Below are 57,671 nucleotides of genomic sequence, written 5' to 3'. Positions count from 1 at the left end.
TCTAAAAGCAAGAGTTCTGGACGTTTCAGTGTCGCCATCAACAGACTCAAGGCTTGTCGTTGCCCACCTGATAGAAACTCAACGGCTGTGTCGATATGATTTTCCAAGCCATTGCCGATCTTAGCAAGGACTGTTTGAAACTCTTCTTTATAGCTGGCCAGGTGACGCGGAATCAAGCCACGTTTCTCTCCGCGAAACTTCGCTACCAAGAGGTTTTCCGCTACTGTCATGCGAGGCGCCGTCCCCATTTTAGGATCTTGAAAGACCCGCGATAGGTACTTGGCTCTTTTTTCAGGAGAATAGTTGGTTACATCTTCCCCCAAAATATAAATCTTCCCACTGCTCACCGGAAGCGTCCCAGCAATGGTATTAAAGAGGGTTGATTTTCCAGCTCCATTCCCCCCCAAAATTGTGATAAAATCATGCTCTCGAATTTCCAAGGAAACATCATCCAGAATGACTTTTTCTTCGTTCATCCCATTGCTCACGGCTTTGGTGACATTTTTTAATTCTACAATTGCTGTCATTTACTGAGTTTCGCTCCTTTCATGATTTTTCCCTTAAAGGTTGGAATCATCAGGCAGATAGCCAAGATCAAGGCACTGAAGATTCGGATATAGCTGGTATTGATGCCAAGCGCAATCACGGCCCAAATCAAAAATTGATAGGCGATTGAACCGATTGCAATACTGAGCAAGCGCTCTGTCAAGGTGACATTTGAAAAGAGCACCTCTCCAATAATGAGACTAGCAAGCCCAATAACGATGACACCAATCCCACGTGAAGCATCCGCATAGCCTTCTTGCTGAGCCATCAGTGCACCAGAAAGAGCAATAATCCCATTTGAAATAACCAAGCCCATCAACTCCATCCGATCAGTGTTGATCCCAAAGCTCTTGGCCATATCTGGATTGTCCCCTGTCGCAATATAGGCTTGACCCAAGCGTGTATCCAAGAAGAAGATCAAACCAAGGATCACAAGCGTTACAAAAATCAAGCCAATCAGAATCTCATTGAACCCACTGGCAAAAGGAAGAAATTCCTGAATTTTTTTATAGCCCAGAAGTCCCAAATTAGCCCGCTGCATGACAAAGAGAATAACCGAGTTACAAGACGTCATCACGAGGATCCCTGACAAGAGTGTCGGGATTCTTCCTTTTGTGTAGAGAAGACCCGTCGCAAGTCCTGCCAAGCACCCTGCTCCAATAGCAGCCAGCGTCGCAAGGAGTGGATTGACCCCTTTGGTAATCAAGGTCACCGCCACCGCTCCTCCAAGCGGGAAAGAACCTTCTGTCGTCATATCTGGAAAATCTAGAATTCGGAACGTCATAAAGATTCCTAACCCTAAAATGGCCCAAATCAAACCTTGTGAAACAATTGAATTAATCATAGTTTCTCCCTTCGATAATAGTAGTTTAATTGTAACATAAATATGGAGGAGAACCTATAGGAAATTGTTATCAATTCCCTTTTCATGCTTCATAAAAAAAACCAAAAGGATGTGCCTTCTGGTTTTTAATCGTGATATTTTTTAAAGGATTAAAAGAACATCTTAATCTTCTTTTTTCTTTCGAGCAAGACCAAAGCCTGTTGCGATCACACCAAGCAATCCAAGGCTGGTAAGAGCGGTTGCTGAGTCTGTACCTGTGTGTGGCAATACTTCTTTCACCTTCACAACATCTGAGACCAAATTTTCTTCAACCTTTTGCTCTACCATTGGCGCAGGTGTATGGTAGCCAATAGTTGGTTTAGGCTCTGGCTTAGGTGTTGGTGTTGGTTGTGGTTGTGGTTCCGGTTGTGGCTCCGGCTGTGGTTCCGGTTGCGGCTCTTCTTTTGTAACAAGAATATTATTTTTATGCCATTCTACAGTTGGTTTTACAGTTTCTTTTAGCACCGGATCCTTTTCCAATTCAGGAGCTGTTGGCTTCACTGGTTGTTCAGGAACTTTTGGTTCTACCTTGTAAAGTGGACAAGCTGGCGGAACAGGAACTTCCTTTTCAGCTGGAACGTCTTTGATTTCAGGTTTTTCAGGGGCTGTTGGGGCGGTTGGAGCGGTTGGTTTCATCGGTTCATCTCCTGGATCTTGTGGAAAGGCAACATTTGAATTGATTGAGAACCAATAGAGGGTTGCTTCATCCGTAGCATTCGCTCCCTTAGCAGTGAACTCAAGATGGCCGTCTTTCAAGATAACTGCACCACCACCATAGTAGAGATACGGACTTTTTGGATCATCCCATCCCTTAGTTGAACTTGAAGGATCCGCATTAAAAGTTGCACCTTCGTTCATATACTGGTTTTGTTCCTTGGCAAATACTTCTTTTGTAATTGGATCTTGGTCAACACTAGAATTTGGCAATTTAATAAATTCTTTATTTCCAATATTTACAGACTCTACGTGAGGTGTATTTTGGTGTTTCATCCGTGGAGTATAGGTCAAAATCCCTGATCCCGCATCAACTGAATAAGTACCGACAATATCAGAATTATCCCCAAATTTATAGTCTTCTGTTCCGATAGAATGACCATTTCCTCCACCTGAAGCATTGACTGTCGTCACATCAAGGACAGTTTCTTCACTGACTGAGAAACCATTCCCATCCCAAGTTGCTTTTTGACCAACGATCTTCAATGGATTGTCAGCATCATTAAAGACTTGAGCGCTACCGAAGTTTGCATAGCCACGCTTCACAGCGACATCTGCTCCATCAAGACTAGGGGTACTACCATCTGAATAAGGATCCCAAGTTCCACGAACAGTGTTTCCATTGATATCTTTAGCTTCTACAAGAAGGGCGCGAGGTTTGTCGTTTTCAACATAAGAAGCTCCATTCCAGTGGTTTAAGGAATTCAAAGCCAAAATGGCATTATGGTTAGCTAAATTAATCAATTGATCATTTTCATCATAAAATTCAACATCAACACCAACTGTGACGGGTTGGTCTGTGTCAGTTGAGCTTCCGATCGTCATTGTTACCGCTGGATCATTGTAAATTTGAACGATTCCTCGACCGTCATTAGATGGCAAGCTTTTCACTTCATACTTGTAGACCACTTTAGCGATACGCTTGATATCACGACCTTCTTTGATATTAGCTTGGCGAAGACCCTTGTAGGTTACGTCGAACTTATCTCCAACTTTGACGACTGCCCATTCGATTTCATTATCTGCATATGGGTTCGTTGTTGTCAAATCAGAATCTTGTAGGTTCTTGGTTTCATACATCTTGGTAGCTTTACCATCCCCATACAAGCGAGATTGACCTTCTTTTGTCAAATACGTAGTAAGTCCTGTTGTTTGGTGGTAAAGCGTCGTTGTTTCCCCATCTGCCAACTCTTCTGGGAGGAAGGTCAAATCTTGTTTGTACTTCTCAGGGTTTCCACCACGCTCTGCAACCATCTTATTAAAGGCATCTTTAGCATCATCGTATTGCGCTTTTTTCTTCTTGTATAGTTCATTATCAATCAAGTACGCTGCTTGCGCTTCATCATAGAGACGCTTTTTCTCCTTGTAGTCGGCTAATTTGATATCGTAAGCCTTTTGGGCTAAATTGTTTTCTGTCTCAACGGCTTGTTTGGCTTTAACAGACTCAATATAAGCTTTAAAAGCAGTTTGGTATTCTTCAAAGGCTTTTTCATAAGCCGCTTTTGCAGCCTGATTATCTGCTAGGGCTACAGCATTTTCAGCCACTGCTTTTTCGTACGCAGCTTGCTCTTTGTTATAGGTTTCAACTTCCTTGTCATAAGCTACCTGAGCCACTGTATTTTTTGCATCTACAACTGCTTTTTCCTTCTCATAAGTTGCTTGATTCGCTGCAACTTCTGCCTTATAGTCTGCTACAGTTTTATCCATAGCAATGGCTTGCTTCGCATAATCTTGCTCAGCGGTTTTTTCATCTGCTTGGGTCTTTGCTTCTGTTTCTGTAACTTCAAGTCCAGTAGTCGCTGCATCTGTTTTCGCAGTCTCCAAATAATCTGGTACAGCAACTTCTTTAGTCTCAGTTGTCGATCTTGTTGGAGTAGCCGTTGTTGAAGTGACTGTTGTAGTAGCTGAAGCAACTTCATCTGCAGAAACAGATGCAGCACCTGCTACTGCAAGAACCGTAGCGACTGCTACAGAACCAAAAGCGACAGACGTTTTACGCAAGGCATATTTGGTAGTCTTGCTATCTTTAATTAGTGACATATAATTCCTTCTAACCTCTTTTTCAAATTTATCCTTACAAAAATCAACACTTTAAACGCTAGTGTCGATTTTTGCAAAGAGATATTAACACTTACCCCCTTATGTGTCAATATTATTTTTTAATTTTTTCACATCTCCATTTAAATTTTGCTTCTTTTTTGATAAAACTCCTTGTTTATAAAAGTTTTCTTTTTAGTTTTCTTCTATATATGTCAAACGTTTGATATCTGATTTTTGCCGGTTCATTTTTCTAAAAAAATTTTTTTAACTTTATTTACAGAAATAAAAACAGAATAAACTGCAGAATTTCTTTTACTAATAGGCTTTACAACTTATGCAATCGTTTCTCCTTGTTTTGTTTTTATCACTAATTTGTACTATTTTTAAAATGCGGGGAAATTTTGTGTCAAACGTTTTTTAGTTTTTCATTTTTATGAATCAAAAACCCCTATTTAAGGCTATTTTCTAATACTTCCATGAAAATTTTCAAACAGACTTTCGTTCTTAAATTGACACTATCTAGTGAAATGTCGTATACTTATTGGCATCGATAGAGAGTGGGACAGAAATCGGTAATTCGTTAGAATTCGATTTCGTCGTCCCACCTCCGCACAGTTGAGTAGGGCTGTAAAAGCTGATGAAATCAGCTTAGTAGAGCCCACTCAACCACTGCGTCTTGCTCGACAATCCAAAAATAATTAAGAGGCTAGGACTTTTGTCCCAGCCTCAGCAAACTATACAAACAGTATGTGGGAGAAAAAAATGAATCAACAAAAAAATAGTGTCTCTGAAAAAGGGCACGGCTATTTTCGCAAGCGCAACAAGGCATTGGTCTCTATGATTACCCTTTTTGGAGCCTTGATGGTAAGCTCTGTTGCCATGGCTGACGAGGTCAACACCAATCCGACTTCTGAGATCCCAGCAACCGCTCAAGCAGTAGCAACCAACACCAGTGCTCCTACCACTACTAGTGAGGAAGTTGCTACGACGGAAGCAACTTCTTCTCCATCGGAATCAACAGCAACTGTAACTGCCACTCAACCGGTCAGTGCAACTCCAGCAACTACTTATAATACTCCAAAAATCACCAACGACGTCACCTTTGATAAAGCGACTTATAAAAGTGGGGAAGACGTCCGCATCTCTATCAACAACCCTGAAGTGGTTTCATCTGATGTCACTGTCTCTCATTTAGATCAGGTCATTTATGAAAAGAAAAACGTTGAAGGCGGCGAACTGACAATTCCAAGTACAGTCTTTTCACCTAATGCTGGATTTATCGTTGATGTCCTTGGTAAGAAAGCAGATGGCTCCCAAGCCTTTCATAAGGCAGCGGGTCTTGCTGTTGAAGATGACTGGACGATTTACCCACGTTATGGGGTGGTTGCCGGCTCTAAAGACAATCACAACTCCATCACCAATGATCAGGTAGAAGGCTACAAGAATAGCATTGACCAATTGGCCAATATGCACATCAACAACTACTTCTTCTACGACGTTTACAATACACCTGCCAACCCATTCCCAGCAAATGTTGAACGTTTCACTCAAGACTGGGCGACTTTCTTGATTCCAAATAGCGAAACAGATCCTGACAAGCGCAAGTCCTACTTACCTGTCATCGATACAGAAGCAGTCAAAGAGCTGGTGGCTCATGTCCATACAACTGGTGCCAAAGCCATGCTCTATAACATGATTTACGCAGTTTCCCTAGAAGAAGGGGTCCCAAATGAAGTGAAAAGTGCCATTGTTCGCAATCTACAAGACCATTTCAACTTTGGTAAAAAGGGTGATGTCACTGCAACCGATATCCAACAATTTCTCGATCCGGGTGATCCAAATTGGCAAAAATTTATCATTGAAGTCATGACCAAAGCCATGAAAGAAGGGAATTTTGATGGATGGCAAGGGGATACCATGGGCTCTAACTGGGTGGAAAAAGTCAGTGAACCTGGAAAAGGCTTCTCTTTGAGCGAACACTATCCAGAACTAGCCACAGCTGCAACAGAGGCCCTCAAAAAAGAAGGCTATGACTTCATGATCAACGATATCTCTACTGGAGATGCTGATCGACTAGGAAAGACCAATGTCTCTGCACCTTATGCGGAAGTTTGGGGAGATAGCATTGCCTATGACTCTACCTACCAAGCCTTGACGCGTCTCACCGAACGGATGCGTGATTTATACAAGGGGAAATCTCCTATCATCGCAGCCTATACCCATCGTGGTAAAAATGCATCAACCCTCAGCAAAGACAACGAATTGCTGACAGATGCCATCATCGCAGCAAGCGGTGGCTACCATATGACGACTGCAGCCCTCAATACTTCTCAAGATGCTAAAGGTTTTGGGGTGATCCAAGCAGAATGGTATCTCAATCAAAACCTACCAGTCAATGCTGATTTTGCCAATGCAGAATTCAACTACCAAGAATTCATCGTTGCTTATCAAGAACTTCTCCGCGGGCGCGACACCTTGGCACATGATACTCATCGGATTGTAGACAATACAAATGTACTGGTAAACGGCAACTTCATCGGATCCAACCTGGATAATGCTGACGGGGTTCAACCTGGAACCGTTTATACCATTACAAAAGAAACCAAGACAGGTGATCGGATTGCTCACTTGATCAATTTGGTCGGCATCACTGAAAATAAATGGAACAGCGCTGTGAATACAACCGAAAAATTGACAAATATTCAAGCTTTTGTTCCACTCGGAAAAATCACAAAAGACCAGGCTGAACACGCCAGCATTTACTGGGCAACACCTGATGCTGTTGAAGGAAAATACAACATCAACCTTCGGGAAACAAACGCAAATGTTTATTATGACGGAGGGGCTGGCCAATGGATGGCTGCTATCGATGTTCCTAGTCTAGATGTATGGGATATGCTCTACGTCAAACTCAATGAAGCCGCTCATGTTCTTTATCAAGACGAAAACGGAGTTGAGCTTGAGCGTTCCAGTGACTTGGTTGGTCATACAGGTGAAAAGATCAACTACTCTACAAAAGAAACCATTGACAACTATTTGAAGAAAGGCTATGAACTAGTAGAAAATGGTTTCGATGCAGACGGACAACCAAACTTTGACCGCGACGCTACCAACACCAATGAAGATGGGGTTCAAGAGTTTATTGTCCGCTTGGCACCAAAAATTGTGGAATTTTCTGCAACACAGCTCATCCAAGCCGGTCAAGTTGTTCCAGGAGATAGCGAAGGTCGTGTCTATCCAACTCCTCTAGCTCCAGCTGGTCAAACAACGGCTGATCTGGATCATTTATCTGAAACAGTGACCCGTACAGTGATCTATGTAACAGAGGACAACGATGGATCTAACCGCCAGTCTGCAGGAATAGCTGACCAAACTGACAGCCTTCATTTCACTCGCAAAGGTACCATCAATTTGGTGACAGGCGAGACAAGTCTTGAAGACTGGACGGGCCAAGACGGCACAAGCTTTGCAGCTCTTGAAAATCCCGTCAAAAAAGGCTTTGTTGTCGTAGCAGAAGAATCGACTGATGCCACCTCTTCTGATCTGACAAAAGCAGGAGAACATACTGGCATTCATGCTGATGCAGCAGACATCACAGATACGGTCATCTATCGCCCAGTCGGTGCCTATAGGATCAGCTATGCTACTGGTAAAGAACCAGCCCATGCTCAAAAAGAGATCACTTATCTAAATGATCCCACAAATCCTACTGCCATCGCATCTCCTACTGCTATCCTTCCTTACGTAGAGGGATTAGAGCCAAAAGATGCTCGTGGACAAGTCTTAAACCTTGTGGATCCACTTGACGAAACCAAAGGCTATCTTCTTCCAAGCCCTGAGTCTCCAACAGCTGATACCGCTATTTCCTATGCTATCGCCAAAGGATCGGTCAGAGTACGATTCCTCACTGAGGGAGGTGACACTGATCTGCGAGAGGCGCAAAACCTCGCTACAGAGGTAGATTTCGGCACCAAGTACACCAGTGAGGCCCCAACAGAAATCACAAAAGATGGTCGTATCTACCATCTAGTTGGACACCGTGCTGATTCTGCTGATCCAAGTGGCACAGTCACTAAGGGAACGAAAACTGTCATCTATGATTACAAGTTAGCTACGGGAACGGTCATCGCGCGATTTGTCATCCAAGATACTAACACTGAATTGCAACCAGAGCTTGCTGTTGCAACAAATGTGGACAATGGAACTCATTACGTCGCTAGCGCACCAGATGAGATCTCCTACGACGGCCACATCTATGAACGGATCGGTGCAGCTGAACAAACTGGGAACGTAGAAGTGGGAACAACCATCTTGATCTTTGCCTACAAGGTCAAAGAAATCCCTACTCCACAATCATCCCCAGAAACAGAAAAAGAAGAAACAGTTAGCCCTCTTCCTTCCGTGACAAAAGCAAACACGACTGATGCTCATGAAGAAAAGGGATCACCACTTCTCTCTAACAAAGAAGAGGAGAAACCTCTTGAAACAACAAGCCAAAAAGAGGAACTCCCTGAAGTTGTTCCTAACACCCCTCAAGAAGGAACTCACCTACCTGCAACAGGTGAAGAAGCCTCTCTGCTAGCCCTACTTGGACTTGGCCTCTTAGCAGGTTTGGCCAGTCTTATCTCTTACAAAAAGAAACAAGAGTAGCTCTAAAACAAAAAGAAACTTCCTATGGAATTCTGTTCCAAGGAAGTTTTTTATATTTATACAACTCATTCGGAGTCTATGTCCCGTTTATGAGGGTGACTGACGACAATAAGGGTGTGAAGTACTACCACTCCAAACCCTACTGTATTCCAATTCAAAGTGGATTCATTCCCCTTGTTGCCGGCAGTTTGAAAGATCAAATTGCTTTTCTAGTATACTGTTTTCTCCACTTCAAGTCAATGGAATTTTACTGAAACTAGTAACCGAATGAAATGACTAATCGAATAATTTCTGAAACATTTCATAATATATAGGCAATTTTTTCTAAGCTTTTAACAACAAACAAAGAGGCCTTGCTCTTTCGAGCAAAGCCTCTTCCTGTTGGATCTAAAATTGTCACCTCATCAACAAGTTTGCTGATGTCACCTCAATTTTAGTCTTCGCGTTTTTTGCGTTTTGCAAGTCCCGCAAGGCCAACCATACCAAGTGCAGCACCTAACAATGCAGCAGATGCTGATTGTTCTTCACCAGTTTCAGGAAGTGCTGGAGCTGGAGGAGTTGTAGGTGTTGGTGGCGTTGGCGGTGTTGTTGGTGGTGTTGTTGGTGGTGTATTTGGCGGTGTTGTTGGCGGTGTTGTTGGCGGAATAACAGTGTTGTTAAACTCTGTATCTTCTGGCAACTGAGTAATAGCCGTCAATACTTTACCGTCTTTGTTAATCATAATACCCACAGTGGCAACCATCTTATCGTATTCGATGCTAGAATCTGTGCCACGGATTTCTTCTACATGGTAGAGATGAGTTCCTTCTTCACCACGTTTGAATTCAAGATTTGAGAAGGTGATCTTACCAGCCGCATCATTGGTTACGGTTTCGATCACATTTCCTTTTTCGTCCTTAAGAACGAAACTGAATTCACCAGCCTTCAATGCACGACCTTCCAATTTCTTAGTGAATTGGAATTGAACCTTAACTGGAATGTTGACTACACGTTTTTCAGTTGGTTTTTCTGGTTTTTCTACAGTCTTCTTAGTTGGATCGTATTGGTGTACGATTTGTGAAGCTGTATTTTCAATGTCCACACCATCTTGAGCAGATTGTTTAATTTCTGCAGGAATTTCAAACTTGTAGTAACGTCCAAAGGCCAACTTAGTTGTGTCGATAACTTGTGTATTTTCTGCGTCTCCAAGTGACTTAGTCAAGTCTGCTTTAGATGTTGCAGTAATCACACCGTTTTCAACCTTGATATCAAACTTAGCTGTTACATCTTCTCCTGTTACAGAGTCGTATGCCTTAATATCAGCTCCGTTGACAGTCAAGTTTGCACTGTCATATTTATCTGTAACACCAACAGATTGAATATTGTGTGCTTCAGTGAATTTAGTTGTATCCAACCATACTTGGTAGTATACTTTATCACCTTTCTTGAGTGTCTTCGTATTGATATTTTGAGCTTCGTTGTTATCAGTCTTATCAACGTAAGGATTTGCATTTGTGTCCGCAACTTTATTCTTCAACTCGTCATCATCGTCGAGAAGTTTCACACCTGTAAGATCGAATTTAGATTCGTTCAAGATGTATTTCTCTGGGTTGAATTCTGGAGTTTCAGGTGGGCGAACAGTGTTATTGAATTCTTTGTCTGATGGATCCGTTACCTTAGTAAGGAGAGCTTTCGCTGTTCCATCATGAGAAACTTCAACTGTTACAACTGCTTTCATCGTGTCATAAGTAACGGTTGTATCAGTTCCTTTGACTTCTTCTACAGTGTAGTTGTAAGTTCCTTCTTGACCTTTCTTGAATTCAAGAGCTGAGAACTTAACGTTACCAGATGCATCGTTCTTAACTGTTTCAACAACTTTACCTGTTGAATCTTTAAGTACAAAGCTGAATTCGTTAGCTTTAAGCTCACGGCCTTCCAAACGTTTCGTGAAGTTGAATTCTACTGAAACAGGGATGTTCACAACACGTTTTTCAGTTGGTTTGTTTGGTTTCTTCACTGTCTTGCTTGTTGGATCGTATTGGTGAACGATTTGAGCTGCAGTGTTTTCAATATCTGCACCACCCTTAACAGTATCTTTCACTGTTGCTGGGATGTCGAACTTGTAGTAACGTCCAAACGCAAACTTAGTTGTGTCGATCACTGGAGTATTTTCTGCGTCTCCAAGTGACTTAGTCAAGTCCGCTTTAGAAGTTGCAGAGATCACACCGTTTTCAACCTTGATATCAAATTTAGCTGTTACATCTTCGCCTGTTACAGAGTCGTAAGCTTTGATGTTTGCAACATTGATGTCAAGCTTGTCTTCTTCGTAGTCATCAGTAACACCAACAGATTGGATGTTGTGCGCTTCAGTGAATTTCGTTGTATCCAACCATACTTGGTAAACAACCTTATCACCACGTTTCACTGTCTTAGTATTGATGTTTGCTGCTTCATTATTGTCAGCCTTATCAGCGTAAGGATTTGCGTTTGTTTCCGCAACCTTGTCTGCCAATTCTTTATCATCATCAAGAAGTGATTTACCAGTAAGGTCGAATTTCTCAGCGTTCAAGATGTATTTCTCTGGGTTGAACTCTGGAGTTTCTGGAGGAGTCACCTTGTTGTTAAATTCTTTATCCGCAATGTCGCCAACTTTCGCGATCAGAACTTTAGCTTTTCCGTCGTGTGAAACTGTGACTGTTACATTCGCTTTCATGGTGTCGTATGTAACGGTTGCGTCAGATCCTTTAACTTCTTCTACTGTGTAGTTGTGTACGCCTTCTTGACCTTTCTTGAACTCAAGTTTAGAGAACTTAACGTTACCATCTTTATCGTTCTTCACAGTTTCAAGAGTCTTACCTTCTGAATCTTTAAGAACGAAGCTGAATTCATTGGCTTTAAGCTCACGACCTTCCATACGTTTAGTAAAGTTGAATTCCACTTCAACTGGCACGCTGTTGACACGTTTTTCAGTTGGTTTTTCAGGTTTTTCAACTTTCTTAGTAGTTGGGTTGTAGTAGTTGACTACTTGAGCAGCAGTGTTTTCGATGTCAACTCCACCTGCAACGTCAGCTTTCACTGTAGCTGGGATATCAAACTTGTAGTAACGTCCGAATTCGAATTTAGTTGTGTCGATCACTTGTGTGTTTTCTGCATCGCCAAGTGACTTAGTGAAGCCATCTTTAAGGGTTGCAGTGATCACACCGTTGTTCACAGTGATATCGAATTTAGCTGTTACATCCGCACCAGTCTTACCATCATAAGCTTTGATTGCTGAACCATCAACATCAACTTTAGCTTCATCGTAGTCATCTGAGATTCCTACTGATTGGATATGGTCTTTGTTGTTTGCATCAAATTTAGTTGTATCCAACCATACTTGGTAAACAAGTTTTTGACCTGGTTTAACTGATTTAGTATTGATATTCGCTTTTTCGTTATTAGATGCATCGTCCGCATATGGGTTCTCATTGGTATCTGCGTACTTGTCTGCCAACTCTTTATCATCATCTAATAATGAAGTTCCAGTCAAATCAAATTCTTTTTCGTTTAGAACATATTTTTCTGGATTGAATTCTGGAGTTTCAGGAGGTGTTACACGGTTGTTAAATTCTTTATCCGCAATTTTGCCTACAGTCGCTACGAGAATCTTAGCTGTTCCGTCGTGTGAAACTGTGACTGTTACATTCGCTTTCATAGTGTCGTATGTAACGGTTGCGTCAGATCCTTTAACTTCTTCTACTGTGTAGTTGTGTACGCCTTCTTGACCTTTCTTGAATTCAAGAGCTGAGAACTTAACGTTACCAGATGCATCGTTCTTCACAGTTTCAAGAGTATTACCTTCTGAATCTTTAAGAACGAAGCTGAATTCGTTAGCTTTAAGCTCACGGCCTTCCAAGCGTTTCGTGAAGTTGAATTCCACTTCAACTGGAACGTTGTTGACACGTTTTTCAGTTGGTTTGCTTGGTTTTTCAACTTTCTTAGTTGTTGGGTTGTAGTAGTTTACTACTTGAGCCGCAGTGTTTTCGATGTCTACACCACCAGGTACATCAGCTTTCACTGTTGTTGGGATGTCGAACTTGTAGTAACGTCCGAATTCGAATTTAGTTGTGTCAATGACTTGTGTGTTTTCCGCATCGCCAAGCGACTTAGTGAAGCCATCTTTAAGGGTTGCAGTGATCACACCGTTGTTCACAGTGATATCGAATTTATCTGTTACTTCTGCACCTGTTACTGAGTCGTAAGCTTTGATCTTAGTAGAATCAAGTTCCAATTTAGCTTCATCGTAGTCATCTGAGATTCCTACTGATTGGATGTTGTCCTTGTTGTTTGCGTCAAATTTAGTTGTATCCAACCATACTTGATAAACCAACTTATCGCCACGTTTCACAGTCTTGGTGTTCAAGTTTTCTTTTTCGTTGTTTGATGCATCGTCCGCATATGGGTCCGCACTGGTATCTGCGTACTTGTCTGCCAACTCTTTATCATCATCAACGAGCTTGTCGCCTGTGATATCGTATTTCTCTTTAGAAACAACATATTTCTCTGGTTGGAACTTAGGTTCTTCTGGAGGAGTTACACGGTTGTTAAATTCTTTGTCCGCAATTTCGCCAACAGTCGCGATCAGAACTTTAGCTGTTCCATCGTGTTTCACTGTAACTGTTACATTCGCTTTCATTGTGTCGTATGTAACGGTTGCGTCGCTTCCTTTAACTTCTTCTACTGTGTAGTTGTGTACGCCTTCTTGACCTTTCTTGAACTCAAGTTTAGAGAACTTAACGTTACCAGCCGCATCATTGCTTACAGTTTCAAGAGTCTTACCTTCTGAATCTTTAAGAACGAAGCTAAATTCGTTTTCTTTAAGCTCACGGCCTTCCAAACGTTTAGTGAAGTTGAATTCCACTTCAACTGGAACATTGTTTACACGTTTTTCAGTTGGTTTGTTTGGTTTTTCAACAGTCTTGCTTACTGGGTTGTAGTAGTTAACGACTTGAGCCGCAGTATTTTCGATGTCTGCACCACCAGGAACATCGTTCTTAACAGTTGCTGGAATATCAAACTTGTAGTAACGTCCGAATTCGAATTTAGTTGTATCAATGATTTGAGTGTTTTCCGCATCGCCAAGTGACTTAGTGAAGCCATCTTTAAGAGTTGCAGTCATCACACCGTTGTTCACAGCAATATCAAATTTATCTGTTACATCAGCTCCAGTTACTGAATCGTAAGCTTTGATTGCTGAACCATCAACATCAACCTTAGTTTCGTCAAAGTTATCTGTAACTCCTACAGTTTGAACGTTGTCTTTGTTAGCTGCGTCGAATTTAGTTGTATCCAACCATACTTGGTAGTAGATCTTTTCGCCGCGTTTAACAGACTTAGTATTGATGTTTTCTGCTTCGTTGTTGTCTGTTTTGTCTACATATGGATCAGTATTTGTTTCACCATATTTATCAGTCAACTCAGCATCATCATCAAGAAGCTTGTTATCAGTGATAGAGAATTTCGCTGTATTTAATACGTATTTCTCTGGTTGGAACTTAGGTTCTTCTGGAGGAGTCACACGGTTGTTAAATTCTTTATCCGCAATGTCGCCTACAGTCGCGATAAGTACTTTAGCTGTACCATCGTGTTTCACTGTGACTGTTACATTCGCTTTCATTGTGTCGTATGTAACGGTTGCGTCGCTTCCTTTAACTTCTTCTACTGTGTACTTGTGAACACCTTCGTCACCCTTCTTGAATTCAAGAGCTTTGAACTTAACGTTACCAGAAGCATCATTGCTTACAGTCTCAACTTCTTTACCAGTTGAATCTTTAAGAACGAAGCTGAATTCATTGGCTTTAAGTTCACGGCCTTCCAAACGTTTAGTGAAGTTGAATTCCACTTCAACTGGAACGTTGTTTACACGTTTTTCAGTTGGTTTGCTTGGTTTTTCAACTTTCTTAGTAGTTGGGTTGTAGTAGTTAACTACTTGAGCCGCAGTATTTTCGATGTCTACACCACCAGGTACATCAGCTTTCACTGTTGTTGGGATGTCGAACTTGTAGTAACGTCCGAATTCGAATTTAGTTGTGTCAATGACTTGTGTGTTTTCCGCATCGCCAAGCGACTTAGTGAAGCCATCTTTAAGGGTTGCAGTGATCACACCGTTGTTCACAGTGATATCGAATTTATCTGTTACTTCTGCACCTGTTACTGAGTCGTAAGCTTTGATCTTAGTAGAATCAAGTTCCAATTTAGCTTCATCGTAGTCATCTGAGATTCCTACTGATTGGATGTTGTCCTTGTTGTTTGCGTCAAATTTAGTTGTATCCAACCATACTTGGTAAACCAACTTGTCGCCACGGTTCACAGTCTTAGTGTTCAAGTTTTCTTTTTCGTTGTTTGATGCATCGTCCGCATATGGGTCCGCATTGGTATCTGCGTACTTGTCTGTCAACTCTTTGTCATCATCAACGAGCTTGTCGCCTGTGATATCGAATTTCTCTTTAGAAACAACGTATTTCTCTGGTTGGAACTTAGGTTCTTCTGGAGGACGAACTGTGTTATTAAATTCTTTATCAGCTGGTTCTGTCACGTTTGTGATCAAGGCTTTGGCTGTACCATCATGACGAACTTCAACTGTTACAACAGCTTTCATTGTGTCATAAGTTACGGTTGCGTCTGTTCCTTTAACCTCTTCTACTGTGTACTTGTAAGTACCCTCTTGACCCTTCTGGTATTTAAGGGCAGTGACAGTTTCACCAGCTTTATTGGTGTAATCTACTGGAGCAAACTTGATCTTACCAGCTGCATCGTTGGTTGCAGTTGCAATCACAACATTGTCGCTGTCTTTCAACTCGAATGTGAATTCGCCAGCTTTAAGTTCACGACCTTCCAATTTCTTAGTGAAGTTGAATTCTACTGAGATTGGAACACTGTTGACACGTTTTTCAGTTGGTTTGTTTGGTTTTTCAACAGTCTTGCTTACTGGGTTGTAGTAGTTAACGACTTGTGCTGCCTTGTTTTCGATATCTGCACCAGCTACAACATCGTCTTTCACTGTTGCTGGGATATCAAATTTATAGTAGCGTCCAAATTCGAACTTAGTAGTATCAATGATTTGAGTATTTTCAGCGTCGCCAAGTGACTTCGTGAAGCCATCTTTCAGGTTCGCTGTCAGAATACCATTGTTATCAGAGATATCGAATTTCGTCGTAACGTCTGCACCAGTAACTGAATCATAAACCTTGATATCTGAAGCATTAACAGTCAATTTATCCTTGTCGTAGTTATCTGTGATTCCTACTGTTTGGATATTTTCTTTGTTAGTTGCTGAGAATTTAGTTGTATCCAACCATACTTGGTAGTAAAGTTTTTGGCCACGTTCAACTGGTTTCGTATTCAAGTTTTCATCTTCGTTGTTGGCAGTTGTATCGACATATGGGTTTGTATTTGTTTCACCATATTTATCTGTCAATTCAGAATCGTCATCAACGAGCTTAGTACCTGTAATATCGAATTTCGCTTTAGAAACAACGTATTTCTCTGGTTGGAACTTAGGTTCTTCCGGAGGAGTTACCTTGTTGTTGAATTCTTTATCGGCAGGTTCTGTCACGTTTGTGATCAAGGCTTTGGCTGTACCGTCATGAGACACAGTAACGGTTACAACTGCAGACATTTCATCATAAGTGACAGTTGAGTCTGTACCCTTAACCTCTGTTACAGTGTAAGTGTAAGTACCTTCTTGACCCTTCTGGTATTTAAGGGCAGTGACAGTTTTACCAGCTTTATTTGTGTAATCAACTGGAGTGAACTTGAAGTTACCAGCTGCATCGTTGGTTGCAGTCGCAATCACAACATTGTCGCTATCTTTCAACTCGAATGTGAATTCGTTAGCTTTAAGAGCACGACCTTCCAATTTCTTAGTGAAGTTAAATTCTACTGAGATTGGAACATTGTTGACACGTTTTTCAGTTGGTTTTTCAGGTTTTTCAACTTTCTTAGTCGTTGGGTTGTAGTAGTTAACAACTTGAGCTGCAGTATTTTCGATATCTGCACCAGCTACAACATCGTCTTTCACTGTTGTTGGAATATCGAATTTGTAGTAACGTCCGAATTCGAATTTAGTTGTGTCGATAACTTGTGTGTTTTCTGCATCGCCAAGTGACTTCGTGAAGCCAGCTTTCAAGTTAGCAGTGATCACACCGTTGTTGACAGCGATATCGAATTTATCTGTTACTTCTGCGCCTGTTACAGAGTCGTAAGCTTTAATGTCAGCCGCATTAAGATTTAATTTAGCTTCATCATAGTTATCTGAAATACCTACTGTTTGGATGTTGTCCTTGTTAGCTGCGTCAAATTTAGTTGTATCCAACCATACTTGGTAAACCAATTTAGAACCACGTTCAACAGTCTTAGTATTCAAGTTTTCTGCTTCGTTGTTTGATGCATCGTCTGCATATGGGTTCGCATTTGTATCTGCGTACTTGTCTGCCAACTCTCTATCATCGTCAACAAGCTTGTCACCAGTGATATCGTATTTCTCTTTAGAAACAACGTATTTCTCTGGTTGGAACTTAGGTTCTTCTGGAGGTGTTACACGGTTGTTGAACTCTTTATCAGCTGCATCTGTTACGTTAGCAACGATTGCTTTGGCTGTACCGTCGTGTGAAACCACAACTTTAACAGTAGCAACCATTGTGTCATATTTGACAGTTGCATCTGTACCAGGAGTTTCTTCTACTGTGTAGTTGTAAGTCTTACCAAGATCATCGCGACCGAATTCAAGGGTCTTGAAGACAATCTTACCAGCAGCGTCATTCTTCACGCGTTCAACTTCAACGCCGTCTTTCTTCAATACGAATTCGAATTCCTTGGCTTGAAGTTCACGACCTTCCAAACGTTTCGTGAAGTTCATTTCCACTGGAACTGGAACGCTGTTGACACGTTTTTGTGTTGGTTTTTCAGGTTTTTCAACTGTCTTGCTTACTGGGTTGTAAACGTGAACTGTTTGGTTGGCTGTATTTTCAATATCAGCACCAGCTTTAACAGATTCTTTCACAGTTGCTGGAATATCAAATTTATAGTAACGTCCAAACTCGAACTTAGTTGTGTCGATAACAGGAGCGTTTACTTTATCTTTGATAAATTCGTCTTTAGAAGTTGCAGTGATCGTACCATTTTCAACTTTGATGTCGAATTTATTGGTTACTTCTGCACCAGTTACTGAATCATATGCTTTGATGTCAGCTGCATTAACGTCCAATTTATCAGCGTCGTATGTATCAGATACACCAACGTATTGGATGTTGTTCGCTTCAGTGAATTTAGTCGTATCAAGCCATACTTGGTAAACCAATTTAGAACCACGTTTAACTGTCTTGGTATTCAAGTTTTCTGGTTCGTTGTTGTTTGTCTTGTCTACATATGGATCCGCATTTGTTTCAGTGTATTCATTTGTCAACTCATCGTCGTCATCCATCAACTTGTTACCAGTGATGTCATATTTCTCTTTAGAAACGACAAATTTTTCTGGTTGGAATTCTGGAGTTTCTGGAGGAGTAACTTTGTTGTTGAATTCTTTATCTGCAGTACCATCAGTAGCCTTACCGTTGGCATCTTTACCACCAGTTGAGGTAACGTTTGTAACAGTTGTCAATGAGTGACCGTTCTTGGCAACTTCAACAGTAACAGTCGCCTTCATTTGATCGTAAGTCATTCCGAATTCTTTGTTTTCAGGAATCACTTCTTCTACTGTATACGTATGAGTACCAACTTTCGTATTGTCGAATGACAATTCTGAGAAGGTTACGTTACCGTCAGCATCATTTTTCACTGTTTCAACTTTGTTACCAGCAGCATCTTTCAATACGAAGCTGAATTCGCCTGCAGCCAATTTACGGCCAGCCAACTTCTTAGTGAAGTCAAATTTCGTTACAACTGGAGAAACCACATAGTTGTTAAACTCAGTGTCTTCTGGCATTGTAACAGCTGCGCTCAAGATACCTGTAGCTGCATTTTTGGTTACATTAACAGTTACGACTGCATTCATTGAATCGTAGTCGATGTTTGTATCTGCGCCAGCTACTTCACGTACAGTGTAAGTGTGTTCACCTACAGCGTTGTATTCAATCGCATCAAATGTGATAGATCCATCTGCTGCATTTTTCTTGGTTTGGATCACATTGCCATTTTCAAGCAATTCGAATGTGAAGGCATCCTTTGTAAGCTCTTTCCCTTCAAGACGTTTAGTGAACTTGAATTGAGCTTGAGTTGCAGCAGGTGTGAAGGTATTGTTGAACTCTGTATCTGCAGGAAGAGCATTTGTTGCTTTAAGAACGTGACCTTCTTTCGTAACAGTAATTGTTACTTCAGCTTTCATTGGGTCGTAAGTCATTCCTGCTTCAGAACCTTGGACTTCTTCTACAGTATACTTGTGAACACCTACTTGTGTATTGTCAAAGGTCAAATTATCAAAGGCTACAACACCTTGTTTAGTATTGGTCTTGGTTTGAAGAGTCTTACCATTTGCATCTTTCAATACAAATGTAAATTCGCCTTCTTTCAACTCACGGCCTGCAAGGGCTTTGCTGAAGTCGAAACGAGTCTTAACTGGAGCTACTGCAAAGTTGTTAAACTCTGTATCTTCAGGCATAGTCACCTTAGCAGTCAAGACACCAGATGCAGCATCTTTCGTAACGTTAACTTTTACGACTGCATTCATATCATCGTAGTCGATGTTTGTATCTGTTCCAGCTATTTCACGTACAGTATAAGTGTGAGAACCTTCTTTATCGTAAGAGATCGCGTCAAATTGGATGGTTCCATCAGCCGCATTTTTCTTCGTTTGGATGACATTACCATTTTCAAGCAATTCAAATGTGAAGGCATCCTTCGTGAGCTCTTTCCCTTCCAATTTCTTAGTGAACTTGAATTGAGCTTGTGTAGCAACAGGTGTGAAGGTATTGTTGAACTCTGTATCTGCAGGAAGTGTGTTTGTTGCTTTAAGAACATGACCTTCTTTCGTAACAGTGATTGTTACTTCCGCCTTCATTGTATCGTAAGTCATACCAGTTTCTTTATTTTCTGGGATAACTTCTTCTACAGTGTACTTGTGCTTACCAACTTGTGTATTGTCAAAAGTCAAATCATCAAAGGCTACAACACCTGCCTTAGTATTGGTCTTAGTTTGAAGGGTCTTACCATCTGAATCTTTCAATACAAAGCTGAATTCGCCTTCTTTCAACTCACGACCTGCAAGAGCCTTGCTGAAGTCAAACTTGGTCTTAACTGGAGCTACAACGTAGTTGTTGAAGACTTTATCATCTGCGCTTGAGGCAAATCCACCAGTACCACTGTATTTAACTGCAGCTTGCAAATCACCTTTAGAGTTTTCAGTTACAGTAACAGTCATCTTAACTGTCATACCATCGTAATCGACGTTTGTATCTGATCCTTTAACCTCAGTAATTGTGTAAGTGTAAGTACCAACTTTATTGAAGTTTAATTTGCTAAATGTTGCTTTACCGTTTTTGTTCGTAACAGTTTCTTCATATCCTGGAAGTGATTTATTTTCTTGATCTTTTTCAATCTTGAAGCTAAATTCACCATCAACAAGTACACGTCCTTCCAGTTGTTTTTCAACTTCTGGAGTTACTGTTACAGGTTCTTGTTTGACATAGTAATAGATTGGTTGTTTGTACGGTGTCAATGAGTTGAGCAAGTCAACGTTTGTACCGATACCATTTACTCCACGAACCAATTGTTCGTTTGGAGAAAGGTGACCGATGTTATCCCCTAAGAATGGTACGAATACCGTTTTATATGGTGTATATCCAGCAGCTTTTTGGAAGTCAAATGGAACTTCCTTACCATTTGCATAGGTTACACCTTTGCTATCTGTGAAAGGAATGGTGTTAAGAGGTGATTTCTTAACAGCTAATTCTTGTTTGTTGTAATCACCTGGTTTAATTGGTTTGGTTTCTGCTAGCAACATATAGCCATCAGTGCTCAATGTACCATCAGAACGTTTGCTTTGTTGTTTTGGATCTAGTAAGTAAACGCGAACAACTACAGTTCCATCTTCCCCTACGATTTCTTTAATCCGTTTAATTCCTGCACGCTCCGCGTCCATGAATTTAGTCCCAACTTTGTAAGGGCGACTTACATAACCTGATTGATCATTTGCATCAGCTGCTTGATACAATTTGTAACCATCAAATTGACGCTCTCCAGATGCTGTGAAGTTTTGACCTTCCATAGCTTTAAGAGTGTATGAAGCCAAGTTTACTTCATTGCCATTTTCTTTATAGTCTTGAACCGTTACGTCCGTTTTATTGGCGTTGAAAGTAGGGTTGTTTTTATCAACTACTTTATAGTAAGTTGTTTTATTAACTGATAGCGGAATCTTGGCATTGGTATCTGTAATTGTACGACCGTTATAAGCTGGTTCTACAACGTTGATAATATCTGTTGATGTACGAGCTGCATAAACAGCATCGTATAATTTTTGTTCTTCAGTAGTAAGGTTATGTCCAGGAGCTACCAAAGCTTGGATACTTGCCCCAACTTCATAACCATATTGAATAAATGGTTGGTCCGTTTTACCAGGACCAGTTCCTGTACCTGGATCGTAATCAACTTGCCAAGTTAATTCTCCTCTAGATGCAGTAGCAGTAGTAGTGAATTTTTGAATACCACTAGATGCAGTAATTTTTCTAGTTTCTACTACATTACCTGTATTTTTATCAATTAATTCTACAGTAGTATCAGTAGAATCATTAAATCCCTTGTAAGCACGTGTGTAGTAGTTTGTATTGTAACGTTCATTAAAGCGAGTGAGGTCTACGATACTATAAGTATAGACATCGCCTTCTTTAGCAGAGTAACCAGATGGTACAGGTTGAGATGAAACAGTTGCACCGTTTGGATCCGTCATTTCAGGTGTAGCAACTTCACCGTCTTTTAGGAAAGTTGCTACAGCAACCGGCTCGTTATTGTGGTCTGTAACAGCACGACGTCCACGACGGCTACGAGTTGTCGCCAAAGCCCCGCCATTAGCCAAATCAGTTGCGGCGCGATCAAGTGATGCACTACGATCTTCAGCAGCTGCGCGCTCTGCTGTAGGAGCGTCAGTACCACGAAGTGAGGTTGGCTTCACTGTAGCATTGAGAGTTACTGGAGTTTCAGCTGTAGCCGCTTCACTGGTAGCCACTGATTCTGAGTTTTCACTAGCTGCAGCACGAGTTGAAGTTGGTGATGCTGTAGTTGGTGCTGTTGTAGAAGCTGGTTTAGCACTTAACTCTGCCTTATTTGTAACTGGTAGAGCGATTTCTGGCAATGAACCAACGTTTAGCGGTTTTGAAGCTTCTTCAGTTTTAGCTGGTTTTACAGTTTCTTCAGCTTTCGGAGCCAGTTTTGCAGCTTCCTCAGCTTTAGCTGCTGCTTTAGTAGCCTCAGATTGCTCTTTGACTTCCTGCGCAGCACCTGTATTTGCTTGATCGACATTTGTTACTTTAGCATTATAAGATGCTGCAGTAGAAGAGGGAGCTGTTTCAGCTCCTACTGTGCTATCAGATGCAGACTCCGTCGAAGCCGACGTCGATGCACCTGAAGGGGCAGTTGTTTCCTCCGCAGAAGCCGTATTGGCACCTGCAGCGAAAAGAGCTGTTCCTAAGAGAACAGAACAAACCCCAATGCTATATTTTCGTAAAGAAAAGCGTTGGCGTCTATTGAAAATATCCTTCATTTATAGGATCTCCTTTTTCATATTTCATGATTCCATGATACAAATAAAATTGTAACACCCTTGACATCAAGAGTCAATCTGTCGAAATAAAAATGTAACATTCTTGTTAAAATGTCATATTACACCACATATTTTTTAATATTTTGTGCCAAATTGTCACATTTTTTCCTATCCGGTTCACTTTTTTTACACTAAAAAAAGAATACGGGAAAACAGTGATTATTCTGTCTTCCTATACTCTTCTCTATGTTTATTTCACTTCTGAAATCAAACCAGTATCCACATCATACACAGCTCCTGAAATCACCACATCCTCTGGAATCAAAGGGGAAGCTTTCAAAATCTCCATATCCTCGCGGACACTCTCTTCAATGTCTTGAAAGGGGAGGAAATCGCGCTCTCCCACATCTACTCCTAGTTCTTTCTTTAGATGCTGCCGGAAAGCTTCGTTTTCAAAGGTTTGTGCGCCACAGTCTGTATGGTGCAAGACGACAATTTCGCGGGTTCCCATCTGTTGCTGGGAAATAACCAAGGAGCGGATCATGTCATCTGTCACGCGCCCTCCAGCATTCCGCAAAATATGGGCATCTCCAAGAGCCAGGCCCAGTGCTGGTGCCACGTGAAGTCGGGAATCCATACAGGTCACGATGGCGACTTGTGTTTTGGGCTTAATCGGAAGACGGAGGTCTCCATGCAACGCCACATAAGCTTGGTTGGCTGTTAAAAAATTATCAAAATAAGACATGGTCTCTCCTTTGTTCCTTTGAAATTCAAATCATCTATTATTTTACCACATCTCACTATTTCTGTCAGAGAGGATCTCCCGTCATCTGTCACATCTGAAAAAAGGGAGTGGGAAAGAACTCCAACTAATTAAAAAGAGTTCGTCTTCCCACCTCCGCACAGTTGAGCAGGGCTGTAAAAGCTGATGAAATCAGCGTAGTAGAGCCCACTCAACCACTGCGTCTTGCTCGATAATCCAAAAACAATTGAGAGGCTAGGACTTTTGTCCCAGCCTCTTTTCTTCTATTAAAATACTTTCTTCAAGACTTCAGCTAGTGTACTCACACCGACCACTTGGATACCTGATGGTGTCGTGATCCCCGTCAGAGAATTTTTAGGCACATAAATCTTGGTGAAACCGAGCTTAGCAGCTTCATTGATCCGTTGTTCGATCCGATTGACTCTGCGGACTTCTCCGGTCAAGCCCAACTCTCCAACGAAACACTCTTGCGGGTTGGTTGGCTTGTCCTTGTAGCTGGAAGCAATGGCTACGGCTACGGCTAGGTCGATAGCTGGCTCATCCAACTTGACACCACCTGCAGACTTGAGGTAGGCATCCTGATTTTGAAGGAGCAAACCCGCTCGTTTTTCTAGCACTGCCATGATGAGACTGGCCCGATTGAAATCAAGCCCCGTTGTCGTCCGCTTGGCGTTACCAAACATGGTTGGCGTCACCAAGGCCTGCACTTCAGCTAGAATCGGACGTGTCCCCTCCATGGTAACCACGATAGAGGAGCCAGTTGCACCATCCAAGCGTTCTTCCAAAAAGACCTGACTCGGATTAAGGACCTCGACCAAGCCACCTGATTGCATCTCAAAGATTCCGATCTCATTGGTGGAGCCAAAGCGGTTTTTGACTGCTCTCAGGATTCGGAAGGTGTGGTGGCGTTCCCCCTCAAAATAGAGCACCGTATCCACCATGTGCTCCAGCATCCGAGGACCTGCTAAGGTTCCTTCCTTGGTCACATGCCCCACGATAAAGATGGCGATGTTATTGGTTTTGGCCAGCTGCATGAGCTCAGCCGTCACCTCACGCACCTGAGAGACTGATCCCTGCACCCCTGAAATTTCAGGAGACATGATAGTCTGAATGGAGTCGATGATGAGAAAGTTTGGCTGGATGCGCTCCACTTCTGCTCGAACACTCTGCATATTGGTCTCAGCATAGAGATAAAACTCACTGTCAATATCCCCCAAACGCTCTGCACGGAGTTTAATCTGCTGGGCCGACTCCTCTCCACTGACATAGAGAACCGTTCCCACTTGAGACAACTGGGTCGACACTTGGAGGAGAAGGGTCGATTTCCCAATTCCAGGATCCCCACCGATGAGAACGAGACTCCCTGGCACCACACCGCCACCGAGCACTCGGTTAAACTCCTCCATCTCAGTCTTAGTTCGATTGACATTGATAGAAGTCACGTCCGCCAATTTCATGGGTTTGGTCTTTTCACCCGTCAAGGATACCCGTGCATTCTTGACCTCTGCGACCTCGACCTCCTCGACAAAAGAAGACCAGGCTCCACAGTTTGGACAGCGCCCTAGGTATTTGGGTGAATTATAGGCACAATTTTGACACACAAATGTCGTTTTTTTCTTAGCTATGATAATTCTCCTTCTACTGCAACTCCTGTAGAGCGCCACTTATACAATGTATTTTGAAATCTCTTCTGGTTGGCAACTCCGACAGCAGACAAATCGACAGAAACCTGATAATTCTCCTTGACAGCTGCCAAAACGGAAGCCTTGACACAGCCATTGCCATCTACCCCTATAAACTCTATGCTTTTAGCACCGTTTCCCTCTAAAAAATCTTTTAAATCTGGATTAGTAAAGCAAGAAGCCCGACGCTTTTCAAAAATACGAGAAGATACAACCAGCAAGTCGGTCGCAAATTTCTTCTTTCTATCTTTTCTCTCCCAGAAAAAACGGTTGAGAATATAGATAACTCGGTCGCTAGGATAGGTAGCAATTTTGTCATTTACAGCTGCAGTCAGTTTTTCATGATATGCTTTTCCTACAGCAACGTAATCTGACTGCATGTCTACAACTAATAAATAGTCTGCCATTTTATTCCTTTATTTCCCCGTACTTCCAAATCCACCAGTCCGCACGCCGTCTGCCTCATCTCCATCTGCAATTAAGAAAGGAGCAAAGACAGCCTGAACCACGCGTTCGCCAACTTCAAGAACGACTTCTTGGTCCGTAATATTTTTCATCTGAGCAAAGATATGGCCTTCATTTCCTGGATTGCCGTAGTAGTCTCCATCGATAACCCCCACAGAGTTGATCAAGACTAGGCCTTTTTTGCGAGGGTTGGACGAGCGATCGTAAAGATAAAGTACCTCACCCGCTTGCATATAGGCCTTGACCCCAGTTGGGACGAGGACGATTTCTCCTGGTGCAATGACCGTGCGCTCGGCCACCTTTAAGTCGTAACCAGCTGCGTGTGCTGTCTCCCGCTTTGGCAGTAAGTCCTGATTGGTATAGCTTGATACAAGTTCAAATCCACGAATTTTTGTCATCATAATTCCTCTTTCATTCTAAATAGTTTCCATCTCTTCTATTATACCATCACTTTGCCCTAGCGTCTCTTCAATTCTACTATTCGTATTTTTTGAGTAAAAACCTCCTTTTTCACCTTCATTATTTGTAAATTATATGATGATTTCATGGTTGTTTTCTAAAAGAAAGTGAAAATTAATGAAACAGCTTAAAAACACCTAATTTCACCGATTTTAGCTTGAAGCCAATTATTATTTTTGCTATAATTCCCTGTGTAGGGAATAATTTTAAAAGTAAAATATTTTACCCTATAAAATTATTTAATGGAGGTCGTGTCTCAGCACTCGATTCTAATTACCAACAGATAGGATTTGAAAGATCCATATCGTTAAAAGTAATCAGGTATTGATGATTAGGCACTAATTTTTTTATGAAAAGGGAAGATAAGATGAAGAATAGGAATATCAAAATTTTCTCATTTGTCCTTTGTTTAGTGGCCATGCTTTTCGCTTTAGGTCTGAATCGCACTTCAGCAGAAACTCCTGGAGTGACAGTAAGCGGAAAATGGGTCGATACAATTTCAAACATACAAGTTTCCAATAATGAAGGCGGCAACCTTGATTGGGAATTAGGACAATGGGCAACGTTCCGTATTAATGCAACATATGATTTAGAAGGTAAAAATGTTAAAGCAGGTGACCAAACTACAGTTACCGTACCAGATGCATTAATTATCACATCCGATAGTTTTGAAATTCGCGATATTAACACAAATGAAATTATCGCTCATGCTACTGTTGATGCTGAAAATAAAAAATTAACATTAACGTATACAGACTATGTTGAAAAACATTCCGATACAAATGGATCGTTCTTCTTCTATGCCCGTATCGACTTCAAAAAGCACCCTCAACAAGGAGAAATTCCGGTTGAAGTGACGGTTAACAACAAAACAATTATTGCAGGTAAAGTTACCTTTAAAGGGGTTGGTGATGGTGATCCAAACCTTTTAAAGAAAACAAGTTGGGTTCACAAAGATGACCCTAAGACTATTTCCTATACCATTTCTGTGAACCAACTAAAGCAAAATATTAAAGAGGTTACAGTAGAAGACACATTGCAATTTACCAATGCTTCTTATGTTAAAGATAGTTTTCGTGTGACAAAAGGTGAGATGTCTTATGTCGATGGTGGATGGCAATTTAATAATACTAAGGATGTAACCAATGAACATCCTGTAACTGTTGGTGAAAATGGTCAATCATTTGTTGTGAATCTTGGAGATATCAGTGAGACGGATCAATACCGTATTACGTATGATGTCCACTTAAATTACTCACCAGCCGATGGGGAAGTCTTAAATAACCAGGCTACTTTAAAAGGTAAGAACATTAAGACTAAAGAAGCAGTAAATAAAGCTGCCGTTCAAATTGCTGGTGGTTCTGGTGTTGGTTATGTCTTTACCATTCATATTCACAAAGTAGATGATGCTAACCAACCACTTGCTGGAGCTAAATTCAAAGTGGTACGTCAGGCCAACAACCAAGTAATCGGGGAATATGTAACAGATGATAAAGGTAACATTACAGTCAATGGTCTTTTAAAAGATAAATACATCTTAACTGAGTTACAAGCACCTGAGGGTTATACCATTACTACTGCTGATACCCCAGTTAATGCTGAAGACTTTAGTGGAACTGATAAATCAGTGACGAAGACAATCGTCAATCCAAAAGCAAAACCTAAAGCAACTCAAGCTACCATCGAATTAGATAAAACTCTTACAGGACGTGATCTAACAGATGGTGAATTTAGCTTTGAATTGTACGAGGGTGCTAACAAGCTTCAAACTGTTACAAACAAAAACGGAAAAGTAACATTTGCACCAATTGAGTACACCGAAGAAGGTGAACTCACTTACACTGTTAAGGAAGTAGCTGGAAATACCCCAGGTATTACCTATGACAAGACTGATAAACAAGTAACTGTTAAGGTGAAAAAAGATGGCGACAACCTGAAAGCAGATGTGGCTTATCCAGATAATAAAACCTTCTCAAATACTTATACGGCTCCTCAACCAGCAAAAGCTAAAATTTCAGCGAGCAAGATTTTAGAAGGTGCTGAATTGAAGAATGGTGAATTCAATTTCCAATTGTTGGATGAAGCTGGTAAAGTCCTTCAAACAAAACAAAATGCCGCAGATGGTGCGGTAGCCTTTGATGAACTTTCTTATTCATCAGAGGATGCAGGAAAAACTTTCCACTACACGATCAAAGAAGTCATTCCTGAAAGCAAAGCAAAAGGAATGACCTACGATGAAGGAAATATTGATGTGACTGTAACTGTCACAAAAGATGATGCAAGCAATACACTCAAAGCTTCTGTGGCATATGGTGATAAGAAATCATTCACTAACAAATTGGTAACAACTTCAATTCCACCAACTCCTCCGACGGTTGACAAACCTGAATTGAAACTCTACAACATTCAATTGCACAAAGCTAACGCAGATGGAAATGCTCTTGCAGGTGCTGTATTTGGTCTCTTTGAAGCCGATGGTACGACTCCTGTAGCAAATCCTTATGGTGCAGGTCAAGCGACCGCAACTTCTGATTCAAATGGTCTTGTAACTTTTACAGGATTTGAAGCAAAAGATTATGTGGTGAAAGAATTGACTGCTCCAGAAGGTTATCAACTATCATCAGATGTGATTAAAGTTTCTGCTAGCGAGTTGAATGCTGCGACTAACCTCGTCGTAGACAAAGGAACAGTGGTCAACAAACCGTTCACTTCAATTCCACCAACTCCTCCGACTGTTGATAAACCTGAATTGAAACTCTACAGCATCCAATTGCATAAAGTGAACCAAGAAGGGAAAGCTCTTGTTGGTGCCGTATTCGGTCTCTTTGAGGCAGATGGTACGACTCCTGTATCGAACCCTTATGGTGCAGGTCAAGCGACTGCAACTTCTGATGCGAATGGTCTTGTAACCTTTACAGGATTAGAAGCAAAAGATTATGTGGTGAAAGAACTTACAGCTCCAGATGGCTACCAGTTATCAGATGAAGTCATCAAAATCTTAGCTAGTGATTTGGTTGTTTCAAATAGTGTAGTGGATAAAGGAAATGTCGTTAACAAACCATTTACTTATATCCCTCCAACTCCTCCAACTGTTGACAAACCCGAGTTAAAACTTTACAACATCCAATTGCATAAAGTGAATCTAGTAGGTCAAGACCTTGCAGGTGCTGTATTTGGTCTCTATGAGGCAGATGGTGTGACACCAGTTGCCAACCCATATGGCGAAGGCCAAGCGACTGCTACATCCGATACCAATGGTCTTGTTTCCTTCACTGGATTGGAAGCAAGAGATTATGTTATTAAGGAGTTGACAGCGCCAGCTGGCTACCAATTATTAACGGATGTTATTACTGTATCTGCTAGCGAATTAAAAGCTGCACCTAACCTTGTAGTAGACAAGGGGACAGTTATAAACTATCTAACACCACCAAACACACCACCAACTCCGCCTACTACACCACCAACTCCACCAACTCCGCCTACTACACCACCAACTCCACCAACTCCGCCTACTACACCACCAACTCCGCCTACTACACCGTCAACAGACAAACCAAAAGGAGATAAACCTTCTGGAAGTCAACCAAAAGAAGATAAGAAACATACCCTTCCTTCTACAGGTGAAACAGTAAGTGCTGGACTTGTTGCAGCAGGACTTGCGCTTGCAGGAGCTGGAAGCATGCTCGTTGCCAAAAAACGCGACGAATAATTCTAAAACAGGTTTTCATCTAGCATTGCTAGATGGACCTGTTTTTTTATTGATGACCGTCCTGTTTTCTGATCTTATTTCCAGTATTTTTGCGTCCTTTCTAAGACACAAAAAAGAGATCGGCTCAAGTCCAACCTCTCTTTTTCTTATAATTCCTGTAATAAATAACGGAAGAGTTCTAAATTTCCTTTTTCTTCATTGACCAAGTATTCTGGATGCCACTGCAAGCCCATAATCCGATGGCCGTCTACTGCTTCAATCGCTTCGATGGTGTGATCGCGCGGATCAAAGGCGGTCGCACGGAAATTTGGTGCAAGATCCTTGATACTTTGACGGTGAACGGAATTGATCCGACTGGCCTGACCAAAGAGTTGCTCCACCACACTACCTTTTTTAGTCTCGATAGAATGGGAAGTCCCAAACGGAAGTCCTTGCCAATGTCCCTCGATCTCTTGATTGAGTGTTCCTCCAAAAGCCACATTGATCAACTGAACCCCACGGCAGATTCCTAGAACTGGTTTGTTTTGGCGAACCGCTTCCTTCAGTAGGGCAAGCTCAAATTGATCGCGTTCAATATTGTAATCATCGCTTTCGATGGTTTTTTCTTCGCCATAGAGACTAGGATCGACATTTTGACCTCCACTTAGGATCAACTTGTCAATCGTTTCAACATAGTCCTTAACCAAGGAAGGGTCTCCCATCGGGATGACCATTGGAAGTCCACCTGCTTGACGGATCCCTTCCGCAAATTGACTAGACACGGAGGAATGAAGGTTTTTCCCTTCCGGGTCAACCGGACAGAGATTAGCGGATACTCCAACAATTGTTCTGCACATATTCATTCCTCCTTCATTTTAACTACTACTTATCTTACCACCCATTAGTGATAGTGTCTAATATGTATTTTTTAAAACCGTGATAGATTTTATTTATCACCCTCACCTTCCTCACAAAACAATTGATGATCATACAAGTTTTTTTACCTATATTATGTTAAAATAGAGAGGAAAATAGAATCGTCCTTCAAGGCACACATTAAGCCGTTTGGAAGGCGCAAGCGCTAGATTCCTAGCCTTGTTGAAAAAATAGACATAGAAATGGAAGATACAATGGAAAAACAAACCGTTGCAGTATTGGGTCCTGGTTCATGGGGAACAGCCCTTTCACAAGTCCTCAATGATAACGGCCATGAAGTCCGTCTCTGGGGAAATATCCAAGAACAAATCGATGAAATCAATACCGCTCATACCAATCAACGCTATTTCAAAGACATCGTTATTAGCGAAGACATCACTGCTACGACTGATTTGAAAGCAGCTTTGGACGGTGTGGACGCTATCCTCTTTGTCGTTCCTACAAAGGTGACTCGTTTGGTGGCGAAACAAGTCGCTGAAACACTGGATCACCCTGTAACAGTCATGCACGCTTCCAAGGGACTAGAACCTGGTACACACGATCGAATTTCTCAAATCCTTGAAGAAGAAATTCCTGCTTCTCTTCGCAGCGAGGTGGTGGTCGTTTCTGGACCTAGTCACGCCGAAGAAACCATCGTACGGGACATCACCCTCATTACAGCTGCCTCAAAAGATTTAGAAGTTGCACGTTATGTTCAAGAACTCTTTAGCAATCACTACTTCCGCCTGTATACCAATACAGATGTTATCGGAGTGGAAACTGCTGGAGCCTTGAAGAATATCATTGCTGTTGGAGCTGGGGCCCTGCACGGTCTTGGTTATGGTGACAATGCCAAAGCAGCTATCATCACGCGCGGTCTCGCTGAAATCACGCGCCTTGGTGTTAAGCTAGGAGCTAGCCCCTTGACCTATAGCGGTTTGTCTGGGGTTGGTGACTTGATCGTTACCGGTACTTCTGTTCATTCCCGCAACTGGCGAGCTGGGGATGCTCTCGGACGTGGCGAAAAATTGGAAGATATCGAAGCCAACATGGGCATGATCATTGAAGGGATCTCTACGACCAAAGTCGCCCATGAACTGGCACAAGAATTGGATGTCTACATGCCGATTACACAGGCCATTTACCAAGTCATCTACGAAGGAAAAGATATCCGTGAAGCCATCCACCACATGATGAGCAATGAATTTAAAGAAGAAAACGAGTGGAAATAAGTCAACCACCCTAACATCAATCCTACCTTTTAGAAAGGAAACTATATGACTAAAGTTAGAAAAGCAGTCATTCCTGCGGCTGGTTTGGGGACACGCTTCCTCCCAGCTACCAAAGCTTTGGCAAAGGAAATGTTGCCAATCGTTGACAAACCTACGATCCAATTCATCGTAGAAGAGGCTCTGAAATCTGGAATTGAGGAAATTCTTGTCGTAACAGGGAAGGCCAAACGTTCGATCGAAGACCATTTCGATTCTAACTTTGAATTGGAATACAACCTCGAACAAAAAGGTAAGACTGACTTACTCAAGTTGGTCAATGATACAACAGCGATCAATCTTCATTTCATCCGCCAAAGTCACCCTCGAGGTTTAGGAGACGCTGTTCTTCAGGCGAAAGCTTTTGTTGGAAACGAGCCTTTTGTCGTTATGTTGGGAGATGATCTCATGGACATCACTAATGATGATGCCTTGCCATTGACCAAACAATTGATGAACGACTACGATGAAACCCATGCGTCAACCATCGCTGTGATGGAAGTCCCTCACGAAGAGGTTTCTTCTTACGGTGTGATCGCACCTCAAGGAGAAGGTATTAACGGTCTTTATAGCGTTGAGACCTTTGTCGAAAAACCAGCTCCAGAAGATGCACCGAGTGATCTCGCCATCATTGGTCGCTATCTTTTGACTCCAGAGATCTTTGACATTCTTGCAAATCAAGAACCAGGTGCTGGTAATGAAATTCAATTGACGGATGCAATCGACACCCTCAATAAGACCCAACGAGTCTTTGCCCGTGAATTTAAAGGCCAACGCTACGATGTAGGTGACAAGTTTGGTTTTATGAAAACATCGATTGATTATGCTTTGAAGCATCCACAGGTTAAAGATGATCTCAAACAATACATCATTGATCTTGGAAAACAATTAGAAGAATCTGAGAAAACTGCAGACTAATCATTCACAAATCAAAGAATACAAAAAGACTGGCCATATAATGTAAGGGATTTGCTACCTTACAATGGTCAATCTTTTTTTCGTAAAAAAGAGGCTGGATAAAAATCCGGCCTCTTTTGTTTCATTGGACTTGGTCCAATTTACTTTTTATTCTTATTGTTTAAGGATGAACATTGTAAGAATAATTTGTATTTGGGAAAGTTTCAATTTCGCCTGGATTGAAATTAGAACCGAAGCGATTATTGTTGTTTACACTGTTTCCTACTACAGGAGCTTCAACCGGAGATTGAACTTTTTCTTCTGGCTTCACAGGCGTTTCTACTTTCGAAGATACAGCAGGTTGTTTATCCTTGTTAGCAGCATAGCCAAAGCGATTATTTGGATTTCCTTCTGCATTTGCTGGAATGTCTTTATTAGAAGGTGTTGCTACATAATCTGGAGCCGGAATTTTAATTTTGTTCACATCTTCATTGATTTGTGGTTTTTCTGGAACTTTTGGTGTATCTGGTTTCTTAGGTTCTTCAGGATCTTTATAATTATCTGGTTGAGAAGCACGATATGGATCAGATTTACGTCCAGCTGCCTCTAATTGTTTTTCCATTAATTTTTCATAATCTTTGAAGTGTTGGAAAAGACGATCAGACAATTCCAGTGCATCTTTTGTCACCTTATCTTCGGCAGCTTTTGCAGCTTCCGGTTGATCTTTCAACGCATAATATTCAATATCTTTCTTTTCTTGATCAACAATAAATTGTTTTTCAAGAGCTTTCCAGTGATCTTGGACCGATTTTCCAAAGACATCTTGGTTATTGATCGCCATATTGTCAATGTGCCATACTGTCCAATACCATGAATTTGGATCATAAGTTGCTGTTTGAGGTTTGAAAGCTTCGTAAGTATCTTTTAGATTACCATAGAATGGAACATAAGGAGTGTTCCGAGATGGTCCCATACCAAGCCATAACGTACCACCAAATGATTTTGGAAGTTTTGGATTGATTTGGTAGACATGGGCATCAATAACGTTTTCGTTTCCTAAAGCATACTTGTATTGGTCTTTACGAACAGCATCATTGCTACCATTATCCCCTTGTTTCTTGACACCAATTTGATCGTCTGGAACAAAACGACCATTCAAATGTTCAAAACGGTTGCGTTGGAGAGCAAAGGCATCTTCCAAAGTAAATTTCTTGTTTGGATCTGTTGGTGAGCGGAAGAGTTCGTATTCATCATCTTCATAAGTCACTTTTGATTTTGGATCCAAAAGAGTGATTCCTGCGTAAGTACGTGAACGGTCTCCTTCAGCATATTTTTCTGGTCCATAAGATTTAGCGATATGGAAGTTACCATCTTTGTCTGTCTTGTAGTTACCAGATTCTTTGGCTACTTTTTCGACATCTTTCGAAGCGATCACATTTTCCTTGTCATTCAAATCCACATGACCAAGGTAGTAGGTATTTGCAAAGACTGCATATTTGTCTTCTGGGACTTTTACTGCTACATATTGGTGACCAGAAAGAATTTCCATGTACCAAGTTTCTTTCTGGTCCGCAATAACAACTGTATTCCCCTCAGCTGAACCTTTTTCTTCAATGACTTTCGCAAGTAATTCGATTCCTTCGCGAGCAGATTTTGCACGAGGTAAAATTACATCAAGCATGGCAGCTTCTGGAATTCCCTTTTCTGTCAATGGGTCAGTCTTCAAGACTTTTTTGTTTGGAATGGCTGTAACAGTTGAGGTCATAGAAACGCCGGCTTCGTTAAATCCATGTTCACCAAAAGCACCGTTACTACCATCTCCACGAGCAGAGTCATAAGTCGCTGTGTATTTCATTTCACTAGCAGCATGTGGATAGGTAAAACCATTAGATTCGTCTTCCAGTTGATCCCCTTCCTTATAGTTCTTCGCATCAACAACTACAAAGTTTTTGTTGTGCTTTCCACCATTTGGATAGTAAGGGTAGTCTTCTGTCCGACCAAAGAGAGTGGTCCCATCCTTGGTCAATTGGCGACCAATGATAAAACCGCAACAGGCTTGAACAGCTTGAATTGGTAGGAGTAAAAGTGTCATCGCTACCAATGAGAGTTTTAACAACCATTTTTTCATGGCAAATCTCCTTTGTTTTTGCACTACTTTTGACAAAATAGCACTATTTTTGGTTTTTATATCTCCAGTTTACACCTTTCTCAACCCTTTTGCAAGCGCTTTCTATTTTGCATTTTTATACTTTTTTACCCATGATTACCTTCTCTATGGACCTAGCAATAGAAGGCTCATTTAGCCTCTACAAATATATTATAATAAATATATACAATCCTTTGCATTTCAAACAATTTTCTGTTAGTTTACGATTTTGCTACATTTTTTAGGAAAAAAAGAGAGTGGGACAGAAATCGGTAATTCGTTAGAATTCGATTTCGTCGTCCCACCTCCGCACAGTTGAGTAAGGCTGTAAAAGCTGATGAAATCAGCGTAGTAGAGCCCACTCAACCACTGCGTCTTGCTCGACAATCCAAAAACAATTAAGAGGCTAGGACTTTTGTCCTAGCCTCTTCTTAAAATAGATTCAAGATTTTACCTAAGAAATAAAGCAAAAGCAAGAGATAAGAGAGGGCTGCACTCATCTGATAGGTTCGGTTCATAAAACGAGCTTCCCCTCTTACTGGAAAGACATAAGCCAACATGACCCCAGCTACTAAGCCACCGATGTGCCCCGCCATACTGATTCCTGGCATGAAGCTAAAGATCAAATTGACCACAATCAAGCTGGTATAGGACTGACTCAAGTGGCGAATATAGGGACTTTGGACAATAAAGCGCAGCGCACCAATGGTCCCAAACAGTCCAAAGAGGGCTGTAGAAGCTCCTGCTGCAATCACATCTGGCGTAAAAATAGCAACAAAGACATTACCCATCATGCCTGATAAGAGATAAAGAGCTAAGAAAGCCTTCGATCCAAAGAGATCTTCTGCCAAACGTCCTAAGTAATAGAGGGTGATCATATTGAGCACAAAATGTTCTAGGCCGATATGAACAAATGTAGCTGTCACTATTCGCCATAACTGGCTAGGATCGACTTTCACAACCTCTCCAATAATACCACCGCTATAGTAAATAGCAGCACCTGTTTGGTAGTCGCCTCCAAATCGGATAAACATGGAAAGAAAGACTGCCGTTGTGACGAGCAACAAGAGGCTGGTCACAGGATAACGACGATCAAAGAGTAACTTCATAGACTAGCACCTCCTGAACTGCCTGATCAAACGTATCTGGCTGGAAATCCTTCTGCTGGATGGAATAAATCGTACTAACCGTTTTTCCAGTAAAATCTGCTAAATAACGATCATAATAGCCACCACCATAGCCAATTCGGTAGCCTTTTGACTGGAAGACCACGCCTGGTACATGGATCAGATCAATCTCTGACTGTTCCACAAGCTTTCCTTTTTCATTGGGCTCCAGCAAACCAAAGCGTGTCTTTTCCAAAATATTAGGATCGTATTCCACAAATTCCATTCGCCCTTGTGGATAGGTACGGGGAACACAGACGCGTTTTCCAAGTTGAAGAGCTGCTTGGATCAAGCTAGCTGTGGAAACTTCATGGTCAAAAGACAGATAGGTCGCAAGGGTCTTTGCCTCCTGAAAAGCTGGCAGCTCCAAGAGGCGCTGAGTCAGCTCTTCATCTGCTTGAGTTTTCACGGATTCTGGCAACTGTTTCATGGCTGCAATGGTTTCTTTTCGTAGTGTTTTCTTCATTCCCTACTCCTTTTGTCTAGCTTTAATTGTATCATTTTTTAGGAAAGATCCGAACAGTTTTTATACAACAAAATAAAAATCCAACTCCAGACGGAGTTGAATCATTCCTTTATTGGTTAGCTTTCATTTTCAAAAATTTACCAATGTTTTCCACAGCGAAGGGAAGGGCGGCTTCATTTGGGCTCATCTTCGGATGGTGCAAAGCATAAGGGGTATCAATTCCCAGCCAGAACATGACTCCAGGGACCTTGCTCAAGAGAAAACCAAAGTCTTCTCCTGTCATCGCAGGCAGAATATCAATCAGGTTCACGTCTTCCTCAGCTGTGAAAAAGTCCATGAGTTCTTTGGCCAATTCTGGTTCGTTTTCCACAGGCAGGTAGCCCCCTTGCTTGAGTTCCAGATCCAATTTCACATCAAAGGCGGCTGCAACTCCTTCTGCAATGGCTTTGACCCTTTTTTGAGTCAAAAGGTTCATCTCCATGGTCAAGGTCCGAATGGTCCCATGAAGGAAGGCTGTTTCAGCAATTACATTATTAGTTGTTCCTGCATGCATGGAACCAAAGGTCACCACAGCACCTTCAATCGGATCGACATTTCGACTCACGACCGATTGGACTTGGGTAATGAAGTAAGAGGCTGCTACAAGAGCATCATTGGCCTCATGTGGAAAGGCAGCATGCCCTCCCTTACCTGTAAAGGTAATCTTGACTTCACAGGTCCCCGCAAAAAGGGTACCGGTATTGGTCGCAATGTCCCCCACCTTCAAATCAGGACGCACATGCAGACCATAAAATTCATCAGGGAGCCAGTCGCCAAAAGCATTGTCCTTATACATGAGCATTCCACCAGCCTCATTTTCTTCAGCTGGTTGGAAGAGAAAGAGCAGGTTATTTTTTGGTTGCACTTGAACCAGTTGATCCAAAAGTCCAAGTGCTGTCGTCATGTGCATATCATGACCACAAGCATGCATCCGTCCTTCGTGCTTGGAGGCAAAATCAAGGCCCGTTTGTTCCACAATCGGTAAGCCATCGATATCTGTCCGCCAGCCGATAGTTTTTTCAGGAGCAGACCCATGGAGATAAACCAGGATCCCGGTCCGCCAAGTCCGTTGCTCAACAAAGTCCTTGCCCGCTGTGATCTCTGCGATTCGCTCTAAGAGGTAGGCTTGGGTTTCAAATTCTTCCAAGCCAATTTCAGGGATTTGGTGCAAATCCCGTCTGATTTTGATTAAATCCAATGTCATCGTCGTCTTCTTTCTATTAGAATAGAGGCCTTACGGCCTCTATACTTCATATCTTATAAATTACGCAAAGCGTCTTCCAAGGCTGTTTTTTGTTGTGTTTTTTCGTCAATTTCCTTGATGATGCGAGCTGGGACACCAGCTACAACCACATTTTCAGGGACATCTTGAGTAACGATCGCTCCAGCGGCAACGACTGAACCGTTTCCAACTTGAACCCCTTCAATCACAACTGCATTGGCACCGACCAAGACATTGTCACCGATCCGAACAGGCTCAGCAGAAGCTGGCTCAATGACACCCGCAAGAACGGCACCTGCACCGATGTGGCTGTTTTTACCAACTGTTGCACGGCCACCAAGGATAGCCCCCATATCAATCATGGTTCCTGCACCGATTTCAGCACCGATATTGATGACAGCACCCATCATCACGACAGCATTGTCTTCGATGGTCACTTGGTCGCGGATAATAGCACCTGGTTCGATACGCGCATTTAGATAGCGCTTATCAAGCAAGGGAACAGCTGAATTACGGCCATCTTGTTCCACCACATAATCCTTGTTCTCTGTCAAGTTGGCAAGAAGGGGCTCGATATCTTTCCAGTCACCGAACAACACATTGCCAAGTTTCGTAACAGAAGCAGGAACAGCTGTTGCCAATTCCCCTTCAAAGGTTACTTTCACATTTGTTTTCTTCTCTGCATTTCCAATAAAAGCGATAATTTCTTGAGCAGACATTTTTTGTGCAGTCATGAGATTCTCCATTCATTTCAATTAAAGGTATCCATATTATACCACAATCCTAGTGAGATGAACACCTAAGGCGACGTGCTTGTAGCCGAATCCTCCAGGCCTGTCATTTCACTGATGGTGCGATTGCTTCCAAAGTGAATAATGACTGAGTGCGAATCAGAAAGTTTATAGTAAAAGATTAAGAAGGAATCTGAACTCGTCATACTCGACCAAGAAACACTGCTGGGAATTCCTACTGTATTCACAAGCTCTGCATAGCTGGTTCCTATTTTAATATTGGCAAAATCCTCTCTGTTCAAACTGCCATTTTTATTGGCTAATTGCTCACTGTTTAGGTTCTCAAAATCAAGAGAAGATAAACGGTCACCAACAATATTTGAAAGTAAAACTGTTACGGAAGAAGGAGATCCTTCCGACTGATAATCCAATTGTGTCATAAAAGGACTGACACCACCTTCTTGGTAGGTTTCTTCCCCACCACTAGCCTTCCCCAGTACAGCTACCACATCCTGCGGAGACAGATAAGTTGAAGAGGTACGGCCTTGATCCTCCTCACTTAAACCAGGAATCAGGGAAATCGCCTTCTCATAGGTCACTTGAAACTGAAATTCACCTTCCGGTGCAATCAAGGTACTCGTACCACTCTTCAAAGTTTCCTTTCTGGTTCCATAAGACTGGCCAGGACTTCCGTATTCACTAGTAGTAGAAGAAGGAGCTTCCTTACTATGGATACCTCCTGAAGCCAGATAGGCAAATAAGCCCAGCATGGCCAATAATCCAAAAAAGGCTGCTAGCGAAGACCCTTCACTCTTAGAGGAAGGAGAGTAGGTTTTCGTCCTATCCGATTGGGAGTCTAGTACCGTTTGTCTTGGTTCTGAATGCCTGCCTCCCCCTATTGAAGCCAGGTCAGCTTCTGAAATCAAGCGACTCCCACCCTGGTGCTCTACTCTTTCCTCGCCCTTAGGAAACTGCTCTATTGCATCTTGTGTTGGTGGTTGTGATGTTAGCGGTCTGTCAGGCGAGTCTTCAAGCAATACTTCCTTTTGCTCATCTATAGCTTTCTCAGTACCAAGCGCCGGTTGGTTTTTTGGCTCCTCTACTTGCTTCACTGGTTCAGGAAAAACGGAGGACTCTATCACTTCTGTTTCTTTTAGGAGCGTATCTTCCAGCCATTCATCCCTATTTTCAATGCTCTGGTTGGTTGAAGTGGAACTTTTCACTAGACTAGTTTCTTCTTCTAGCTGGCGTTTCGCAAATCGACTCTTGTGTTCATTTCGTAGGTGGGACCAGTCTTTCTTTCCCATTGTTCCCTCCTTATTATTCTATGGCAAATTCATTCGGGCTAACTGTTTTTACTGTGCTGTAGGTGTCGAAGAAGAAGCTGGTGTGCTCGCTTCCACTTTAGGTGTGATATCCTTGATGGTTTGCCGGCTATCAAATTGGATTTGAACCGTTTGGGAATCAGCCAATCGATAAGTAAAGGTCGGTGCTTCACCGTAACCTAAAAATCCGGACACATCTACCTCATCTGGAATCCCCACCGAATTAAGCAAATCTAAATAAGGCATCCCAACTTTGATATTAGTAAAATCGTCCTTCGTTAAACTGCCATTCTTATTTGCAAAACGATCACTTTTTAAGTGTTTCAAACTTAAAAGAGAAATCCTGTAATAGGCACCCATTTTTTCAAGGAGAACCTTCCCATATGCATCATCTGATTGGTAATCTAAGGTCAGCAAAAAAGGACTTGAACTGCTGTCACTATACGATGCCTCTCCTCGGGTTGCTTTACCTAATGCTGCAACGATATCTTTGGGATCCACAGTTCCAAAAGATGTCTTTTTGTCATCCACTGCAAAATCAGGAATGAGAGACATGGCTTTTTCATAGGTTGTCTCAAATTGAACTTCCTTAGCAGATGCGACATAAGAACTATTTTCACTATTTAGATATTCTTTTCTGATACTATTCCGTGAAAAGCTGTCAGCTCCATTGCTTGAGGAAGATGAAGAAAGATCCTTGTTGCCTGTGTTTTGAAGTACGAATACAAAAGCTACTAACAAGGCGAACCACCCAAAAAATCGCAAAAGCGAACCAATCCCCTCTTTTGAGGAAGAAGGGGAAGACTCCATCATATCTGAATGGCTACTAGTATCCTGATGATTGTCCATCCCTAATGAAGCCAGATCGGCTTCTGAAATCAAGCGGCTCCCACCCTGGTGAGAGGAAGCTGCCTTGATGTCTGTCCGTTGATCGTCCAATGATGTCTCCCTTCTTATACTAACACTAATTTCTTGCCTTTTTTCTTGAATTCCATCACCACTTCTGGCTGCCCTGCTACCTGGTAAGTCGCGCGATAGCCCATACCGCCATCTGGCATTTCCCCCCAGACCAAGCGTTGAGGATTTCCTAGTTGCTTAATAAGCTGGGCGAATTCTGTACCTTTTTTCTCTTTTTCAGTAGTGATTTCTTTCTCACTGCTTGCTTTTTCTTTTGCATCCAACAAATTCGTCGCATCCACTGTCGTCAAGCGATACCCCTGGTCTTTTTCCTGTTCAAACCACAAGGTTACACTTTTCTTGCCCTGATCGGTTTGCTTAGCCGCATAAGTCAAGACAAGAACGGTTTTATCCCCTTGAGCTGTCTTTGTGTAGCGAACTTTTTGGGCTTTTCCCCATTCAGTCACAACTGTTTCCAAGCGGGTTCCTGGTTGCTGACTCTGCTTAAGACGAACTTTCAAATTCGCCACAGCTTCGATGGTCCATTTAAACTGCTTGATTTCTTGTTCCTTGCTGACCAAATTCTGATAATCCTTTGGCTGGAAACGAGTCAGTGTTTGGTCCTCCTTGGTATCGGTTCCTTGCTCTTGCACCTGGATGCTTGCAATCGCAAGTAACACTCCTAAAACAAAACACAAAAACGGCAGCAAGAGTTCTTTTCGATTCTTTTTCATCCACTCGATCATCTGCTTCACCCCTTCTTCGTCAACCGATACTGACCAGTCTGGTCGCGTTCAAAAGTCAAAGAGACCAGTCCATCTGTCACCTGATAAGACAGGGCTAAGACTTGCTTGTCCTTTGCAGAGGTCAAACTAAGAGAATTGGGAAGACCTGATTTTTTCAAAATATCTTCTACTGCTGTCCCCTTTTCCTTTTTTCCATCTAGCGTCTGATAGCCTGTAAAATCTGCTAGTTTTAAATTCTTTTTGCTCTGATAGTGAGCCGACTTGGGTGCAAATCCTTGAATCGAGCTCAAATAAAAGGTATCATCCTGCTTTTGAAATTCTATGGTATAAGGATAAATCCCCTGCACAGGAGTCCCATAACCTAGCTGGACTTGCGCTCCAAAACTCGTATCTTCTTGTGTAAAACTCGCTGCTTTTCCAATTTTTTTGACGAATGCAGATAAAGTCACCCAATTTTTTTGTGTCTTTCCTTCTTCCCTTACAAGCTCCAATGATAACAAGTCTTCTAAAGCCGGCTCTTTGGAAGAAGACGCAACAAATTGCTGGCTATCTTCGTGCATGCGAGACAAACTCAACAAGCGATCTTTGGGCAAGGTTTTCACTGGATGAATTATAAACACCAAGCAAACACCAACCATAAAAGCCAGCAAAGCACTTGCAGCTTTTTGGAGGATCCGCTTATGACGTTCTATCCACTGTTTCATTTCTTCCATCCTTCATGCTCTTTCTATTCAAACTCTTTCTATTGTATAGAAAATTAGCGTATTTGTCTCGTCTTATCCCAAAAAAGAGGCGCTTGCCTCTTTCTTGTCTGATCCTTTTAGTAGCTGTCTTTACTGCTCAAGAGAAAATCTCCATTTTCTTGGCGAATAAAGGTCAAATCCACGTAGTCCCCATTTTTCTTTTGGAAGTCCATGACCAATTCTATCTCGTCTGAATCATCAGATGAACTCACCGTCAGATTGACTGCATCACCGTATTTTTCTAAAAGCTCTTTGTAAGAGGTTCCTCCAGCACCGGTCTCACTATTTCCAACTTTGAATCCATCTGCAAAGTTGTCCTCAACCGTAAGATTTTTCCCAAATTGATTAAATTCAAATTTGACAAGCTGGAATTCTTTCCCTTTCTTAGAGTAAGTCGCTTTGACCTCTTTATTATAAGAGTTATCATCCCAAAATAATTTCAATTCTCCACTTTCAAATTGAACGGAGCTAGCTTTCCCATAAGCTTCAATCATTTCCTCAGGAGTCTCCCCAGCATCACTTCCTGTTAAAAACTGAAGTTGCTCGATATCAGACTGTTTCCAGCTAAAATCAACTTCCGCGTCTTCTGCGGTCAATTGATCCAAATCGATATTGGAAGACGAACCAGACTGGTTACCTGACCAAGAAGTCTGCTTTCTAGATGATGACGTGCTAGGGCTAGCATGACCAATCAAATAGCCACTGACTCCACCGATAAGAAGCCCAACTAAAATCCCAAGGGCAAAACGAATCGCCTTCTTGTCCGCAGTATCCATCGGTCTTCCAACAGGAGAAAGAGGAGCTTGTGGAATAGGTGTCTCAGGAACAGGCACTGTTTGCGGACCAATTGGTTCAGCTGCCATATTTTGAGGAGCTTGAGGTGCAGGTTGGAATGGAGGAGTCGGTTGGGGAGCAGCAACTACATCCGGATGTTCTCCAACAGTTGCTTCATCCACCTTTGGAAGCTCCACCGTTTCTGAAATAACTGGCTCGTTTGCCTCTTCTTTCATTGCTTCCGTCTCCGTCACTGAAAGGCCACTAGCTTCTGGAACGACCAAGTCTTCGGCTTCTTCTTTTGGGACAAAGGCTGGCGCAGCCACATCAAATTGAGGCGCACCCTCTACGGGAGTATGTTTCATAAATTGTTCTTGATCTTTCTCGGACATTTCGAATTCTCCTTTTTATTCTTCTCTTCTACTATAACATAAAACCAAGCAAGGACCAACTCCTGTCTGGATGGACTAAAAAAGATCGGAGAGATATCCGACCTTTTAGATGCTTATCTTAAAATTTCTTGCGAAGGGAGACAATAGCAATCCCTGCAAGTGAGAGCAAGCCCAATGTTGCCAAAACGACACCTGTTTCTTGACCTGTTTTTGGCAATAAACGGCCAACTACAGATTTGCTTGAGTCGCTTGAATGTGAGGAAGAACTAGAAGAAGAGCTTGAGCTCGATGAAGAAGTTGAACTTGAGGAGCTTGAAGATGAGCTGCTTGAAGATGAGCTCGATGAGCTACTTGAGCTTGAAGACGAACTACTTGAGCTACTTGAACTAGAAGATGAGCTACTTGAGCTTGAGGATGGGCTTGTTGTACTTGGTGAAGTCGACCCATCTGTACCAGGGCTTTTATAGCCTGCAATGAAATTACGATAAATTGGGTTGGAACTTTCAAGTGAATCCACCATCAAGCGTCCTGATCCATCGTAAGCAAGGGACACTGTTACTTCCCCTTCTCCATTATCCAACTGTTTAAAGCGACCATCATCTTTTGTAGTCTGACGAATGTAGAGTTTAACAGTTCCAGAATTCAGTCCAGAGAGATCCACATCATCAAATTCGATCGTCCCATCTGCTGTATTTTGCCCTTTAGCAACTGTCTCTTCTTCGCCACCTTCAGATTTGTAGATCAATGCAAATTGGTAGGCTCCCGCATCATGCGCACTTTCTTTCTTGCCTTCACGCGCTCCCACTACATCGACACGACCTGTTTTCAATTTCAAAGAAAGCTGATTCGATTCGAAACCTTCATATGTTGGTTTTTGAACAAGGTCTAGCTGACCATTTTTGTACTCATAAACCGCAGCTTTTGTATTCGCAGATACTGGTTGGGCAATTGCCATTCCACCAAGCATAGATGAAAGTAACAAGAATTTAGCCAAGTTCTTTTTCATATTTTCATTCCTTTTTCAATTATTTTCATTCACCTTTCATTTTATAATATGAAACAACAAATGACAACTTTTATGTTCAAATAACTTTTTATATTAAAGGATTTGAGTATAAAATACGTGTCTATAGCTATTGTCTAGCTAGAAACCCTGTATCATCAGTATTTTAGAAATGAGATTAGCAAATGATCGAAAATAATAACTAGTTAGTGTTTTTATAATTGAATCTAAGGGGAAAGTTTATGAAATTACTTTACAAGTAAAAAAAAACGACCTCTTGCGAAGTCGTTCGGGTACAAACGAGAATATATGGATCTTCCTTTTTAAAGACCGATTTCCTTTCTAATCTTCATCTCCTTTTAAAGCCAAACGATAATCCCCATCTGCTTGCTGGATAAATTTTAATTTATATTCATCTTCATCTGATCCAGATGACTTAAAACGGATTTCCATTTCATTCGTAATGGCCTTAGTTTTATAGTCCTGGTCTGCTCTTATCGAAATAGAGGATGGGGTATTGCTACTAAGAACTTCTTTATAAGATATTCCATCCTTCCCTGTTTTGGGATCTCCTACTTTCAATTTATCATAATCATCGGTCGCCATTGGATTGGCATCCGCTGTGTCATAATCTTCTGAGAAATATAGATTGCGTAGATAATAATGACCATCTATTTTCATAAAGGTCAGATTCATCTCGTTAGCGGTCTTATAATCGGTGCTTTCTTCATCTGTATCGTCCCTTTCGAGTTTGCCCCATTCTAACTCAACAGTTGTCCCATTAAATGAACCTTTTAAAGCTTTCCCATACTTCTTTACGACCTCTTCGATAGACATCGCATCCTCTTTGTCATCGTAGGTAGCGAATTTCAAGTCTTCGAGATTTGAAATATCCCAATCAAATGCTGTCTCTTTTGGGTCTATATAGCGAGAAGATATATCGCGTTTTGAGACTGTACTATCTGCAGTGGTATGTAAACGGGGATAAGCTTTCTTGGTTATGGCATTCACACCAAAAGAATGGCCAATAATAAGACCAATCACTAATCCTAAAACAATTGACCCAATCACACATCCAATGAACAAGCCCTTTCCGCTTTTTTGAGGGCCAGGATTTACTGGTACACCAAAGGGTCCCTGTGGTTGATTTATACTCATCTCTCTTCTATCCTCCTCTTAATTTAGTTCCGCACCAATATAGCGAAATTCTCCATCAGGCTGTGCTAAAAATTTCAAAACTTTAAAATCCCCATCAACCTCACAGAGTACTGTAGCCACTACACGTGTAGACTTAAATGTTTCCCCATTGGCAGTTAGTTTGCGCTCTGTCCCAATTTCGACGGTTTTTCGATGTTTTTTCAAAAACTCAGATAAGCTTGTCCCACCTTGCCCTGTCTGCTTGTTTCCTTTTTTCAGACTTCGAAATTCCTTTTCAGTCAAGGCGCGATTGCTCGAGGCATCATCGCTATCATCATCATCCTCTGGATTTTTATGCTCATACAATTCATCTAATTCCGTCACGGACACACTTTTTAAATAATAATTGCCATCGACTTCGTCAAATCTCATTCTCAAATTCTGATGTTCAGTAGCCTTTGAGTCATTCCAAGTAAGCTCCATTGCATTCTTTTTATATTCAACACTGGATGCTAACCCATAGACTTCTACAATCTGATCTGCTGTCAAACCATAACCTTCCCGATTGGTGTAACTCAACAAGCCAAGATCCTTGAAAGTCCATGTGAAAATGACCTTTTCTTTATCCGTTACAAAACCTGCTTTTGTTTCATTTGCTTCGATCTTTGCACGTTCTAAACGTTTAAATCGTTGCGACTCCTTACTTGTTTGAGAGGTTTGTCCCCAAATATATCCGCTCACACCACCGAAAAGCCCACTAATCACAAGCGCTAAAAGTGAAAATAGTACTAATTTTTTCCACTTGTGCTTTGGCTTAGTTGGATAGGACCACTGAGGCGGAAGCATTTGTGGATTTGTTTCTTCAAATGGATAAGCAGGGCCCTGCATTTGAACTCCTCTCACCTGTCCTTCTCCTTGTGGTGTCTCTTGCATCTGTGGCTCTTCCGGCACTGAAAAAGGCTGTTTATCTTCTCTTGTCATACTCTCTCCTTTTTGATTCTCTTTGTCTCATTTGACGATCACAGTAAGTGAAAATCATTTGATAAACAAAGTATAAAATGCTCCTTCTACTATATCATAAATCACCTGAAGGCGCCAATTCATCACTAAATGGGGAAATAGACACAAAAAAACGACCTCTTGAGAGATCGTTTTATCCAGATGTTGCTACATTTTCAAGTCGGTATTCCCCTTGCTGATTCTTTTTAAATGATAAGGTTATTTTTCTTTGATCTGTTGTAAAGTATAGAATATATATATAACTATTTTCCCCTTCATACAGGTTGTTACTGTAACTATTCTTAGGAATTCCAAACTGACTTATAGCCTCCATTAACCCAATCCCTTCCTGGCCACTTTTAGGTAAATAAGAACGATATTCTTCTAAAGTTTTATTCGCCATGCCCGCTTGAGCTTTAGTCACTTCAAGATAGACACGCTCAACACGACTTTTTCCTTCAAACTCATTAATAACAATTTTGAAAAAACCCTGTTGGTCAGAAAGCTTATAATAAAAGGTTACTCGTTCTTTCCCCGAGGAATTATAATCAAGTAAACCTGCAAACGCCTTTCCATATTTCTCAATTACTTCTGAAGATGTTATCGTTGGCTTCTTTGTAGCATCCATTAACTCAAAAACTTCATCAACTGAAAAAGCTCTTACTTGAGATGGATCAACCCACTCAGAATTTTCTTTTTTTAATATATATCCAATTTTTTTATTCTCACTTTTGCTTGCTTGAGTATTTGAAGGGCTGGTAGAAGATTTCTTATTTTGATATCTTTCCGAAGATCTTATGATCTTATTTACGGGTTTATGAACGACTGTTTTTTTATAATACCAGACTCCTATCAGAAAAAATACGAATACAACGATCACTGAAAAGAGTACTCGGATTATGTTACGTGAAATCCGAAATCCTATTTGTTTCTTTTGATCTTCAAAAATCGCTCCTTGAGGTCCTTCATCCGAAAATGCACTCGGAAAAGAGTACAGATTCCCATGATTCTTAGACCATTCACGTTGTACTTTTCTTCCTCTTGACATGTCGTACTCCTTAACTTTATTATCTTACCCTACTATAGCATTAAAAACTGTATCACAGTAAATATATCTTCCCCATTCTAGTCACCCAGTATTTCTTGAAATGGATGTTCTATTTACTTTCCTCTTTTGTCGCCAAACAGTAATCTCCGTTTTCTTGTTTATAGAATGTTAGCCTATATATTTTTTTATATGATATTTTTTTAAATTCAATTACCATTTTCGTTTTATTTTCATGAGTAATTTTATCTTGGTCTGCCGACATCATGATAGACCCTGAATGATTATTTTTTAGTACTTCTGAATATGAAACACCATCTTTCCCAGTTTCTGGATTCCCTACTCCTTTTGTTTCTCTTTGCCTCATTTGACGATCACAGTGAGTGAAAATCATTTGATGAACAAAGTATAAAAATGCTCCTTCTACTATATCATAAATCACCTGATAGCGCCAATTCATCACTAAATGGGGAAATAGACACAAAAAAACGACCTCTTACGAGATCGTTTTGTCTATTGATTAAAGACGAGCGTTGAGTTCTGCTCCAAGTTCTTCAAATCCTGGTTTACCAAGAAGGGCAAACATATTTTTCTTGTAGGCTTCAACACCTGGTTGGTCAAATGGGTTGATCGCGTTCAAGTAACCTGAAAGGGCGATGGCCAATTCAAAGAAGTAGATGGCATAACCAAGAGTGAAGGCATCTTGCTCAGGAAGAGTTACGTACATGTTTGGCACGTCACCGTCTGTGTGGGCAAGAAGAACACCGTCAGTTGCTTTTTTGTTTACAAAGTCAACGTCTTTTCCTTGGAGGTAACCAAGTCCATCAAGGTCTTCTTCCAATGTAGGGATGATCACGTTCTTACGTGGTTTATCCACACGGACAACTGTTTCAAACATGATACGAGTTCCTTCTTGGATAAATTGACCTAATGAGTGCAAGTCTGTTGAGAAGTTTGCTGAAGTTGGGTAAATACCTTTTTGGTCTTTTCCTTCTGACTCACCAGCCAATTGTTTCCACCATTCTGAGAAGTATTGAAGAGATGGTTCGTAGTTAACCAAGATTTCAGTTGCATATCCTTTACGGTAAAGGATGTTACGAACAGCTGCGTATTGGTAAGCTTCGTTTTCAGAAAGTTTATCTGAAGTGTAGTCTTTACGAGCTGCGTTAGCACCTTCCATAAGGGCTTTGATATCTGCACCTGATGCAGCGATTGGAAGCAATCCAACTGCTGTCAATACTGAGAAGCGTCCACCGATATCATCTGGAACCACAAATGTTTCCCAACCGTTCGCATCTGCTTCAACCTTAACAGCACCTTTTTGGCGGTCAGTTGTTGCATAGATCCGTTTGTTAGCTTCTTCTTGACCGTATTTCTTAACCAAAAGTTCTTTGAAGACACGGAAAGCGATAGCTGGTTCAGTTGTTGTACCTGATTTAGAAATCACGTTTACTGAGAAGTCTTTGTCTGCTACGTACTCTACCAAGTCAGCAAGGTAAGAAGATGAGATTGAGTTTCCAGCATAAAGGATTTGTGGAGCTTTGCGTTCTTCTTTTGTTTGCAAGTTTGCAAAGTGGTGGTTCAAGAAGTCAATGGCTGCTTTCGCACCAAGGTATGATCCACCGATACCGATCACGACCAAAACATCGCTGTCTGCTTTGATTTGTTCAGCAGCTTTCAAGATGCGGTCAAATTCCTCACGGTCATAATTTTCAGGAAGGTCCAACCAACCTAGGAAGTCACTACCAGCACCTGTTCCTTTACGGATCAATTCATCAGCTGCAGTCACTTGTGGTTGCATATATTCCACTTCATGTGGGGCAACAAATTTACCCAAAACTTTTGAGTAGTCAAATTTAATATGAGACATGTTATTCCTCCAAATTTTGTTCTTCTCTATGATATCGCTTTACACGGATTTAATCAAGGAAAACCATCCTATAAAACGTTTTCATTTGCTAATTTTTTTATTTTCACAAATCAAGCAACGACGCAATAGCAATCGTTTGCATATTTGTACTATTTTTGACTAGAAAATCAAAAAAAAGAGGCTTCTTCCGAAGCTCTATTTTCACGCTATTATTCTTTGAATCCGCTAATGAATTTCAAGATGACTCTAGTGAGTGATAGCCCTCACGTCGCTTCACTCCTCAGGATCAATATCTCTAAGTTCAGTTGCGACTTCCAGGCTTGACTTATTTACGCTATAGCCCTCACGTCGCTTCGCTCCTCAGGGTCAATATCTCTAAACTCATCTGCGACTTTCAGTCTTGATTCGTTAAGAGCTTTTATCGGTTTACAGCTTTTTCCCTAACGGGAAAAACTGCATCCATTGCTCTAGGATTCATCTGCGTCCGTTGGACTTGATTCATCAAGAGCAATAGAAAAGAGCACACAGTTCACTTCGCTTAGGGCTGCTGGATTCCTCCCCTGACCCGCTTCACGCAGAACTGTTGCTCCGATAGGTATTATATCATAATTTGTGGATTTTGCAAAGGTCCGGTTTTTATTCTTGTGTTTCGGCCTTGGCTGCGAGTTTGGCTTGTTTTTTTCGTTCTCGACCTTGGCGGAAGAAAGTCTGCATGATGGCTGCACATTCTGCTTCCAAGATTCCTGTTTCTACTTCGACTCGGTGATTGAGGCGTTCATCTGCCAAAATGTCGTAGAGACTACCTGCTCCACCGAACTTCTGATTGGTCGCCCCGTAAATCACCTGGGGAATCCGAGCTAGACCAATGGCACCACTACACATGACACAGGGCTCAATCGTGACAAAAAGCGTCGTATCCAGCAGGCGCCAGCTATTTTCACGCTGATTGGCCTCCTCGATCGCCATGATTTCCGCATGCATGACCGCCCGCTGCAGCTCCTCACGCGCATTATGTCCACGCCCGATAATCTGACCATCCTTGACCAAGACACAGCCAATCGGTATTTCATCATTGGCGAGGGCAATCTCCGCCTCCTTCAGGGCTTCCCTCATAAACATCGCTTTTTCCTCTATCGTGTAGTCCATCTCTTCCTTCTTCCTTTTAGTTTCTTTGTTCATTATACCATAGGCAGCTTACGACTCACAAAAAAAGCCGCCGATTGGGCGACTCTTATGGGAGATTATTATGAAAAAGTTTAGGAGGTTTAAACAAAGTTAGGAGGTCTTTGTTTATGCTTCTAGTATAGCTGGCCTATCTTAAATAAAGCTTAAGTTCTCTGAGTATTGATGATTTTGGAAATATCACCACTTAGAATCTCAAAAATATCTGACAAATTGCTGGCTTACTACTATCCGCTTTGTCGCAGAACCAACTATTGTGGCATCGCTCATCCTTTACGTAACTCAAGGATTTGGTCATAGCGCTCTTCTTCATCAATATGATGGGCTATTTCTAGTACCGTGATCGGCAAAGAAAAGATTAGGTCTCTAACCAGACGACTATTTTTTTCGTCCAAAGCTGATGTCACTTCGTCCGCTAATAAAATATCCTTCTCGCGTAAGAGAAAACGAGCCAACTCTAATCTGACACGCTGACCTCCTGAAATGTTTTCACCATTATTATGAATTTCTACATTCAAAATATCCTGAAATTCATCTATTAAGCCAACTCGGTCCAATACCTCCAATAATTCATGGTCCTGAAAAGGCTGACCAAAAGTTAGATTATAGCGGATAGTATCGTTAAACAGGAAGGGATGCTGGCTAATTAAACCGATATTCCCTTGGAAATGACTCGTTATTTGATTTCCATCATACTGAACGAAAATGTCACCCTCATCACATACTTCTTCTCCTAAAATCAAGCGAAAAAGAGTCGTCTTTCCAGACCCGCTCGGTCCTTTGATTAAGACCTTCTGACCTACTGAAATCGTCGCCGTCAAATCAGAAAAAAGCTGACGTTCAGCAAAACTTTTTGAAATATGATTTAAGCGCAACGATTCGAGATTTTCAACAAATTGATCCTTTGTCTCTTCGAAATCAGGTTCTTCCTCGATAATCTTAAACAGGCGGTTCGCAGTCGGCAAGGCACCTTGGAGATTGGCTGCACTGTACATCAGAGTTTGGATCGGTTCTACCAGCATCCCCGCAGCAACATACATAGAGATGAGGCTTGTAATAGAAATAGAATTTCCCTGTAAACTCAAATAAAAGCCTAAAGCAAGAGGAACAACCTGACTAAAAAAGACCATAAATCCATTAAAGAAAAAAATAATATTATGTGTGAAACAAAATCTTTGGATGGCTTTTTGATATTCTCCGTTTAAATCATTCACGCGCTCTTCATTCAGCCTCATGGCCTGATTAATCCGTAAGGTTTGGCTGCCTTGCATACTATCCGAGACAAGCCCATGTAATTTCGTTCTAAGCTTGGACCAGCTGTCTCCCGAATCTTGTAAACGACGATTCATGATGAACTGAGGAATAGGTCTCATAATCGTAAAAATGACAAAAATAAGTCCTAAGAGAAAATTTTGTGAAACAATATAAATGGCTGTAACAAGGGCGACAAATCCCCAACTCACCATAACATTTATATTTTCCAAATAATTATCGCCCACATATTCCATATCTTGAGTTAGCAGACTAACTTTTTCATCATTGGAAAATTTAGGATTCAATATGACTTTCTTAAATAAAAGGGCACGGACACTTTTGTTGATTTCTCTTCGGAATATATTGTGCGAATAGTTTGAAAACAGCATCAGACTATAAATAACAAGATAGACAGACAAACCAAATAAAACAAAATTGAGAATTTTTCCATAAGAAAGGCCGTCTTGATCTAACTTCAAGGCCTTCGTTAAAATCAGAGGTTGCGCCAACACCAAACCACTATTCACAATACGCCCTAAAAAAATAGGAAAAAGATACTTCTTATCAATGTACTTATAAATATTTCTCATAATTATCATCCATCAAAATAGAGGGCTAGCACAACCCTCTTCTCTAAAGCGAATCACACAAATAAAATCAAATTTACTTTCTTGCATTGCTTTCAAATTATCGAATATACGATTATACGACAACCCACCGTTTTGCAATACTCTCTGATTATTATGACTTTCTTCATCTCCATCCAAAGTTATCTGGTAACTAGTCACTTTAAATTTTTCATTCAAATATCGAAACTTATTCTTAGTCAATAAATAACCATTCGTAGTGATTGCACTTTGATAATGAATCTGATATTTCTCACATAAATCTATAAAAACAGGAGACAACCGCTTGATAGTTTTATATCCCAACAGTGGTTCTCCTCCAAACCAGCCTACTGACAAATACTTATACTTCCCGGACTGAAGTTTTTCTTTCAAAAATTGGACAATGGCATCTTCTGTCTCTGTTGACATAGCAATATTTTCAAATTTTTCATAACAATACTTACACCGAAAATTACAATCTCCATGTGTCAAAATTGTTAGTTCCAATAATTCAGCATCTGTATCGCTTATTTTAGATAGATACTTTTCGACCTCATACTCACCCTCACTTAAATATTTATTTTTATCAAGATAAGCATGAAACTCTTTCCTAATCACATCATTGCTGTCGACTACTCTATTCAATTCATTCGTAAGAAAAAATGAATGATTGGTTTTAGTATTAAAATACAACGTACCATCATCAGTACTATATTTTAATATATATCGTGACAAATTCATATTATCACCTCTTAATCTGTGTGACTTAACCTACAGTAAGTATACACCGATAGAAATATTAAATAAAGCAATATTCAGCAGATTAGAAAAGTTCAAACTTTTAATATTTTGGAAAAGGTTATCCTATAAAAGCTGCAATTTCGCCAACTTCTTGAGCAATATAGGTGGCGCCGGCTTCTTCCAATTCTTCCCTGCTTCCAAAGCCATAAAGGACACCGATAGAATCAAGCTTTTGCGCTTGAGCGCCAAGCACATCGTGCTCCCTGTCTCCAATCATGATGGTATGCGCCAAATCTGTAATCCCATTTTGCTCCAAGGCATACTGGATAACATCGCTTTTTTTACTACGTTTTCTATCCATGGTCGCACCAGCGACAAAGTCAAAATAATCATACAAACCAAAGTGTTTGAGAATTTGAATGGAAAATTCTTCAGGCTTTGACGTAGCTACAATCAACTGTTTGCCAGCCTGCTTGAGAGAAGCCAGCAAGTCAGGAACGCCTAGATAGACCTCATTTTCATAAAGGCCTTTTTCGGAAAAATACTCATGATAGTAGTCAATGGCCTTTAAACATTCTTCCTTAGAAAATCCATAAAAGCGCTCAAAAGACTCCTGCAAGGGCGGACCGATGAAAACTCTCAATGCTTTCTTGTCTGGCACTTGAATCCCATATTTTCCTAAGGCATAGGCCACCGAGTTGGTAATCCCTAGTTCTGAATTGGTCAAGGTGCCGTCTAGGTCAAATAAAATCGTTTGATACATTTTTTCCTCTTTCTGCTTTCAAAAAGAGGCTGGGACAAAAGTCCTAGCCTCTCAATTGTTTTTGGATTGTCGAGCAAGACGCAGTGGTTGAGTGGGCTCTACTACGCTGATTTTATCAGCTTTTACAGCCCTACTCAACTGTGCGGAGGTGGAACGACGAAATCGAGTTCTAACGAATGACCGATTTCTGTCCCACTCTCTTTTTTTAATTATTTACTTGACCAGACACTTTCCAAAATGTTGGTTTGGTCACGATCTGGTCCGACTGAGAAGGTTGAAATGCGTACACCAACCAATTCGCCGATCCGGCGGACATAGTTGCGGGCATTTTCTGGAAGCTCATCCAAGTGGCGAACACCTGTAATGTCTTCTGACCAACCTGGCAATTCTTCATAGATTGGTTTGCAACGTTTGAGTTGCTCCAAGCTTGCTGGATAGTGATCAATGCGTTCTCCATCCAAGTCGTAAGCCACACAGATTTTCACCGTATCCAAGCCTGACAGAACATCGATCGAGTTCAAGCTAAGGTTGGTAATTCCTGAGACACGACGGCTATGGCGCATGACAACTGAGTCAAACCAACCAACACGACGAGGACGACCGGTTGTTGTCCCATACTCATGGCCGACTTCACGGATCCGATCACCCACTTCATCGAAGAGTTCCGTAGGGAATGGGCCATCACCAACACGGCTAGTGTAGGCTTTACATACACCGACAACCTTGTCGATCTTGCTTGGGCCGACACCTGATCCGATGGTCACCCCACCTGCGACTGGGTTTGAAGAGGTTACAAATGGATAGGTTCCTTGGTCGATATCCAACATAACCCCTTGGGCTCCTTCAAAGAGCACGCGCTTGCCGTTATCCAAAGCATCGTTCAAGATAACAGAAGTATCGGTTACATATTGCTTGATTTGTTGACCATATTCATAGTATTCTTCGAAGATATCGTCAAATGACAGAGCCTCTGCATCATAGAGTTTGGTAAATTGACGGTTCTTTTCTTCCAAGTTGATACGAAGACGTTCCGCAAAGACGTCGCGGTCCAAAAGGTCCGCGATCCGGATTCCCACACGCGCAGCCTTGTCCATGTAGGCTGGTCCAATCCCTTTGATGGTCGTTCCGATTTTGTTGTCGCCTTTAGACTCTTCTTGGAGACGGTCCAATTCGATATGGTAAGGAAGGATGACATGGGCACGGTCTGAAATGCGCAAACTATCCGTTGTCACACCTTCTTCATGAAGATAAGCCAACTCTTTGACCAATGATTTAGGGTTGACCACCACGCCGTTTCCGATGACAGAGATCTTTTCAGGGAAGAAGATACCAGAAGGAATCAAGTGCAACTTGAACTTTTTGCCGTCGATTACGATGGTGTGCCCGGCATTGTCCCCACCTTGGTAGCGAGCAATGACTTCTGCATTGGCTGATAGGAAGTCTGTAATCTTCCCTTTTCCTTCATCACCCCATTGGGTTCCTACTACAACAACTGATGTCATAATTCTTTTTCATATACCATAGATAGGATGCTATCTATGCCTTTCTTCAAACTAGGGGCAGGAGTCTCACCTGCAAGTTTGTCTTACACTCTATTATAAGCAATTTTTGATGTTTTTTCAAGATCCACTCAGCTATCGTTTATTTTTCTCCTTCCTTTTTAAACCAACTTCTCTATGAAACTCGTCTTTTACTTGGAAATTGCTTCTTTCTAGAAATAACGTTCGGAATTTTCTTTTCTTCTTGCCCTTCTTCTGAAACGACTGATTTTCGGAATTCTCCTTGTCCCCACTTTGCTTGATTTGTGCTAAAATAGTAGGTATGGACAAAATTATTAAAACTATCTCAGAAAGTGGCGCTTTTCGTGCCTATGTACTAGACAGTACAGAAACCGTACGAACAGCCCAAGAAAAACATCATACACAAGCTAGCTCCACGGTCGCACTTGGCCGTACCCTCATTGCCAGTCAAATCTTGGCGGCAAACGAGAAAGGAGATACTAAAATTACGGTCAAAGTCCTTGGGACTAGCTCACTCGGAGCCATCATCACCGTGGCAGATACCAAGGGAAATGTTAAAGGCTACGTGCAAAATCCTGGAGTGGATATCAAGAAAACGGCAACTGGCGAAGTCCTGGTGGGACCATTTGTCGGAAACGGAGAATTCCTTGTTATCACAGATTATGGTACGGGAAATCCTTATCACTCTATGACCCCTCTTGTGACAGGTGAAATCGGAGAAGACCTGGCCTTTTATCTGACGGAAAGCCAACAAACGCCATCTGCAGTTGGACTCAATGTCCTGTTGGATGACGAAGACAAGGTCAAGGTGGCTGGTGGTTTCTTGCTCCAAGTCTTGCCAAATGCCAAGGAAGAAGAAATCGCCCGCTTTGAAAAACGGATCCAAGAAATGCCTGCCATCTCCACACTTTTGGAGTCTGAAGACCATATTGAAGCTCTTCTAAAGGCTATCTATGGGGATGAACCCTTTAAACGTCTCTCTGAAGAAGAGATCCGTTTCCAATGCGACTGTAGCCGTGAGCGTTTCTTGAACGCTTTAGCAAGTCTGCCAGCTAGTGATCTAAAAGAGATGAAAGACGAAGATCACGGTGCAGAGATTACCTGCCAATTTTGCCAAACCCACTACCACTTTGACGAAAATGACTTGGAGGAACTCATTCGTGACAAATCTTAATACGCCATTTATGATCGGGGATGTCGAAATCCCTAACCGTACCGTCCTAGCCCCAATGGCTGGAGTAACCAACTCAGCTTTCCGGACCATTGCCAAAGAACTGGGAGCAGGACTCGTTGTGATGGAAATGGTCTCTGACAAGGGAATCCAGTACAACAATGAAAAGACGCTTCACATGCTCCATATCGATGAAGGAGAAAATCCTGTATCGATCCAACTCTTTGGAAGTGACGAAGATAGCCTCGCACGCGCAGCTGAATTTATCCAAGAAAATACCAAGACCGATATCGTCGATATCAACATGGGTTGCCCGGTGAATAAAATCGTCAAGAACGAGGCTGGTGCCATGTGGCTCAAGGACCCAGACAAGATTTACTCCATCATCAATAAAGTTCAATCCGTCCTTGATATCCCACTCACTGTTAAAATGCGGACGGGTTGGTCGGACCCTTCCCTAGCAGTTGAAAATGCCCTCGCTGCTGAAGCTGCGGGTGTCTCTGCCCTTGCCATGCACGGACGGACCCGAGAACAAATGTATACAGGTCACGCTGACCTTGAAACCCTTCACAAGGTTGCCCAAGCTCTGACCAAAATTCCATTTATCGCAAACGGAGATATCCGTACGGTTCAAGATGCCAAACAACGGATCGAAGAAGTCGGTGCTGATGCGGTCATGATTGGTCGCGCTGCTATGGGCAATCCTTATCTCTTCAACCAAATCAATCACTACTTTGAAACAGGAGAAATCCTGCCTGATTTGACTTTTGAAGACAAGATGAAGATTGCTTACGAACACTTGAAACGCTTGATCGGTCTCAAAGGTGAGCACATTGCCGTTCGTGAATTCCGTGGTCTCGCCCCTCACTACCTCCGTGGTACCTCAGGTGCAGCCAAACTACGCGGCGCCATCTCCCAAGCCAGCACTCTGGCTGAGATTGAAGAACTCTTACAATTAAAAGCATAGAAATACAAAAAGCAGAGAGTGGGACAGAAATCGGTAATTCGTTAGAATTCGATTTCGTCGTCCCACCTCCGCACAGTTGAGTAGGGCTG

36 protein-coding genes and 1 other RNA gene (1 of these 37 running past the window's edge) are annotated in these 57,671 nt (G+C 41.6%); 6 read left to right on the top strand and 31 right to left on the bottom strand.

What is annotated here, in order from left to right; genetic code table 11:
* From H7T92_RS09380 to H7T92_RS09370, 3 genes are all read right to left on the bottom strand, one after another.
* Window positions 1–527, bottom strand: partial view of an ABC transporter ATP-binding protein gene (locus H7T92_RS09380; protein WP_031575699.1) — the 5' portion only. The gene continues 238 nt to the left of window position 1, outside the view; only the first 527 of its 765 coding nucleotides appear in the window; it begins with the start codon at window positions 525–527; the stop codon falls past the left edge of the window.
* Window positions 524–1,390 (bottom strand): ABC transporter permease, encoded by an 867-nt coding sequence (locus H7T92_RS09375; protein ID WP_003008955.1) that lies wholly within the window; start codon window positions 1,388–1,390, stop codon window positions 524–526. Before H7T92_RS09375 ends, H7T92_RS09380 begins: the two co-directional genes overlap by 4 nt.
* Window positions 1,391–1,552: 162 nt before the next feature.
* The gene (locus H7T92_RS09370) at window positions 1,553–4,183 is read right to left on the bottom strand and encodes a GbpC/Spa domain-containing protein (RefSeq protein ID WP_201037630.1); all 2,631 of its coding nucleotides are present in this window, start codon (window positions 4,181–4,183) and stop codon (window positions 1,553–1,555) included.
* Window positions 4,184–4,945: 762 nt separating this feature from the next.
* Between H7T92_RS09370 and H7T92_RS09365 the strand changes: the two genes are divergently transcribed.
* A complete protein-coding gene (locus H7T92_RS09365; RefSeq protein WP_201037629.1) occupies window positions 4,946–8,833 on the top strand; it encodes a glycoside hydrolase family 66 protein in 3,888 nt (1,295 codons plus the stop codon).
* A 433-nt stretch (window positions 8,834–9,266) separates the two neighbouring features.
* On the opposite strand, the gene H7T92_RS09360 is transcribed toward H7T92_RS09365, so the two are convergent.
* From H7T92_RS09360 to H7T92_RS09340, 5 genes are all read right to left on the bottom strand, one after another.
* Entirely contained in the window at window positions 9,267–22,538 is a 13,272-nt protein-coding gene (locus tag H7T92_RS09360) for an SspB-related isopeptide-forming adhesin (protein WP_201037628.1), read from the bottom strand.
* A 250-nt stretch (window positions 22,539–22,788) separates the two neighbouring features.
* Entirely contained in the window at window positions 22,789–23,283 is a 495-nt protein-coding gene (locus tag H7T92_RS09355; RefSeq protein WP_070664844.1) for a beta-class carbonic anhydrase, read from the bottom strand.
* 284 nt (window positions 23,284–23,567) lie between these two features.
* Window positions 23,568–24,902 carry a DNA repair protein RadA gene (radA, locus tag H7T92_RS09350; RefSeq protein WP_311625836.1) on the bottom strand — a complete coding sequence of 445 codons (1,335 nt, stop codon included), beginning with the start codon at window positions 24,900–24,902 and terminating at the stop codon, window positions 23,568–23,570.
* Window positions 24,903–24,922: 20 nt separating this feature from the next.
* The gene (locus H7T92_RS09345; RefSeq protein ID WP_201037627.1) at window positions 24,923–25,390 is read right to left on the bottom strand and encodes an isochorismatase family protein; all 468 of its coding nucleotides are present in this window, start codon (window positions 25,388–25,390) and stop codon (window positions 24,923–24,925) included.
* 9 nt (window positions 25,391–25,399) lie between these two features.
* Complete coding sequence (locus tag H7T92_RS09340; protein WP_023919767.1) at window positions 25,400–25,846, bottom strand: dUTP diphosphatase; 447 nt, start codon at window positions 25,844–25,846, stop codon at window positions 25,400–25,402.
* 428 nt (window positions 25,847–26,274) lie between these two features.
* Here H7T92_RS09340 and H7T92_RS10540 point away from each other — a divergent pair, with 428 nt between their 5' ends.
* A complete protein-coding gene (locus tag H7T92_RS10540; RefSeq protein WP_201037626.1) occupies window positions 26,275–29,616 on the top strand; it encodes a SpaA isopeptide-forming pilin-related protein in 3,342 nt (1,113 codons plus the stop codon).
* A 146-nt stretch (window positions 29,617–29,762) separates the two neighbouring features.
* On the opposite strand, the gene H7T92_RS09330 is transcribed toward H7T92_RS10540, so the two are convergent.
* Complete coding sequence (locus H7T92_RS09330; protein WP_003002057.1) at window positions 29,763–30,452, bottom strand: gamma-glutamyl-gamma-aminobutyrate hydrolase family protein; 690 nt, start codon at window positions 30,450–30,452, stop codon at window positions 29,763–29,765.
* Window positions 30,453–30,725: 273 nt separating this feature from the next.
* Between H7T92_RS09330 and H7T92_RS09325 the strand changes: the two genes are divergently transcribed.
* Together H7T92_RS09325 and galU are read left to right on the top strand one after the other, a co-directional pair.
* A complete protein-coding gene (locus H7T92_RS09325) occupies window positions 30,726–31,742 on the top strand; it encodes an NAD(P)H-dependent glycerol-3-phosphate dehydrogenase (protein ID WP_201037625.1) in 1,017 nt (338 codons plus the stop codon).
* 45 nt (window positions 31,743–31,787) lie between these two features.
* Window positions 31,788–32,696 carry a UTP--glucose-1-phosphate uridylyltransferase GalU gene (gene galU, locus H7T92_RS09320; protein ID WP_070674471.1) on the top strand — a complete coding sequence of 303 codons (909 nt, stop codon included), beginning with the start codon at window positions 31,788–31,790 and terminating at the stop codon, window positions 32,694–32,696.
* Between the two features lie 160 nt (window positions 32,697–32,856).
* On the opposite strand, the gene H7T92_RS09315 is transcribed toward galU, so the two are convergent.
* The 22 genes from H7T92_RS09315 to H7T92_RS09210 form a co-directional block, all read right to left on the bottom strand.
* Window positions 32,857–34,803: a C69 family dipeptidase gene (locus tag H7T92_RS09315; protein ID WP_049486371.1), complete on the bottom strand. Its 1,947-nt coding sequence runs from the start codon at window positions 34,801–34,803 to the stop codon at window positions 32,857–32,859.
* 449 nt (window positions 34,804–35,252) lie between these two features.
* A complete protein-coding gene (locus H7T92_RS09310; RefSeq protein ID WP_049486372.1) occupies window positions 35,253–35,930 on the bottom strand; it encodes a rhomboid family intramembrane serine protease in 678 nt (225 codons plus the stop codon).
* Window positions 35,914–36,453, bottom strand: coding sequence for a 5-formyltetrahydrofolate cyclo-ligase (locus H7T92_RS09305; RefSeq protein ID WP_049486373.1), 540 nt, complete (start codon window positions 36,451–36,453; stop codon window positions 35,914–35,916). The genes H7T92_RS09310 and H7T92_RS09305 overlap by 17 nt, the downstream gene beginning before the upstream one ends.
* A 109-nt stretch (window positions 36,454–36,562) precedes the next feature.
* Entirely contained in the window at window positions 36,563–37,696 is a 1,134-nt protein-coding gene (locus H7T92_RS09300) for an N-acetyldiaminopimelate deacetylase (RefSeq protein ID WP_070590253.1), read from the bottom strand.
* Between the two features lie 53 nt (window positions 37,697–37,749).
* Window positions 37,750–38,448, bottom strand: a complete 699-nt coding sequence (gene dapD, locus H7T92_RS09295) for a 2,3,4,5-tetrahydropyridine-2,6-dicarboxylate N-acetyltransferase (RefSeq protein WP_003016885.1) — start codon at window positions 38,446–38,448, stop codon at window positions 37,750–37,752.
* A 65-nt stretch (window positions 38,449–38,513) separates the two neighbouring features.
* The gene (locus H7T92_RS09290; protein ID WP_201037624.1) at window positions 38,514–39,752 is read right to left on the bottom strand and encodes a hypothetical protein; all 1,239 of its coding nucleotides are present in this window, start codon (window positions 39,750–39,752) and stop codon (window positions 38,514–38,516) included.
* A gap of 48 nt (window positions 39,753–39,800) precedes the next feature.
* The gene (locus H7T92_RS09285) at window positions 39,801–40,709 is read right to left on the bottom strand and encodes a hypothetical protein (RefSeq protein ID WP_024054924.1); all 909 of its coding nucleotides are present in this window, start codon (window positions 40,707–40,709) and stop codon (window positions 39,801–39,803) included.
* A 14-nt stretch (window positions 40,710–40,723) separates the two neighbouring features.
* On the bottom strand, window positions 40,724–41,413 hold the full coding sequence (locus H7T92_RS09280) for a hypothetical protein (RefSeq protein WP_201037623.1): 690 nt from the start codon (window positions 41,411–41,413) through the stop codon (window positions 40,724–40,726).
* A 5-nt stretch (window positions 41,414–41,418) separates the two neighbouring features.
* Window positions 41,419–42,126: a hypothetical protein gene (locus H7T92_RS09275; RefSeq protein WP_049475031.1), complete on the bottom strand. Its 708-nt coding sequence runs from the start codon at window positions 42,124–42,126 to the stop codon at window positions 41,419–41,421.
* Window positions 42,127–42,233: 107 nt separating this feature from the next.
* Entirely contained in the window at window positions 42,234–43,322 is a 1,089-nt protein-coding gene (locus H7T92_RS09270; protein WP_049471946.1) for a hypothetical protein, read from the bottom strand.
* A gap of 118 nt (window positions 43,323–43,440) precedes the next feature.
* A complete protein-coding gene (locus tag H7T92_RS09265; RefSeq protein WP_021154035.1) occupies window positions 43,441–44,328 on the bottom strand; it encodes an LPXTG cell wall anchor domain-containing protein in 888 nt (295 codons plus the stop codon).
* 339 nt (window positions 44,329–44,667) lie between these two features.
* The gene (locus H7T92_RS09260) at window positions 44,668–45,483 is read right to left on the bottom strand and encodes a hypothetical protein (RefSeq protein WP_201037622.1); all 816 of its coding nucleotides are present in this window, start codon (window positions 45,481–45,483) and stop codon (window positions 44,668–44,670) included.
* Between the two features lie 18 nt (window positions 45,484–45,501).
* Window positions 45,502–46,443, bottom strand: coding sequence for a hypothetical protein (locus H7T92_RS09255; RefSeq protein WP_201037621.1), 942 nt, complete (start codon window positions 46,441–46,443; stop codon window positions 45,502–45,504).
* Window positions 46,444–46,615: 172 nt separating this feature from the next.
* Window positions 46,616–47,509, bottom strand: coding sequence for a hypothetical protein (locus H7T92_RS09250; RefSeq protein ID WP_049471947.1), 894 nt, complete (start codon window positions 47,507–47,509; stop codon window positions 46,616–46,618).
* Between the two features lie 109 nt (window positions 47,510–47,618).
* On the bottom strand, window positions 47,619–47,948 hold the full coding sequence (locus H7T92_RS09245; protein WP_201037620.1) for a hypothetical protein: 330 nt from the start codon (window positions 47,946–47,948) through the stop codon (window positions 47,619–47,621).
* Window positions 47,949–48,026: 78 nt separating this feature from the next.
* The gene (locus H7T92_RS09240) at window positions 48,027–49,376 is read right to left on the bottom strand and encodes a glucose-6-phosphate isomerase (protein WP_201037619.1); all 1,350 of its coding nucleotides are present in this window, start codon (window positions 49,374–49,376) and stop codon (window positions 48,027–48,029) included.
* A gap of 502 nt (window positions 49,377–49,878) precedes the next feature.
* An RNA gene (gene ffs, locus H7T92_RS09235) (signal recognition particle sRNA small type) lies at window positions 49,879–49,974 on the bottom strand.
* Between the two features lie 38 nt (window positions 49,975–50,012).
* On the bottom strand, window positions 50,013–50,522 hold the full coding sequence (tadA, locus tag H7T92_RS09230) for a tRNA adenosine(34) deaminase TadA (RefSeq protein WP_003016809.1): 510 nt from the start codon (window positions 50,520–50,522) through the stop codon (window positions 50,013–50,015).
* Window positions 50,523–50,824: 302 nt separating this feature from the next.
* Window positions 50,825–52,402, bottom strand: coding sequence for an ATP-binding cassette domain-containing protein (locus H7T92_RS09225; RefSeq protein ID WP_003016812.1), 1,578 nt, complete (start codon window positions 52,400–52,402; stop codon window positions 50,825–50,827).
* A 12-nt stretch (window positions 52,403–52,414) separates the two neighbouring features.
* Window positions 52,415–53,161, bottom strand: coding sequence for a radical SAM protein (locus H7T92_RS09220; protein WP_241672507.1), 747 nt, complete (start codon window positions 53,159–53,161; stop codon window positions 52,415–52,417).
* A gap of 118 nt (window positions 53,162–53,279) precedes the next feature.
* On the bottom strand, window positions 53,280–53,924 hold the full coding sequence (locus H7T92_RS09215) for an HAD family hydrolase (RefSeq protein ID WP_003002091.1): 645 nt from the start codon (window positions 53,922–53,924) through the stop codon (window positions 53,280–53,282).
* A 209-nt stretch (window positions 53,925–54,133) separates the two neighbouring features.
* The gene (locus H7T92_RS09210) at window positions 54,134–55,426 is read right to left on the bottom strand and encodes an adenylosuccinate synthase (RefSeq protein ID WP_070587805.1); all 1,293 of its coding nucleotides are present in this window, start codon (window positions 55,424–55,426) and stop codon (window positions 54,134–54,136) included.
* Window positions 55,427–55,745: 319 nt separating this feature from the next.
* On the opposite strand from H7T92_RS09210, the gene hslO reads away from it, so the two are divergent.
* Both hslO and dusB read left to right on the top strand, forming a co-directional pair.
* Window positions 55,746–56,618: an Hsp33 family molecular chaperone HslO gene (gene hslO, locus H7T92_RS09205; RefSeq protein ID WP_201037618.1), complete on the top strand. Its 873-nt coding sequence runs from the start codon at window positions 55,746–55,748 to the stop codon at window positions 56,616–56,618.
* Window positions 56,605–57,582 (top strand): tRNA dihydrouridine synthase DusB, encoded by a 978-nt coding sequence (gene dusB, locus H7T92_RS09200; protein WP_201037617.1) that lies wholly within the window; start codon window positions 56,605–56,607, stop codon window positions 57,580–57,582. The genes hslO and dusB overlap by 14 nt, the downstream gene beginning before the upstream one ends.
* The last annotated feature ends 89 nt before the right edge of the window (window positions 57,583–57,671 follow it).

It is taken from the genome of Streptococcus parasanguinis (assembly GCF_016648855.1).
GTDB classification, from domain to species: Bacteria; Bacillota; Bacilli; order Lactobacillales; family Streptococcaceae; genus Streptococcus; species Streptococcus parasanguinis_L.
Note: the sequence above shows the minus strand (reverse complement) of the source record. Positions and strands in the feature narration are given on the sequence as shown.

Bases quoted from the DNA above. Each gene is read 5' to 3' on its own strand.
- H7T92_RS09375 (WP_003008955.1), bottom strand. From the start codon at position 1,390: ATGATTAATTCAATTGTTTCACAAGGTTTGATTTGGGCCATTTTAGGG.
- H7T92_RS09370 (WP_201037630.1), bottom strand. From the start codon at position 4,183: ATGTCACTAATTAAAGATAGCAAGACTACCAAATATGCCTTGCGTAAA.
- H7T92_RS09365 (WP_201037629.1), top strand. From the start codon at position 4,946: ATGAATCAACAAAAAAATAGTGTCTCTGAAAAAGGGCACGGCTATTTT.
- H7T92_RS09360 (WP_201037628.1), bottom strand. From the start codon at position 22,538: ATGAAGGATATTTTCAATAGACGCCAACGCTTTTCTTTACGAAAATAT.
- H7T92_RS09355 (WP_070664844.1), bottom strand. From the start codon at position 23,283: ATGTCTTATTTTGATAATTTTTTAACAGCCAACCAAGCTTATGTGGCG.
- H7T92_RS09345 (WP_201037627.1), bottom strand. From the start codon at position 25,390: ATGGCAGACTATTTATTAGTTGTAGACATGCAGTCAGATTACGTTGCT.
- H7T92_RS09340 (WP_023919767.1), bottom strand. From the start codon at position 25,846: ATGACAAAAATTCGTGGATTTGAACTTGTATCAAGCTATACCAATCAG.
- H7T92_RS10540 (WP_201037626.1), top strand. From the start codon at position 26,275: ATGAAGAATAGGAATATCAAAATTTTCTCATTTGTCCTTTGTTTAGTG.
- H7T92_RS09330 (WP_003002057.1), bottom strand. From the start codon at position 30,452: ATGTGCAGAACAATTGTTGGAGTATCCGCTAATCTCTGTCCGGTTGAC.
- H7T92_RS09325 (WP_201037625.1), top strand. From the start codon at position 30,726: ATGGAAAAACAAACCGTTGCAGTATTGGGTCCTGGTTCATGGGGAACA.
- galU (WP_070674471.1), top strand. From the start codon at position 31,788: ATGACTAAAGTTAGAAAAGCAGTCATTCCTGCGGCTGGTTTGGGGACA.
- H7T92_RS09315 (WP_049486371.1), bottom strand. From the start codon at position 34,803: ATGAAAAAATGGTTGTTAAAACTCTCATTGGTAGCGATGACACTTTTA.
- H7T92_RS09310 (WP_049486372.1), bottom strand. From the start codon at position 35,930: ATGAAGTTACTCTTTGATCGTCGTTATCCTGTGACCAGCCTCTTGTTG.
- H7T92_RS09305 (WP_049486373.1), bottom strand. From the start codon at position 36,453: ATGAAGAAAACACTACGAAAAGAAACCATTGCAGCCATGAAACAGTTG.
- H7T92_RS09300 (WP_070590253.1), bottom strand. From the start codon at position 37,696: ATGACATTGGATTTAATCAAAATCAGACGGGATTTGCACCAAATCCCT.
- dapD (WP_003016885.1), bottom strand. From the start codon at position 38,448: ATGACTGCACAAAAAATGTCTGCTCAAGAAATTATCGCTTTTATTGGA.
- H7T92_RS09290 (WP_201037624.1), bottom strand. From the start codon at position 39,752: ATGGGAAAGAAAGACTGGTCCCACCTACGAAATGAACACAAGAGTCGA.
- H7T92_RS09280 (WP_201037623.1), bottom strand. From the start codon at position 41,413: ATGATCGAGTGGATGAAAAAGAATCGAAAAGAACTCTTGCTGCCGTTT.
- H7T92_RS09275 (WP_049475031.1), bottom strand. From the start codon at position 42,126: ATGGAAGAAATGAAACAGTGGATAGAACGTCATAAGCGGATCCTCCAA.
- H7T92_RS09270 (WP_049471946.1), bottom strand. From the start codon at position 43,322: ATGTCCGAGAAAGATCAAGAACAATTTATGAAACATACTCCCGTAGAG.
- H7T92_RS09265 (WP_021154035.1), bottom strand. From the start codon at position 44,328: ATGAAAAAGAACTTGGCTAAATTCTTGTTACTTTCATCTATGCTTGGT.
- H7T92_RS09260 (WP_201037622.1), bottom strand. From the start codon at position 45,483: ATGAGTATAAATCAACCACAGGGACCCTTTGGTGTACCAGTAAATCCT.
- H7T92_RS09255 (WP_201037621.1), bottom strand. From the start codon at position 46,443: ATGACAAGAGAAGATAAACAGCCTTTTTCAGTGCCGGAAGAGCCACAG.
- H7T92_RS09250 (WP_049471947.1), bottom strand. From the start codon at position 47,509: ATGTCAAGAGGAAGAAAAGTACAACGTGAATGGTCTAAGAATCATGGG.
- H7T92_RS09240 (WP_201037619.1), bottom strand. From the start codon at position 49,376: ATGTCTCATATTAAATTTGACTACTCAAAAGTTTTGGGTAAATTTGTT.
- tadA (WP_003016809.1), bottom strand. From the start codon at position 50,522: ATGGACTACACGATAGAGGAAAAAGCGATGTTTATGAGGGAAGCCCTG.
- H7T92_RS09225 (WP_003016812.1), bottom strand. From the start codon at position 52,402: ATGAGAAATATTTATAAGTACATTGATAAGAAGTATCTTTTTCCTATT.
- H7T92_RS09220 (WP_241672507.1), bottom strand. From the start codon at position 53,161: ATGAATTTGTCACGATATATATTAAAATATAGTACTGATGATGGTACG.
- H7T92_RS09215 (WP_003002091.1), bottom strand. From the start codon at position 53,924: ATGTATCAAACGATTTTATTTGACCTAGACGGCACCTTGACCAATTCA.
- H7T92_RS09210 (WP_070587805.1), bottom strand. From the start codon at position 55,426: ATGACATCAGTTGTTGTAGTAGGAACCCAATGGGGTGATGAAGGAAAA.
- hslO (WP_201037618.1), top strand. From the start codon at position 55,746: ATGGACAAAATTATTAAAACTATCTCAGAAAGTGGCGCTTTTCGTGCC.